We start from the raw sequence: 54,326 nt of genomic DNA on the forward strand, positions 1-54,326 counted from the left end.
GAGCTGGTCGCCCTGCGCACGGACGCGCCCGTCGCGCCCGCGCCGGACCGGGGCCGCCGGGTGTGGCTGCACCACGGCAGTTCGATCAGCCACGGCTCGGACGCCGCGAGCCCCACGGCCATCTGGCCCGCGATCGCAGCGTTGCGCGGCGGTGTGGAGCTGACCAACCTCGGTTTCGGCGGCAGCGCGATGCTCGACCCGTTCACCGCGCGCGCCATGCGGGACACCCCGGCCGACCTGATCAGCGTCAAGACGGGCATCAACATCGTCAACGCGGACGCGATGCGGCTGCGCGCGTTCGGCCCCGCCGTGCACGGCTTCCTCGACACGATCCGCGACGGGCACCCGGACACCCCGCTGCTGCTCGTCTCCCCCGTCCACTGCGCCATCCACGAGGACACACCGGGCCCCACCGCCCCGGACGGCGAAGAGATCGGCAAGGGCCGTCTGACGTTCGCCGCCATGGGCGACCCGGCCGAGACGACCACCGGCAAACTCACCCTCACCGTCATCCGCGAGGAGCTGTCCCGCATCGTCCGGCAGCGCGCCGCCGACGACCCGAACCTCCACTACCTCGACGGCCTCGACCTCTACGGCGCGAAGGACGCCGCCGCCCTCCCCCTGCCCGACCACGTCCACCCGGACGCCGCCACCCACCGCCACATCGGCGACCGCTTCCACGAGCTGGCCTTCACGAAGGGAGGGCCCTTCGCGGAAGCCTCCGCGGAAGCGGAAGAGGGGTGAGCGGTACCCCGCCGCGGCGTGGCTGACCGGCCGGCTGAGGCCGGCCGGTCAGCCCTCGAAGCCCTGGTCCGCCAGGATCTCGGCGATGCGCGCGCGGTGGGCCGACTCCCACGAGTCCAGGGACTCCGCGGACTCCTCGGCCAGCTTGGCCCGGGCCGCGGCCAGTACCTCCTCGCGGCGTGCCCCGGGGACCACCACGACGCCCTCCTCGTCGGCGACGACCGTGTCGCCCGGGTCGACCGTGACCCCGCCGCAGCGCACCCGCTCGTTCAGCGGGCGCGCGGCCGACTTGGTGCCCGGGATGGGGATGACGCCGCGTGCGAACACCGGGAAGCCCATGTCCCGGACCTCGGCGAGGTCGCGGATCACCCCGTCGGCGACGAACGCGGTGATGCCCCTGCGGCGGGCGACGGCGCAGACGTTGCCGCCGGCCAGGGCGTAGTCCAGGTCGCCCGACTCCACGACGACGACCGAGCCGGGACCGGCCCGGTGGATCGCGGCGTGCAGCATCAGGTTGTCGCCGGGAGGGCACCGTACGGTGAAGGCCGCCCCGGCCACCCGGGGCACCGGTCCCCACAACGGCCGGATCCCGATGTCCATGACCTGCTCGCGGCCCAGCAGATCGGCCAGGGTGGTCGTGAGTATGTCCGCGAACGCGTCGATGCCAGCCATGACTTGGACCCTAGCGCCCGACGGGCGACGTTCCCTAGAAGGGCAGGGGCCTCCCCCGTACCACCTCCAGCCGCGACACCGCCCGGGTCAGCACGACGTACAGCCGGTGCAGCCCCCGTTGTTCCGCCTCGGCGATCGCCGCCGGTTCGACGGCCACGACATGGTCGTACTCCAGGCCCTTGACCAGGCTCGCGGGCACCAGGGCGACCCGCGCGCCGAGTTCGTCCGGGCCCGCCGCCTCGATGCCGGCCGCGTCCAGGGCCGCCCGCACCCGGGGGACGTCCCCGTCCGCCGCGACGACCCCGACCGAGCCGTCCTGCCCGAGAGCGTCCCGTACGGCCGCGACGACCGCCCGGGGCACGCCGTCCGTGGTGGTCTCCCGCATCCGCAACTCCCCGTCCCGGCGCAGCGAACGGGCCGCCGGCACGTCCACGTCGAGGCGCGCCAGCAGCCGGTTGGCGAGCCCGACGACGGCCTGCGGCACCCGGAACCCGGTGGTCAGGGCGACCACGGTCGCGTCCGGTTTCCCCAGGTGCGCGAGGACCGTACGCCACGACCGGGCCGCCCACGGCGTCGTCCCCTGCGCCAGATCCCCCAGCACCGTCAGCGAACCGAAGCGGGCCCGGCGGGCGATGGCCCGGCACTCCATCGGGGAAAGATCCTGCGCCTCGTCGACGACGACGTGCCCGTACCCCTCCGGATGCCCGATCAGCCCGGCCACCTCGTCGAGCAGCACCAGGTCGGCGGCCGACCAGCGCGCCGACTTCCACGACCGGGGCGGCCGCTCCCACCGCAGCGCCCGCCGCTCACCGGCGTCGAGCAGCCCCTCGGCGGCCGCCGCCAGCGCCCCCTCGTCGGCGAGGAGTTCGGCCACGACCTCCTCGGGCCGCACCCGCGGCCACACGGTGTCGACGTACGCCGACACCGGCCGCGCCCGCTCGACCCGCCGCATCCAGGCGTTCGGGGGCGGCCCGGCCCGCCGCTCGGCCTGTTCGCGAAGACACCGCACGATCCGCGCCCGCACCCGCTCCCGCCCGACCTCGTAGGGCGGTTCCTCCTCCCGCACCTCGGCCACGATCCGCGCGAGCTCCCCGGCCTGCACCCGCCACCGGTAGGCCCCGTCCGGCAGGGTGATCCCCGCGCCGCTCCCCTCGGCGCGCACCCTCGCGTACAGCGCCCGCCGCAGCACCGCGGCCATCCGGGCGTCGTGCTTCACGACGGCGGCCGGCTCGTCGTCGACGCCCCGGACCGGGCAGCGCGCGATCTCCTCCCCCAGGGTCGACTGCCGCACCCCGGTCTCGCCGAGGGCGGGGAGCACCGCGGCGATGTACGACAGGAACGTGCGGTTGGGCCCGAGGATCAGCAGACCGCCGCGCCGGATGCGCTGCGGGTACGTGTAGAGCAGATACGCGGCCCGGTGCAGCCCGACGGCGGTCTTGCCGGTGCCGGGCGCGCCCTGCACGCACACCGAGGCCGCCGGTTCCCCCCGTACGAGGTCGTCCTGCTCGGGCTGGATGGTGGCGGCGATGTCCCGCATGGGCCCGAACCGGGGCCGCTCGATCTCCCGGGCGACGATCTCGCTGTCGTGGGGCTCCCCCTGCTCCAGGTGCTCGTCCTCCAGGCCGGTGAGGTCCCCGGAGTCGCCCCGGCTGCCGGGCGCCCATCCGAACCGGCGCCGTACGGTGACGCCCTGCGGGTCCCGGGCCGAGGCCTGGTAGAAGGCGCGCGAGACGGGTGCGCGCCAGTCGACGACGAGGGGCGGTTCGGCCGGGTGCTCGGAGATGCGCAGCCGCCCGATGTGCAGCTGCCCGTCCCCGCCCTCCAGGGCCCCGAAGAACAGCGGCCCCCCGGGCAGTTCCCGCAGCGCCTTCGCCCGGCTGCGCAGCCGGTACCCGAGGACTTCGGCGTCGGCCCCGGACGCGGACACGTCCTCCCCGGTGACGACCTGTTCACCGGCGCCCTCGACCATCGCGGCGAGGGCGGTCCGGCAGCGCTCGTGGTGGGCGCGTTCCTGGTCGAGGGCGTACTGGAGGGCAGGCTCGGGCGAGGTCATGCCACCGAGCGTACGTGAAAATGTGACTGAGTTAAATAATTTACCGAGTCTCACCCTGGAGGTGCGGCGGCAGTCCGGCCGCGAGCCACCCGAACGCCCGCTCCGCCGCGGCCACCGCGGCCGGCCGCACGTCCGCCACCCGCTCCCCCGCCGCGATCCGCCGCCAGTTCTCCAGCGCGAGGACCCGCAGCACGGCCATGATCTGCCCGGCCGCCAGCCGCGCGTCCAGATCACCCCCGAGCACCTCGGCGAGCGCGGCCTCCGACCGCTCCTGGTGCGTGTGCGCCCGGGCGACCAGCGCGGGCGTCCCGTAGAGCAGGGCGTGAAAGGCGAGCACGTCGGGACGGTCACTCAGCCCGGTCACGGGATCCCCCCGCTCCAGCCCCGCCACGAAATGCCGCCGCAACGCCTCCACGGCCGCCCCCTCGGCCCCCGCCACCACCCGGGCGGCCTCCCCCTCGTGATCGGCGATCCGGTACAGCACCAGATCCTCCTTGGCCGGGAAGTACCGGAACAGCGTCGGCTTCGAGATCTCGGCCGCCGCCGCCACCTCGGCGACGGACACCGCGTCGAACCCCCTCTCCAGGAAGAGCCGCACGGCGATGTCCGACACGGTCTCGTACATCCGCTGTTTCTTGCGCTCACGCAGGCCGGGCTCGCTCATGGGGGGAGCCTACGCAGGGGCGGGTCAGGCCAGGGCGCGGGCGAGATACGGGTTGGCCGTGGAGCGCACCGGAAGGCCGAGCGAGCCCGTGGCGACGGCCAGCGTCACCGCGTAGGAGTCCACCGCCCGCCGGACGTTCGGGGCGTCCAGGCTCGCACCGGTCACGATGCGGTCCAGGTCGACGTAGGCGGACCGCACGATCTCCAGCCAGCGGTACACCCGCCAGTCCTCGCGCCAGTCGCGGGTGTACTCGGCGGGCAGCAGGCGCTCCCAGCGGCGGAACATGCGGTCCCTGATCTCCGGCCGGGTCGGGGTGAGGTGCATGTGCCGTACGAGGTCGTAGAGGGGGTCTCCGACGACGGCCATCTCCCAGTCGATGATGGTCAGCGCCAGACGGTCGTCGCGGCGTACGAGGTTCCAGGGGTTCAGGTCACCGTGCAGGAGCGCGGGCTCCCGGTGGCTCACCTCGTGCCGGGACAGGATCAGCTGCAACCGGTCCGCGTCGGGCAGCCCGAGGTGCCGGGCCAGTTGCTGCGACTCCTTCGGCAGGTCCCGCACCAGAGCGATCAGCTGGTCCCGCAGCCAGCGGTGGAACGCGCCCTCGCCGGCGGTCGGGTCGACCTGCTTGTATCTGACGTGCGTCAGGGCGCACAGCTGGTCCACCAGGCCGTCCGCCTCGTGCGGCAGCAGGCCGTGGACGGGGTGGTGGGGGGGCCGGCCGACGTCCCGCGGCCCGACGTACGTGTGGATGGCGATGGTGTCGCTCTGGTAGGTCTCGCCCAGGGCGAGCACCTTCGGCGCCGCCACCCCGATCGACGACTCCTCGATCGCGCGCAGCACGGCGTGCTCGCTGAGGAAGCCGCGCTCCCGCCGGCACACCTCGGGCAGCTTCCGCCGTACGACCACCGGAGAGCCGAAACCGGGCACCGACACCACGGTGTTCAGGTGCGCGGTGCCCTTGAACACCCTGCCCGCGGGCGCGGCGCCCTCCGCCAGCAGGGCCTCCCGGACCGCGGCGGGCGGGAAGCCGGGGCGCTCCGGCACCCGCCGGTCGGGCCGCCACTCGAACGCCTTCGCGATCCAGGCGCGGCCGGTGATGTCCCCGTTCCTCCGCGACACCAACCACCGGAACAGGGCCCGCCGGATCTCGCCCTCCTTCGGCACACCGACGAGCCGCAGCGGTTCCGCCGCCGCTTCGAGGGCCCGCCGCACCTCGGCCGTCGCCTCGTCCAGGCTCGTCTGCGTGAACGATTCCTCGAGGGACCGGGCGGCCCGCATCACGTCCGGGAAGACGGACTGCGCCCGCTCGAACGCCAGGTAGTGCCGCAGGTCCTTGGCCAGGCCGTTGACCGCGGCCGGGCGGACCTCCTGCATGGCCTCGGCCCAGGAGTCGACCACTTCGGCCCACTGGTGCGCCGGGTACCGCATGCGGACGAGGTGGGTCGCGAGGTCGTGCAGCGGGTCGCCGTAGGTCGCCAGCTCCCAGTCGACGCAGATGAGGGGCGGGTCGCCCGCGTACGACACGATCACGTTGTCCCGGTGCAGATCGGCGTGGAGCAGGCTGTAGGGCCGCCGGGCCATGGCGGGCACCCGCCCCGCCAGCCCGGCGAGCGCGTCCTCGGGGATGCCCAGCGCCGCGAACAGCCCGCCGAACCCGTCCCGGTTGGGCCGTCTGATCTGCTGGTCGGCCAGGTGGACCATGGTCCGCAGGAAGCCCTGGCTGTCCGTGTCGTTGCGGGGCCAGACGGCCGGCAGGGCGGGCAACGCGCCTCTCCGCACCTGGGCCATCTGGGCGAGCAGACCGGCCAGTGCCTTGATGAGCAGGGTGTCTACGGGCTTGCCGTTGCCGCAGACGCTGGAGAGCGGCACACCGTCCACAAAGCTGTGGATCGCGAAATCGTCCCGCTTGACCAGACATTGCGGCGCGTGCGGCAGGACCCCCCGGACGGCGGCGAGGATGTCGGCCTCGTTCTGCCAGGTCCGGATGACCACGGGCAGCACGTCCGGACGCCGGATCCGCACGGTCACGCAGGTGCCGGCCTCACCGCCGACCATCCGGGCCATGCCCTCCGTCAGGGAAAGGACGTAGTTCCGGTTGTGGTGGCCACTGCTCTCCTGCCCCAGCTCGGTGGCGAGTTTCACGAAGGCCCGGTAGGTGGCGTCGTGTGCGGCGCGCTCCCCGAGAAGAGGACGGGGACGAGGAGGTGCGCCCACTGGCCGCTCCGGAAGTACGAGAAGGGGGGACGGTATGGCAAACGGTAGGTTCGCGGCCGACGCCGCGCACGGCAGGATGAGCCATTGCGGGTGATGGCCACCCATCAGCACGAGACTGCGTGAACTCGTTCGATGACGGCCGGTTGGCCTCGTCACATACGAGCCGGGGTGAGCGTGTGACTCAATCCTTGCGCGGTGCCGGAATGCTACACCCGGCCACCAGGCATCTCTCCCCGCCTCCTCAGCACGTTCGCGTCACTCCGGCGGCTCCGACAACAGGCCCCAGACCGAGTCGTACCACGTGCGCATGGTGTCCACGAAGATGCTTCCGGCCGAGTCCGGATCGTCGTCCCGCACGTGGTGCGTCAGCGTGGCGCCGAGGCCCAGGACGTCGAGCGCGCCCACCTGGTCCCCGTCATCGAGGACCAGCGCCCTCTTGACCACGTTGTACAGGCCGTGCAGCACCTCGCCCCCGTTGATCACGTACAGCTTGAAGGTCGGTGTGAGGGGGGCGTGGCGGATCTCCAGCTGCACGGACGGGACCAGGTTCTCCGCCTCCAGGCCCCGCAGCACCTGGTGCAGGGACTCGGTGCTCCGCTGGGTGATGGTGCGGAAGCGGTCCCGCAGCCGCGGGGCGTCCTCCTCGTCCAGAGCCCGGGGATAGGGCAGCTCCAGCGACTCGGAGGGCAGGAGCATGCGCAGGGCGATGCGCTGGGGCGCGATGACGCCGGCGCGGATCCGCTCGGCCTGGAGGCGGATGTGTGCGTCCAGCGACTCGGACGTCAACGTGTAGACGTCCAGGGTGACTTCCGGCTGCTCGAAGGCCTCACTGATGAGGGGGCCCAGGGTCATGGGCCGCCGGGAGCGGGTGGCTCTGGCCGTCCCGGACTGGATGCGCTGGTTCTTGATGACCAGGGCCTTGGCGCCCTGCCGGTTCTCGATCCAGCCCTCGTTTCCGAGCTCCTGGATGACGCGCTGCACGGTGTCCCTGGACACGCCGAACTCCGTGGCGAGCTCACGTTGCGAGGGCAGCGCGACGCCCAGACCGTACGTCCCGTCGGCCATCCTGGTCCGCAGCGCCTCCGCCACGTGCCGGAACGCCTTGCCGTCACCACTCCGCCTGGCAGTCACACGACGTACGTACCGCCGCGGGCCGACAAGCAAACAGGTTCGCCTCAGGCAGGACGGCCTTCAACTTGCCGGTTAGGGGATCAAGTTGACCGGGCATGCCTGATACAAGCAGGCAACCAGGCAAGTAAGCCGGCCGGTTGCCCGGCCCCGAGGCCCCGGCAGAAGGCGGTGTCCGATGATCCAGATGCTCCCGGCGGCCCGCTTACGCGCGCAGCAGCTCCAGGAGCGGCGCCAGGGACGCGAGGACCGTGCCGGCCCCGGCGCTCTGGAGGACCTTGGCCTTGCGTTCGTTACGCGCGTAGCCCAGGAACGGCACCCCCGCGCGGCCCGCCGCCTCGAGGTCGGAGGGTGTGTCGCCGATCATCAGCGCGTCCCCCGGTGCCGCCCCCGTCGCGCTCAACGCCCGGTTCAGACAGTGCGGATCCGGCTTCAGGTGACGCAGCTCCTGGGTCCGCCCGTAGATGTGCGGCGCGAAGCAGTCGACGAGGCCGCGGCTCGCGAGGTACTTGCGGACCACGCGCGGGGAGTTGTTCGTCGTGATCGCCAGTCGGGAGCCCACCGCCGTCCAGGTGCGGATCAGCGCGTCCGCGTACGCGGTCGGCCACGCCGAGGACGCGGCCCGCAGCTCCTCCTGTGTGAGGCGTTCCTCCAGCTCGGCCACGAGGTCGCTGCCGGGGTGCCGGCGGTCCACGGCGCGCAGGACCACGTGCGGGTCGAGGGACTCGCGCTCGGCATCCGTGAGCAGGCCGTGCAGACCGCGGCCCTCCAGCCAGGAGACCAGGTCGCTCGCCACCCGCTCCGCGGAGTGTCCGGCGAACAGGCGGCAGATGGGCCCGTCGAAGTCCCACAGCACGACACGGGCACGTCTGATCAGATTGCGGAGTTGGTTCGGATCGTTCTCGGTCTCGAAGGGCACCGCACCAGTCTGCGTCGCATCAGAAGTCACTAGGAGAGTGTCAGGTCCGTCGTGATGGTTTCCCAGAGGGCGTTGAACCACTTCTGGGATTCCTTCACGAACGCCGCGTCCCGTCGGCCCGCCCGCTTCACGAAGGAGAAGAGGAGCGACTGGGAACCGAGGACGTCGTACATGTCCAGCGTCTGGCTGCCCCACTCCTCAGCGCGCCTGGTCAGCATGTAGTAGCCGATCAGGGCCTCCTCATCGTTGAGGAGGTACAGCTTGACCGGCGGGGTGAAGGGCAGCGCGCGGAACGTGACGTGCACGTCGATGCCGTGCGTGGAGCGCAGCGTGCGCAGGTTGTGCTGGAGGACCTGCCCCTGGGCGTTGCGCATGGCCAGCCAGCGCTGGTGGACCGGGTTGTCGTCGCCGTGGGCCTCGACCGGGACCGGGAAGGCCAGCTCGATGTCCCGGGAGGGGACCAGGATGCGGACGTCGATCGACTCGGGGTGGATACGGCCCTCGTGGATCAGGCGCAGCGGCTCGCCGATGGCGACCATCAGCGTCTCCGCGGTGTGGCAGACGACGTCGACGCAGACGTGCGGCGCCGAGAACGCCTCGGTCAGGCGCGGGGCCAGGCCCACCATGGTCGGCTGGGGTTCACCGCGAACGGGGGCCGGGGCGGCGATCCGCGGCGGGCTGCCCTTGCTGACGTTGGTGAGGAGGCCGTCCTCCGCGAGGACACGCAGGGCCTGGCGGACGGCGCCGCGCTCCACGCCGAACTCTTCCGCGAGTTCGGCCTGGGTGGGCAGGCGGTCCCCCGGCTTGAGCTCACCGGCACGGATGCGTTCCCGCAGGATGTCGGCGATCTCCTGGGGCGAGGACCTTCTGCTGCCATTCACTGCCACGCTCTCCTGGGTCACGACCAGACGTTACAACTCTGATGCATCTGGCGGGAGTTGTTTGAAAGTTGTTTATGACTAGGAGCCAAGTGGGGACAACTTAATCATAGTTGGTTGCCAACTTCCCGAAGTTGGCGGAAGTTTTGCTTCCGGACTTCCGAAGGGGGAACACCGATGCCCGCCCTCGCTCTCCTCTCCGCCGCCTTCGTCGTCGCCTTCGAACAGCTCGTCCAGTGGAAGTACGGTCCGGCCGGCATCGTCGGCCTGATCCTTCTCACCGTAGGCATCAAGGCCAAGAGCCCGGCCGTCAGCTCCGCGGGAGCCGTCGTGCTCGCGCTGCTGATGACGGGGCCCGCCCGATGAGTCACCGCGCCACACCGGAACGACCCGTGGGAGACGTCAGCTCGTGAGCACCAGCTCCGAACTGATCGTCTCCCACAGTGCGTTGAACCACAGGTGCGACTGCTCCACGAACGTCGTGTCGCGCAGCCCGGCGCCCTGATCGAAGGAGAACAGCATGGACTGGGTGCCCTGGGCGTCGTACAGCGCCGGCTGTTCGTGGTCGATCTCGGCCTCCCGGCGCGTCAGCGTGTAGTACGCGAACAGCGCTTCCGTGCCGTTGAGCAGGTACAGCTTCACCGGCGGGGTGAAGGGCAGCGCCCGGAACGTGACGTGGACATCGATGCCGTGCGTGGCGCGCAGGGCCAGCAGGTTGTGCTGGAGGACCTGCCCCTGCGCGTTGCGCATCGCCAGCCAGCGCTCGTGCACCCAGTCGTCGCCGCCCCCCTCGACCGGCACCGGGAAGGCCAGGTCGATGTCCCGGCTCGGCAGCAGCACCCGGACGTCGACCTTGGCCGGTTTCAGCCGGCCGGCGTGCAGCTGCCGCAGCGGCTCACCGATGGCGAGCGTGAGGGAGACGGACGTCAGGCACACGGCGTCGATCTCGACGTGCTCCGCCGCGAACGCCGCCGCAACCCGGGGCGCGAGGCCCACCGTCGTGGGCAGCGGCGGGGCCTCCGGGCCGGTCAGCGCACCGACGGGGCCGGGGGCGACGGTCGCCGGGCTGCCCTTGGACACGTTGGTGAGCAGCCGCTCGGACTGCAGGATGCGCAGCGCCTGCCGCACGGCACCGCGCTCGACACCGAACTCGTGGGCCAGCCGGGCCTGGGTGGGCATGCGCTCACCCGGACGCAGCGCCCCTGTCCTGATCCGGGCGCGCAGCTCGTCGGCCACCTCGTGATGTGTCCTCTGTGGCCGTTGCGACCTCTTCCGCCCATTGGCGGAGTCGTGTTCCGGGTCCACAACTGAACAGTACAACTTCCCGCCATCTTCAGGCAGTTGAGGGAAAGGTGGTTATGAGCCGCTTCCAAGCGGAGATAAGGACAGTGAAGTTGGTCGCCAACTTGGGGAACATGGTCAGACCTTCAAGGGGTTGGCCACCCGCCCTGGGACTCCCTTCCGGAGGGGAGCCGGGAGTCCCGCTCAGCCGGTACCACCGCACGACAACCACAACCGAACAGCCCGCTACGGATGCGGGACCCCGCACGCACACCGGCAGAAGGGAGCGGCTCAGAACATGTCCGGGCACCAAGGCCGCCTGGACGTACGCAGCAGGGCGTCGGCCTTCCGGACGGCGCCCGCTCGTTCTTCGCGCACCCGCCCCAGCGCCGCCAGCCGCACCGCCGACTCGTCCCCGAGCCACAGCGCCGCCAACTCACCCACACCCAGCTCCAGTTCCGCGCTCTCGGTGGTCGGTGTGCAGGACGCCCCGTCGGGCGAGGCCTCCAGCCGGTAGCGCCCGCCGGTCAGCCCGTCCACCCCGGCGACCTCCAGCACCAGCGCCCCCTGCCCCTCGTACGTCCGCGCCTCCAGCGCCCGTACGACGTCCAGGATCCGCACCCACAGCCAGTCGGCGAGCGAGGTGACGCGTGCCGCCCTGGGGTCCGGCAGGAAGTGCGGGAGCAGATCGTCGGGCGCCCGCCGGCCGCTCTTCACCTTCACGACCCAGTCGATGGAGCAGAGGTACTCCCACAGCGCGCGTTCCGCCGCCGGTGTCACGCCGAGCAGCCAGCGCACGGTCGCCGTGTTCAACGGCTGCTTGGCGTCACCCCAGTGGTCGTCCACCTCGTAGGCGGCCATGCCCTCGACCTCGCCGGACGCCGAGCGGTACACGGCGAAGAAGGGCGGCTTCCACGAGGGGTCGAGCAGCAGGGCGCCGGTGTTCGCCTTCCACCAGGTCTCGTCGCGGTCGATGGCGCCGGGCAGGCCGCGGCGCAGCCGCTCGTGCAGCTCGGGGCCGAGCTTGCGGACGTCCTCGCCCTCCACCAGGTCGATCCGCCCGCCGTCCGCCGGGCCCGCCCAGCGGACGTCCAGGCCCGCGCGCGGCACGTCGATCGTCCACTCCGCCGTCCAGGTCGCCGGCCCGAAGCCGTAGCGCCCGTAGATCGGGTACTCGGCGGCGATCAGCGTCGCGACGACGTCCCCGCGGTCCTTCGCCGCCGCCAGGTCCCGCGCCATCATCCGGCTGAGCAGTCCGCGGCGGCGGTGAGTGGCGCTGACGGTGACGCCCGAGATCGCGTCGGCCGGGACGCCCGCCCCGCCCACGGCCGTGAGTTCCTGGCCGAAGGACCGGAAGGTCGCCACACACCTGCCCTGGTCGAAGGCCCCCAGGTAGCGGCCCTCGACGAACTTCGTGCGCCGGCCCTCGATCTCCTCCTCGGTGAGGACGGGCACCCGCAGAAAACCGGTGTTCACCGCACGCAGCCAGTCGGCGAACTCGGATGCGGCGATCGGGCGCACGTCGATGTCGTCGGCGCGGGACACGGGGGTCATGGACTCACGCTAGGCGGAGGGCCGGCCGGTGTCGCGCGAATATCCGACCGCCGGCCCTGCCCCCGCGCCCGCGACGGCTCACACCAGCAGGTCCTCGACCTGCGCCTCCCCCTCGCGGTACCGGCGCGCGATCTCCGCGCCGCACTCGTCGGCCGTGCGCTGCAGCCGCTGGCGGCGCCGGGAGACCTGCTGCTCGTGGCGCTCGAGCCGCCCCATCGCCGTGTTCAGCTCCAGGTCGGTGCGCGCTCCCAGGTCGGACAGCTCGACCTCGGCGAGCACCTCCGCGGCCAGCCGCCGGAACTCCTCGCCCCGCGGGGTGCCCAGGGTCACGTGGCGGGCCGAGGAGCGGTGCCGGGCCGGGGCGTCCCGCAGGATCTCCGCCAGCCGCTCCACCACCGAGGTCCCCTCGGACACGGCCACGGAGGCCACGCCCGCCGGGGTGCGACGGGCCACCTCCGCGCGCAGGATATCGATCCGCCCCTGGAGCAGCCGCCGCAGATAGCTGAGGTCGGCCTCGTCGCGCCGGGCCTCGCGGCGCAGTGTGCGCAGCTCGGGCAGGCTCAGCGCGGGCAGCCCGGGCCCGGAGGCGTCCGAGGGCAGCCGCGGGCTGTCCGTGCGCTGTGCGGGCGGCCGGTGGTACTCCGACGCGCCCCTCCCCGTGTACGTCGACCAGGCAGCCGCCTGCTGCTGCCCGGTGCTTGATGTGCTCATGTGCCTCAACCGTCCCCTCGACCGGTGTGTGCAAGCATCGTGCCACCCCAAGTGCCCGCTCTGGGAACGAGTGCCCCCGATAGACCCCAGATGGGCGGGTAAGCAGCAAAATACGGCCGTGCAGGGGCTGTTGGCGCCCCGCGCAAACCACCCTTTCGGGCCATCCGGCGGCCACCCGCGGCGCGGATGTCACCGCCCTGCATGATGGACGTATGCGAGCAGTGGTGCAGAGGGTGGACGGCGCGAGCGTCGTCGTGGACGGCGAGACCGTGGGGGCGATCGAGGGCGAGGGGCTGTGTGTCCTCGTCGGCGTCACCCACGAGGACACCAAGGAGAAGGCGGCCCAGCTGGCCCGCAAGCTCTGGTCGATCCGCATGCTGCACGACGAGAAGTCGTGCAGCGACATCGACGCCCCGCTCCTGGTGATCAGCCAGTTCACCCTCTACGGCGACGCCCGCAAGGGCCGCCGCCCCACCTGGAACGCAGCCGCCCCCGGCGACGTGGCCGAACCCCTCGTCGACGAGGTCGTCGCCCAGCTGCGCTCCCTGGGCGCGACGGTGGCGACGGGCCGTTTCGGAGCGGCGATGAGGGTATCGCTGACGAACGACGGCCCGTTCACCGTGCAGATCGAAATCTGACCCGAAAGATCTACAAGTCTTACGGCTCGACGACGACTTCCTGGGCCGCGGCGGTGTCCCCGGCCACCAGCGGGGCGTCCACCGCCACGTTCCGCTTCACCAGGGCGAGCGCGACCGGGCCGAGCTCGTGGTGGCGGGCGGACGTCGTGATGAAGCCGACCTTGCGGCCGTCAGGGCTGTCGTCCGCGAGCCGGAGCTCCGTCCCGGCCGCGGGCAGATGGACCTCGCTGCCGTCGAGGTGCAGGAAGACCAGCCGGCGCGGCGGCTTGCCCAGGTTCTGCACCCGGGCGACCGTCTCCTGCCCCCGGTAGCAGCCCTTCTGCAGATGCACCGCCGAGCCGACCCAGCCCAGCTCGTGCGGGATGGTGCGGTGGTCGGTCTCGAAACCGAGCCGGGGCCGGTGCTGCTCCACGCGCAGCGCCTCGTGGGCGAGGATCCCGGCGGGCGGCCCGGCCTGCGCGGCGTACGCCTCCAGGTCGGCGCGCGGCAGGAACAGGTCCCGGCCGTGCGGCGTCTCACGTACGACGACGCCCTCCGGGACCTCGGCGATGGAGCCGGCCGGGAGGTGCACGACCGCGATGTCGGCCGTGCGGTCGGCGACCTCGACCTTGTAGAAGAACTTCATCGACTCCAGGTACGCGATCAGCGCGTCCTGGGTGCCGGGCTCCACATGGGCCCAGACCGTCCCGCCGTCGTCGACGAGGTACAGCGCGTGCTCGATGTGGCCGTTCGCGGAGAGGATCAGCGACTCGGTGGCCTGGCCCGCCGGGAGGTCGCTGACGTGCTGGGTGAGCAGCAGATGCAGCCAGGCGAGCCGGTCCTCACCGGTGACGGTGACGACCCCCCGGTGCGAGAGGTCCACGAATCCGGTGCCGTCGGCCAGGGCACGCTGCTCACGGAACAGATCGCCGTAGTGGGCGGCGACGCCTTCGTCCACGCCCTCGGCGGGGACGGCGCCGGGCAGGGTCAGCAGGGGGCTCTTCATATCCGTAAGCCTACGACTCGGTATGTGAAGCCTTGAGCGTGCAGTCCTCGCACCGGCCGAAGATCGCGAAGTGCTTCATGTCGGTGTCGAAGCCGAACGTCCGCCGCAGCTTGTCGGTGAACTCGGCCGCCACCGACACATCCGCCTCGATGACGTTCTGGCAGTCGCGGCAGACCAGGTGGATGTGGTGATGCCGGTCCGCGAGGTGGTAGGTCGGCGCCCCGTGCCCCAGATGCGCGTGACTGACCAGACCGAGCTCCTCCAGGAGCTCCAGCGTCCGGTACACCGTCGAAATGTTGACCCCCGACGCCGTCTTCCTCACTTCCACGAGGATGTCGTCGGGGGTCGCGTGCTCAAGGGTGTCCACGGCTTCGAGCACGAGTTGCCGCTGCGGGGTCAGCCGGTAGCCGCGCTGCCGCAGATCGCTCTTCCAGTCGGTGCTCACCACACCCAAGAGTCTAGGACTACTTGCATACGACTAGGTGAGGAAGACGTGCCCCTACTTGAAGAAGGCGATGCCGTCGTCCGGCATGTCGTCGGGCAGGGCCTTGGCCCAGCGCTCGACCTCCTCCGGGGTGACGACCTTCTTCAGGTGGGCGGACATGTAGGGGCGCAGCTCGACCTCGGGGGTCTGCTTCTCGCCGACCCACATCAGGTCGCTCTTGACGTAGCCGTACAGCCGCTTGCCGCCGGTGTACGGCTGGGAGGCGGCCGTGCGGGCCACCGCGTCCGTCACCAGGTCGATCTGCGGCTTCTTGTCGGCCAGCTCGCCGTACCAGATCTCGATGACGCCGTCGTCGCGGGTCATCGTCACCTCGACCTTGCGGCCGGCGTCGATCCGCCAGAAGCCGTGCTCGGACTCCAGGGGCCGGACCTTGTTGCCGTCCTTGTCGAGCACCCAGGAATGGGAGTGGTACGCCAGGAAGTCCCGGCCGTCGTGGGTGAAGGTGACCTCCTGCCCGAAGTTGCACTTCTCGGAGCCGGGGAAGTCGTGCACACCGGCTCCCGCCCAGTTGCCCAGGAGGAAGGCGAGCGGGACGAGGTCCTTGTGGAGGTCGGACGGGATCTCGATCATCAGCAGCTTTTCGTCGTGGACGTGCGTCGGGTCTCGGGGGTCAGCGCTGGCCCTGGTACAGCTTCTTCACGGTGAGCCCGGCGAAGGCGAGGACGCCGACGGCGACCAGGACCAGCAGGATTTCGAAGAAGAGTTCCACGGGGTGCTCCTTGAGCGGGGTGCGAATGGGTGCACAGGGCCGGGCCCCAGCTTACGCGGCCGGGGCCCGGGCCTCTGTGTGAGGTGGGACCGGGCCGGAGTCAGCCGAGCAGCTGGCTCTGCAGGGTCACCGTCTGCCGGAAGGGCACGGCCCGCGCACCGCCCTCCCGGGACTGCACGACCAGCGCGAGGGTGTCACCGGCGGCGAGGTAGGCATGGCGGACCTGTTCGCCGCCGTACGGCCTGGCCTCGTCGTAGACCACGCGCTCGACGTCGTCCACCACGGCGTCGTCGGGGAACGTCTTGTCGCTGGCGGACGTCCCGGCGCCACGCAGGGGGAACTTCGGCGCGCTGTACGGGGCGAGGTAGGGCGCGAGCAGCTTGTCGACCACCGCCGCGGTGTCGAACTGGAGCAGGTAGATCCGCGTGCGGGTGCCGTCCGGCATGGTCCAGCCGCGGGCGGTGATGTGCCGCAGACCGTGGTCGGTGAGGTGCTGCCCGAGTTCCTCGCGGTCGTCCTTCGCGGCGTACTCCGCCAGGAAGTCCTCCTCCGCCAGCCAGCCGTCCGCGCCCCGCAGCGCCTTGTCGTCCGTGGCGCCCTCCGGAGCGGGCAGGAGGAGGGCGCGCGGGTCGGCATGGTGCGTGCCGGCCGTGTTCGCCTCGGCGAAGGGGCCCGGGCTGCCGGAGGGCAGCGGCGGCCGGGTGAGCACCGGGTACTCCCAGCGCCCGTCCGGCTCCGTCGCGAGCCCGGGAACGTCGGTCCGCTCCATCCCTGTGATGCCGTACGCCGTGGCCGCGCCGACCGCCGCGCAGACGGCCACGGCGGCGGTCCAGCGCAGGACGGCCCGCAGGACGCGGCGATCCTTGCGCACCGGGTCCGCCGGCGCGTCCGGCAGCACCCCGGGCGCGGCCGGCACGGCTGTCTCCTGCTGCTGCTCGGTCATACCGCCTCCCCCGGCTCGGCGATGCGGTCGAGCTGCTGGCGCAGCAGCATCGCGGCCCCCTTGGTGTCGAGTGGCTGAGCGCCGTCCGCGACGGCGGTGACAAGGACGTTCCCGACGTGGGCGGAGCAGTACATCGTCTCCAGGTCCCCGTCGGCGTCCTTCGGCGGCAGGAAGCAGCGGGCGTTCTTGTGGCCCTTGATCTTCGGGCCGTTGCGGAAGACGTCCAGGGCGTCGAGGACCGCGCTCCGCAAACGCGAGGCGTCCCGCACGGCGGCCCTGTCGTCCATCTGGGCGAGCTCGACGCGCACCGTGAAGGCGTCGTCGGTGTAGGCGCCGGAGATCTTGGTGGTGCTGAGGTAGCTGCGCATGGCGATGCCGGTGATGCGCTGCTGGTCGAACGCCTTCTCCAGCCGCTTGCGCTGGGTGCGCGGCAGGCCGCTCAGGGACTCCTTGCGCAGGGCCGTGGCCTGCTTCCCGCTCAGTGCGGCCTCCGAGCCGTACTCACCGAGGTCCGGGCCGCGCCCCCACCCGTTGGCCCCGTAGGTCCCGTACGGCACGAGCATGCCGGCGAGCCCGGAAGGGGCGGCCTTCTCGTCCGCCCCGGCCGCGGTCCTGCTCTCGGGAAACGTCCAGACGGGTGCGCCCGCCTCCCGGTCGGCACCGTTCACCGCCACGACGGTGTAGCCCGCGCCGCCCACGACCGCGACCGCCAGCAGCACGGACGCGGTGACGGCGGCGACACGACCACGGCGTACGGGCTGTTTCTGCGGCTCGGGAGCGGGCTCCGACACGGCCCCCGGCCCCACCGGCTCCTCCGGCCCCATCTGGTTGTCGCTCACAGCCGCTCCATCTGCCGCTCGGCCAGGTCCATGATCTTCGCCTTGGGAATCGGCTTGGTGTCCGACACCCAGATCTCCACGGCGATGTCGCCGCGCCAGGCGTGGGCCTCGGCGTTGTACACCGGCGCGTAGCCGGGTTCGGCCTCGGGCCGGTGGTGGACGTAGACCCGGCCGTCCCCGGTGCCGGGCACGGCCCAGCTGTCGGTGCGGTCCTCGTCCTCGGCCCAGTACTGGCTGTTGACGGCCCGCTCGGCGGCGCCGAGCACCTCTTCCTGCCGGTACTGCAGCAGGCGGATCTCCACCTGGTACGTGCCGTCGACCCGCCAGCCGGTGACGGCCGCGCGCCGGAACTCGTCGCCGACGAGCTCGCCGAACATCTCGCCGGGCTTCTTGTTGTACGCCGCGTAGCCCGCGAGGTTCAGCCAGCCGTCGTCGCCCATGAGGTACTCGGCGTCCCGCGCCCCGCGCGGCTTCTTCAGCAGCAGCTTCCGCAGGTCCCCGTCGGTCTTCACCCGCCTGTCCCGCGCGGCCGACAGCGGCTCCGGGCCGTCGCCCCCGGCCTGCGCGAGCGACGGCTGTGAGAGCGAGGGCAGCTTCGTGGGCGCGCGGTCCACCTGTACGAGGTAACCGGCACAGGTGCCGGCGACCAGTCCGAGCACGACTGCGGCACCGATCAGCGCGGCCGTACGCCCCCGCCGACGGCGACGCGGCCCGGGCTCGGCCACGGACCCGTCGGCCACTTCTTCGAGTACTTCCAAGACGTCCCCCACAGAACGCGAGGCGCGCATTCCGTATGCGCGCGCACAGGAGACCTTCAGGCGATGCCCGGAGTTGCAGGGGCGTTGATTACGATTCGGCCATGGCGAAGAAGCTCGTGATCAAGGTGACGGCGGGGGCCGATGCCCCCGAGCGCTGCTCGCAGGCGTTCACGGTGGCGGCGGTGGCCGTCGCGAGCGGCGTCGACGTCTCCCTGTGGCTGACCGGCGAGTCCGCCTGGTTCGCCCTCCCCGGCCGCGCCGCCGAGTTCGAGCTCCCGCACGCGGCGCCGCTGCCCGACCTGCTCGAATCGATCCTGACCGCCGGCCGCGTCACCCTGTGCACGCAGTGCGCGGCCCGCCGCGACATCACCGAGCAGGACGTCATCAAGGGCGTCCGCATCGCGGGTGCGCAGGTCTTCGTCCAGGAGGCGATGGCGGAGGAGACGCAGGCGCTCGTCTACTGAGGCGTTTCCGTGGAGTGGGAAGACGCCCCTCACCGGGGTCGCTTCTTGCCGTCCAGCTCGTCCCACCACTCGTCGGACTGGGGATCCCCGGACGGGTCGTCCCACCACCGGTCCTCCGGCCCCCGCCGGTTCGCGACCATCGCGGCGACGGGCGGGATCACCATGGCCACCACGCACATCCCCACGGCCACGGGGATCGACCACAGGCGTACGACACCCCACGCCAGGACGAACAGCGCGATGCAGCCGCCCATCATCGCGAAGTAGGCCCGCCGTCGTCGTGCGTACATAGGTCCAGCGTAGGTCCGGGCAGGCCGAAGGGCCGCACCCCAGGCGTCCAACCCGCGGGGTGCGGCCCTTCGAGGACCGGTCGTCGTCAGACGGCGATCGCGACCTCCGCCAGGCCGCCCTGCTGGGCGACGACCGTGCGGTCGGCGGTGGCGCCGGGCACGAGGGCACGGACGGTCCAGGTGCCCTCGGCCGCGTAGAAGCGGAACTGTCCGGTCGCCGAGGTCGGCACCTCGGCCGTGAACTCGCCGGTCGAGTCCAGCAGACGGACGTAGCCCACCACGGGCTCGCCGTCCTTGGTCACCTGACCCTGGATGGTGGTCTCACCGGGCTTGATCGTCGAGGCGTCGGGGCCGCCGGCCTTCGCACCGCACATGTCGTACTCCTGAAGTCTGGAAAGGTCGGTCGGGGTTGCTTACTTGTTGGCGCCGAGCTCGATCGGCACGCCCACGAGGGAGCCGTACTCGGTCCAGGAGCCGTCGTAGTTCTTGACGTTCTCCACACCGAGGAGCTCGTGCAGCACGAACCAGGTCAGCGCCGAGCGCTCACCGATGCGGCAGTAGGCGATGGTGTCCTTGGCCAGGTCCACGCTCTCCTCGGCGTAGAGCTCCTTGAGCTCCTCGTCCGACTTGAACGTGCCGTCGTCGTTGGCGTTCTTGGACCACGGGATGTTGCGGGCGCTCGGCACGTGGCCGGGGCGCTGCGACTGCTCCTGCGGCAGGTGGGCCGGGGCGAGCAGCTTGCCGGAGAACTCGTCGGGCGAGCGCACGTCGACGAGGTTCTGCGAGCCGATGGCGGCCACGACGTCGTCGCGGAAGGCGCGGATGGAGGTGTCCTGGGCCTTGGCCTTGTAGTCCGTCTTCGGGCGCTCGGGCACCTCGTCGCCGGCGACCAGCTCGCGGGCGTCGAGCTCCCACTTCTTGCGGCCGCCGTCGAGGAGCTTGACGCTCTCGTGGCCGTACAGCTTGAAGTACCAGTAGGCGTACGAGGCGAACCAGTTGTTGTTGCCGCCGTACAGGACCACCGTGTGGTCGTTGCCGATGCCCTTGTCCGACAGGAGCTTCTCGAAGCCCTCCTGGTCGACGAAGTCACGGCGGACCGGGTCCTGCAGGTCCTGGGTCCAGTCGATCCGGATGGCGTTCTTGATGTGGTTCTTCTCGTAGGCGGACGTGTCCTCGTCCACCTCGACGATGGCGATGGTCGGGTCGTCCAGGTGCTCCTGGAGCCAGTCGGCGTCGACCAGGACGTCGTTGCGGCTCATGCTCTTTCTCCTCCGGGGCAGTTACGGCGGGGCGTGCGAGGTCTGCAGGGCGCGCCCATGACGAGGGCGGCGCACGGGTGCCCTTGATGCAGGGCGGCGGGGATGCGCGCGTCGGCGCGACTGCCGACGCGATCGCTCAGAAGGTGCGACAGAGCATGGCGGCGACGCGGCACAGGTCTACTGCCCGCCGCTTCGTGAGGTCCGCCTGTCGCTTCATAGCGTCGATCGTAGGGACGGTCGGGCGGGCATGTCACCGGTGTGTCGCATATTGAGACGAGACAATCCGCCATATGGGATCACTGGGCCGCGAAGGCGCTCGCCGCGGGGCGTCCGGCCGACCGTATCCCCCGTCACATCTGCGCTACGGACATCACCGTCTCGCCCACCGGACAGCGCAGGTCGGATCAGCCGTGCGTCCGCCTACCCGGCCAGCCGGACGCCGGAACCCTTCACGGTGATCTCGACGCCGTTCGGGGCGGCCCGGACCGTGTCCAGCTCGATGCCGCCGGGCAGGCCGTCGATCTTCTGCTGGAAGTCGGTGATCGCCCGGACGCGGCTCTCGGCGATGTCGACACCGCCGAACGTGGGCAGGCCGTCGGCCTGCACGCGGACGGTGCCGTTGTCGACCTTCACCGAGCTGAGCACGGAGACCGGCTCCGGGAGCTTGGTGCCGAGGACCGTGGCCTCGACGGTGACCTTGATCTTGCCGTTGCCGCCGTCGGAGAGGCCGATGACATTGGCGGTGACGCCCGGGGCGACCTGGGTGGGCTCGGACTTCGCCGTCTTCAGCAGCTCGTCGTAGGCGATGGTCGCGGTGCCGGTGGCGCTGGAGGCGGTGGCGGAGCTGTAGTCGCCGGAGAACTCGACGCCCTTCATGTCGGCCTGGAGGTCGTCGATACGGATCGTCCGGTCGCCGTCGCCCGCGGCGGCCTCGTAGTCCTTGATGCCGACCTCGATGTCGTCCAGGGATCCGCCGACGACCTGGGTGAGGAACGGGAAACCCTTGATCGACACGTCGGGGGTCGCCGACAGGTTCTCCGTCGTCCTCAGCCGGTCGGCGGCCTCGTCCTCGGCGAAGTTGACCGCGACGCGGTCGGCGATCACGAAGAGCCCGCCCAGGATCACGACGAAGATCAGCAGTATTCGCAGTGCGCGCATGCGGTGTGTCCCCCACCCAGTCGGTTAGACGGCGGTTCCTGACGACCGGGTGGCCGTCCCTTGCGTGAGAGTAACCCTGCGGGGAAGGGGGGCCGGAGGATTGTTGATCACTTGTGACAGGGCCGGTGCCCGGCGCCCTGGCACCGCCGGACCTACGCCAGCGCCCTGCCCAGGACGTACACCGCCGGGGCCGCCGCGGCCAGCGGCAGGGCCACGCCCGCCGTGAAGTGGACGAAGCGGGACGGGTAGTCGTAGCTCGCGACCCGGTGGCCGATCAGGGCGCAGGCCGCGGCGCCCGCACCGAGGAGCGCACCGGAGGTGCCGAGGCCCGTGACCGATCCGGCCGCGATGCCCGCGCCCGCCGCGGCGAGGAGGGACACCACCACCGAAGCCGGGGTCGGCAGCGGCAGCGCGCGGGCCAGGACGGCCACCGCCACGGCCACCGCGCCCACCGTCACCGCGTCCGCGGCGGCCGCGAGGTACCCGCCTGCCACGATCGCCAGCGCCGAGGCCGCGACCGTCGCCATCAGGCCGTACATCCGCTCGTCGGGGTCGGCGTGCGACCGCAGCTGCAGGACCAGCGCGAGCAGCACCCACACCCCGATCGTGCCGAGGATCGCCGAGGGGGAGCGGCCCGAGGCCAGCAGCGCCGCGTCCGCGGCCAGCGCGCCCGCGAAGCCCAGCGCGATGCCCTGCCGGGCCGGCCACATCCCGTTCAGCCGGAACCAGCCCGCCGCGGTGACGGCCTGGAGGACGACCAGCGGCACGAGCAGCGCGTACGTCCCGACCGCCGCCGCACCGGCCAGCAGCAGGCCCAGCAGCGCCGTCAGCGCGGCCGGCTGCATCCCGGGCTCGATGATCGGGGACCGCCCCTCCGCCCGGGCCCGCTGCGCGTCCGTGACGCGCGTGTTCCCGCCGACGGTGGCCGGACCGTAACCGGACGCGGCGGCGCCGGCGTCAGCCGGAGCCACGTGCCCCTGGGGGGTCTGCGGGGTCTGGGGCGGCAGGTACGCCGTCTCCTCCGCCGCGACCGGCGCGGACACCGGCTGGTGCGTCTGCGTCTCCCAGGTCTGGCCCTGCCACTGCTGCGTGTACTGCTGAGCGGCGTGCGGGTCGTCGTACCCCTGGTACCCCTGCCCGGGCCACGCCTGCGGCGCCTGAGGCTGCTGCTGCTGCGGCTGCTGCCCGTAGGACCGGTACGGGTCGTAGGGGCCGTAGCCGTCGTTCGGCTGGTTGGTCATCGCTCATCCTCCTGCGAACGGCGGGAGCACCTCGACCGTGCCGCCGTCGGCCAGCCGTACCGTCTCGTGTCCGCGGGTGCCCACGGGGTCGCCGTCGACGAGGAACGAGCAGCGCCGCAGGACACGCTCGAGTTCGCCGGGGTGGCGCTCGCGCACCCCGTCGAGCGCCTCGGCGAGCGTGGCCGCCTCGTACGGCTCCTCGGCCACCCCGGCCGCGGCCTTGGCGGCGGCCCAGTAGCGCACCGTGACCTTTGGCATCTGCTTCCTCAATCGCACAGTCGCAGCGGACTCACATCAGACTCACACGGGCTCACCCGGCGGTGAACCCCGTCAGGCTAGCCCGCCCGGCCGGCGACCCACGCCCCGATCCGCTCCAGCAGCTCGTCGCCCGCGGCGTGCTCGGCGTGCCCCATCCCGGACTCCAGCCACAGTTCGCCCTGGTCACCGGCGGCAGCGGCCAGCATCCGCGGGTGGTCGACGGGGAAGTAGCCGTCGGCCTCACCGTGCACGATCAGCAGCGGGGTGGGGGCGATCCTCGGCACCGCCTCCACGGGAGAGAGCGGGACGGGGTTCCAGTCCCGGTGGTGGATGCGGGTACCGAACCCGTACCGGCCGACCATCCGCCCCTCGGGGCGCGTCACCAGCCAGTGCAGCCGCCGCATGGGGGCGGTTCCCCGGTAGTACCAGCGGGCCGGGGCGCTGACCGACACCACCGCGTCGGTCTCACGGGGGTGCAGCGCCGCGTGCCGCAGCACCACCGAGCCGCCCATCGAGAACCCGACCGTCCCGACGCGCGCGTGCCCCAGCTCCCGCGCCCACCGCACGGCCGCCGCCAGGTCGAGCACCTCCCGGTCCCCGACCGTGGACCGCCCGCCGGACGCCCCGTGTCCCCGGAAGGAGAACGTGACGACCGCCCCGTGACGGGCGAAGGCCTGCGCCACCCGTCGTACGTGCGGCCGGTCGACGGCCCCGGTGAAGCCGTGGGCGACGACGAAGACGGGGTGACCGGAAGGCGTCCCGGAGGCGTCGTATACGGCAGTGCCCGGGTCGTATACGGCGTCGATCGTCACACCGTCGGAGGTGCGCAGAAACGTCCTCGACGGCTGCCGAACAGGCGTTCCCACAGCCGTCTCGGAGTGTGGACGATCGGTGGAACGCGCCACATGACCTGCCGAACCAGAGCTCATGTGGGCTATTCTGCTGGGCAGAGGACTCGGGCAGCGTAGCCCCCGGGTCCTTTTGTGCTTTCGGAAGCGTTGTATACGAAGCGGGAAACCGCAGGTGTACGGGGCCTTCGGGATCGCAGAGCGGTGCTGTGCCAACAAACGTCCTCGCAGGGACCGAGGAGGAACCAGACGTATGAGTTCTCTGCTGCTCCTGACCAACGCCCTCCAGCCGTCGACGGAGGTGCTTCCCGCCCTCGGCCTGCTCCTGCACAACGTGCGTGTGGCCCCCGCCGAGGGCCCGGCCCTCGTCGACACCCCCGGCGCCGACGTCATCCTCGTCGACGGCCGACGCGATCTGCCGCAGGTCCGCAGCCTGTGTCAGCTGCTGCGCTCCACCGGGCCGGGCTGCCCGCTCGTCCTCGTCGTCACCGAGGGCGGCCTCGCCGCCGTCACCGCGGACTGGGGCATCGACGACGTCCTGCTCGACACCGCCGGCCCCGCGGAGGTCGAGGCGCGGCTGCGGCTGGCCATGGGCCGGCAGCAGATCGTCAGCGACGACTCCCCCATGGAGATCCGCAACGGCGACCTGTCGGTCGACGAGGCGACGTACTCCGCCAAGCTCAAGGGCCGCGTCCTGGACCTGACCTTCAAGGAGTTCGAGCTCCTGAAGTACCTCGCGCAGCACCCCGGCCGCGTCTTCACCCGCGCCCAGCTGCTCCAGGAGGTCTGGGGCTACGACTACTTCGGCGGTACGCGCACGGTCGACGTGCACGTACGGCGGCTGCGCGCCAAGCTCGGCCCCGAGCACGAGTCGCTGATCGGCACCGTCCGGAACGTCGGTTATCGATTCGTTACGCCGGAGAAGGTGGAGCGCGCCGCCGAGGAGGCGAAGGCCAAGGCAGCCAAGGCAAAGCCGGACACTGCGGACAAGTCGCCCGCCCTGGATGCGGCCGAGGCCCGCGCGAAGGCGTAAAGAGGCTTATCGCGGCGCCGACCTGGGCATCGCTCCCGCACAGGGTGCCCCGGACGGCGGTCGGGATATCGTACGGAACCTCCTTTTACGCCCTGCCCGGAGCGGGTATATCCGCGTAGACTCCGCGCGTGGCCAAGGTGACTCGGGATGATGTGGCGCGGCTGGCAGGGACTTCCACTGCCGTGGTCAGCTATGTCATCAACAACGGACCCCGGCCGGTCGCCCCGGCCACGCGCGAGCGTGTCCTCGCCGCGATCAAGGAACTGGGGTACCGGCCCGACCGGGTCGCTCAGGCGATGGCGTCCCGGCGCACCGACCTCATAGGCCTGATCATCCCGGACGCCCGCCAGCCCTTCTTCGGGGAGATGGCGCACGCGGTCGAGCAGGCCGCCTCCGAGCGCGGGAAGATGGTCCTCGTCGGCAACACCGACTACGTGGGCGAACGCGAGGTCCACTACCTGCGCGCCTTCCTGGGCATGCGGGTCTCAGGGCTGATCCTCGTCAGCCACGCGCTCAACGACCTGGCCGCCGCCGAGATCGAGGCCTGGGACGCCCGCGTCGTGCTGCTGCACGAACGCCCCGAGGCCATCGACGACGTCGCCGTGGTGACCGACGACCTGGGCGGCGCCGAGCTCGCCGTACGGCACCTGCTGGAGCACGGCTACGAGTACGTCGCCTGTATGGGCGGCATAGCCGAGACGCCGGCGGTCGGCGACCCGGTCTCCGACCACGTCGAGGGCTGGCGCCGCGCGATGGACGAGGCCGGGATCTCCACGGAGGGCCGCCTCTTCGAGGCCCTCTACAACCGCTACGACGCCTACCAGGCCGCCCTGAAGATCCTCTCCGGGCCCGACCGCCCACCGGCGATCTTCTGCTCGACCGACGACCAGGCGATCGGCCTGCTGCGCGCGGCGCGCGAGCTGCGGATCGACGTCCCCGGCGAGCTTGCGGTGGCCGGCTTCGACGACATCAAGGAGGCGGCGCTCGCGGACCCGCCCCTGACGACGGTCGCCTCCGACCGTCCGGCGATGGCCCGGGCAGCCGTCGACCTCGTCCTCGACGACGGGCTGCGGGTCGCGGGGGCCCGGCGGGAGCGGCTGAAGGTGTTCCCGTCGCGGCTGGTGGCCCGGCAGTCCTGCGGCTGCGCGTAGGGCCTGGACGCGCCTTTATATCGGGCATACGAGGTTCTGCCGGGCTTCTCAGGGAGCACTCAGGAAGCTCTCATGGTCGGGCGACAAGCTCGGTTCCATGACCGAGAGCTTCCACCGCAGTGGCGAGTACCAGAACCCCTACGAGGGTCAGCAGGCCCCGGTGAACCCCGAGTGGCCGCCCCCGCCGGCGCACGCCCCGGCGCACGCCCCGCATCCGAAGAAGCGCCGCCGTGGCCCCGTCGCCCTGCTCGCCGCCGTGGCGATCGTCGCGGCGGCGATAGGCGGCGGCACCGCCTACGGCATCCAGGAACTGACCGGCAACGACACCGTCGCCTCCAGCTCCACCAGCACCAACGTGGTCCCCTCCAGCCAGAAGGGCACGGTGTCCGGGGTCGCGAAGGCGGTGAGCCCGAGCATCGTCGAGATCAGCGCCGACTCCAACGCCGGGTCCTCCACCGGCTCCGGCGTGATCATCACGAGCGACGGCGAGATCGTCACCAACAACCACGTCGTCTCCGGCGCCTCGCAGATCAAGGTGACGACCAGCGACGGCACGTCCTACTCCGCGAAGGTCGTCGGCACCGACAGCAAGAAGGACCTCGCGCTGATCAAGCTGGAGAACGCCTCCGGCCTGAAGGCGGCCACGCTCGGCGACTCGGCGGGGCTCCAGGTCGGCGACCAGGTCGTGGCGATCGGCTCCCCCGAGGGGCTGTCCGGCACCGTCACCAGCGGCATCATCTCTGCCCTCGACCGTGACGTCACCGTCCCGACCCAGGAGGACCAGGGCCAGGGCCGGCAGTGGGGGCAGGGCCAGGGGCAGGGCGACCAGTGGCCGTTCGAGTTCGGCGGACGAGAGTTCAACGGCGACACCGGGTCCGACACGACGACGTACAAGGCGCTCCAGACCGACGCGTCCCTCAACCCGGGCAACTCCGGCGGCGCGCTGATCGACATGAACGGCAACATCATCGGGATCAACTCCGCGATGTACTCGCCGACCAGCCAGGCCTCCTCGTCCTCCGACGCGGGCAGTGTCGGCCTGGGCTTCGCCATCCCCATCAACACCGTCAAGGCCGACCTCGCGAAGCTGCGGGCGGGATCGACCGACTGAGTCCGAGCACCTGACAGCAAGGAGTACCGCGATGATCAAGCAGGTTGTGCACACGGAGCCGGGTGGGGACCCGTCGGCGGTCGGGCTGGCCCTGACGGTGGCGTCCGCCCTGCACACACCGACGGGCCGGGCGGCGGAGGTGGCACCGGCGGCGGCCACGGCGAGCCGTCGGGCGCACCGGACCGCCACGGCCCGGCGCCGGGCGGCGCGGCGCTGACGCACCTCCTCCCCCCGCACGCCACCGGGCTGACGCTCCTCCCGTCACCGCCCCCCGACGTGCGACGCTGAGACCGTCCGAGCAGCACCCCCGTCCCCCTTCACCCCGAGGACCCCCGACCCATGAGCCCCGCAGACGGCGACCGTGACCCCCAGCGCATCCTGATCGTCGACGACGAGCCGGCCGTGCGCGAAGCACTCCAGCGCAGCCTCGCGTTCGAGGGCTACGGCACCGAGGTCGCGGTCGACGGCACGGACGCCCTGGAGAAGGCTGCGGCCTACCGCCCCGACCTGGTCGTCCTCGACATCCAGATGCCGCGCATGGACGGTCTGACGGCGGCGCGCCGCATCCGCGCCACCGGCGACACCACGCCGATCCTGATGCTCACGGCCCGCGACACCGTCGGCGACCGCGTCACGGGCCTCGACGCGGGCGCCGACGACTACCTGGTCAAGCCCTTCGAACTCGACGAACTCTTCGCCCGCATCCGCGCGTTGCTGCGCCGCAGTTCCTACGCGGCGGCCGTGGGCGCGGCCGACCCGGCCGACGATGACGCGCTCACCTTCGCCGACCTGCGCATGGACCTGTCCACGCGCGAGGTCGCACGGGGTGGGCGCCAGGTGGAGCTGACCCGTACGGAGTTCACGCTCCTGGAGATGTTCATGGCACACCCGCGCCAGGTCCTCACGCGGGAGCAGATCCTCAAGGCCGTGTGGGGCTTCGACTTCGAGCCGTCGTCGAACTCCCTCGACGTGTACGTGATGTACCTGCGGCGCAAGACCGAGGCGGGCGGGGAGCCGCGGCTGGTGCACACGGTCCGGGGTGTCGGTTACGTGCTGCGGCAGGGCGGCGCGGAGTGACGTCCCGCACGCACCGGGCCGTACGGCGGTTCCGCTCCCTGCCGATCCGCTCGCGCCTGGCGCTGCTGGTGGCGGCGGCGGTGGCGTTCGCGGTGGCGGCGGTGTCCGTCACCTGCTGGTTCATCGTCCAGGGGAAGTTGTACACCGAGATCGACAACAACCTGAAGTCGTCGGTCGCGCCGCTGCGTTCGGACGAGTTCCAGGCGCTCACCGACGATTGCCGTCAGACGCCTTCCGACTCGCTGGGCATGGGGTCACGGCCCAAGACCTACGGGCAGCTGGTCCACGTCGACGGCAAGCCGTGTCTCTTCCCGACCTCCACGACCCAGGTGCACGTCACCGGCGACGACAAGGCCGTGGCCAGAGACCCCGACCCGAACCAGGGCCGCATCCGCGACGGCACGGACGACCAGGGCAACAAGCTGCGTGTCCTGACGACGGCGGTCGTCATCAAGGACGGACGCCTGCCCCTGGGCGTCGCCGCCGACTACTCCCTCGTCATCGCCCTGCCGCTCAAGGGAACGCAGTCCACGCTCAACGAACTGGCACTGATCCTCCTCCTGGTCTCCGGCGTGGGAGTGCTCGGCGCCGGAGCCGCCGGCCTGGCGGTCGCCCGGGCCGGGCTGCGCCCCGTCGACAAGCTGACGGGCGCCGTCGAGCACGTGGCCCGCACGGAGGACTTGAACATCCGCATCCCCGTGGAGGACGACAGCGAGGACGAGATCGCCCGCCTGTCCCGTTCCTTCAACGCCATGACCTCGGCCCTGGCCAGCTCCAGGGACCTGCAACAGCAACTGATCGCGGACGCCGGGCACGAACTCCGCACCCCGCTCACCTCCCTCCGCACCAACATCGAGCTCCTCACCCGCAGTGAGGAGACGGGCCGCCCCATCCCCGAGGCCGACCGCAAGGCACTCCTCGCCTCGGTGAAGGCGCAGATGACGGAGTTGGCCGCCCTCATCGGCGACCTCCAGGAACTCTCCCGCCCCGACACCGGCCAGCACTCGGGCCGGACCCAGATCGTCGCCTGGCACGACACGGTCGAGTCGGCGCTGCGGCGGGCCCGGCTGCGGGGCCCGGAGCTCACGATCACGGCGGACGTGCAGCCCTGGTTCGTCCGAGCGGAACCCTCCGCCCTGGAACGGGCGGTGGTCAACATCCTGGACAACGCGGTGAAGTTCAGCCCGGAGGGCGGCACGATCGAGGTCCGCCTGAACGAGGGCGTCCTCACAGTCCGCGACCACGGCCCGGGCCTCCCCGCCGACGAACTCCCCCACGTCTTCGACCGCTTCTGGCGCTCCCCGAGCGCACGGGCCCTACCGGGCTCGGGCCTGGGCCTGTCGATCGTGGCGCGCACGGTTCAGCAGGCGGGCGGCGTGGTGTCCCTGGCCCGGGCGGAAGGCGGCGGCACGGTGGCGACGGTACGCCTGCCGGGGGCGGCTGTGCCTCCGCCGGAGGATCTGCCCCCGGCCTGATGGAGAGGGCGGCCCCGAGCGGGCTCAGTGGAAGCCGAGCATGCCTGGTGAGTCGATGTCGACAGTGACCGCGCCGGGTGGGTACTGCCGTTCGCGGTCCGTGAGCAGAATCGACATCCCTGTGAATTCAGCGCGCGGCAGTGCGCAGTACAGAGCGTGACAGTTGTCCGGGCCGCCGTAGCCGTCCCGGATCATGGTGCCGACCGCGACGGAGGCGGCCGTGTTGAGGCTGTCGACCACGACCGACGAGAAGTCGAGTACGCGCTGTGCAGCTCCGTCGTCCTGCGACTCCGCCTGCATGAGGCACAGGGCGGGGATCCGAAGGAGGTCGCCGGGGGTGCGTGCCATGTTCCCGGCGAGGAGGTTCAGCGTCTTGTGCCCCTGCGCGAGAGCCAGGGTGGCGCCGGTGTCCAGAATGATCACGCGGCGGCACCCCGTGCCGCACGGACCTTCTCCGCGGCGATGCGGTAGATGTTGCCGAGGATGTCAGGCGCCTCGTCGAACTCGACATCGCTGATGTCCACGCCGATCGTCTCCCGCACGACGCGGCGATCCGCGGCGACCCGCTCGGCGACCTGCTCGGCTGTGGGCTGTTCCAGGGCGAGCTGCTCGACGAGCTGGCCCAGGGTTACCCCACGTTCTTTGGCGACCTGAGCGAGATGGTCGCGTGCCTGCCGGGACACCTGGATCGTCGTATTCTCTGCCATAGTGCCACCATAGTCGCACCACAACCCCTCCGGGTCGGCTTACTCCGGTTTTCACCCGTGGGTGCAGGCCGACCCCTCAGTCCTGACGCCGGCCAGGAACGATGTCCAGGAGCTCGCGCCGAACACGAGTATCGGACCGTCGGGCCGCTTGCTGTCGCGGACCGGGACTGCGTCGGGGTGGTTGTCGGCGACTTCGAGGCAGTTGGAGGCGCCCCCGTCGCTGTAGGAGGACTTGCGCCACGCCGCGGTGGTGAGGTCAGGGGTTCTGTTCATGGTCTGCACTCCTCCAGAAGGCGCTTGATGAACGCCGTCGACTCCGCCGGGCTCAGTGCCGCATCCCTGACGAGATCGCAGGACAAGCGGTAGGACAGGACCCTGTCCGGATCGTCGATCAACTGACCGATCCCGTTGCCCTCCACGTAGGCGACAGGATCCCCGACGCGCTGCCGCAACAGGATGAGGTCGCTGTTCATAAGGTCGTGCACACCGGCCGTGTAAGGCAGCACCTGAATTGCGACATTCGGCCGCTCCGCAGCGTCCACCAGGTGTGACAACTGGTCGGCCCAGACCTTCGGGTCGGGAACCGGCCGTCGTACCGCACCCTCGTCCAGAATCACCCGCACGCTCGGCGCAGGCTGGCGATGGAGCAACTCCTGCCGCCCCATACGCGCAACCACCTGTTCCTCGACCTCCTCACCGTTGCCTGCCGTTGTCTGCGCGCCGGACAACCCTGACAACACCGCTCGGGCGTAGTCCTCGGTCTGCAGGAGACCTGGCACGCGCAGCTGGAACATCCACATGATCTGCGCCGTCGCCTCAAGGCCCATGAAGGCCTTGTACTTGTCCTTGATGACCTCCCCGCGCGCGTCCCGCCACTCACGAACCAGCAGGTCACCGCACCCGTAATAGCTGTCCAGGTCCTCCATGACCGCCAGCTTGGACAGCCGCTCGCCGGACTCCAGGCGGCTCAAGTAGCTCTTGTCGTACCCGGTGTCCTCGGCCAACTGCCCGAGCGACTTGCCCGCCTGCTCTCGCAGAAACCTCAGCGTCCGACCCAGGACCGCCCGGCCCCCGTCAACCATTTCCCCCACGTCACCCCTCCCTGTTGCCTGAGCGTCCAGGCAACACCTGGCCTCTTCCGCAGAGTACGACCAGACAGTGACGACGGGGGCACGAACGGTGATCACCGCTCGTCACCCCCTACCTCCCCCCTGCCCTGAGAAGGGAGACTTCCGTGCGCCTGCGTATCGCCGAACTCTGCGAGTCCCTCCTGCTCGCCCTCGTACGGCTCCTGCTGCCCGCCCGGGGCCGACATCGGGCCACCGCGCCTCCCCCGCCGCGGCCGCTGCCCCCGCCCGCGCGACTCCCCCGCCCTCGCCCCACAGAGCCCCTCGCCATGGACACCCCCTCGTCCGGCCGTACCTGCACGCCCTGGAGGTCTACGCATGAGGCTGCTCCCCTGGGCCGGCACCGACGGCAAGCCCTGCTACCTCAGCACCGACAACCCCGACAGCCCGCTCTCGCGGCTCGCCGACGACGTCGAGGCCGCTCAACTCGCCTCCGCCGAGCAGGTGCTCGCGGGAGCCCGAGCCGTACTCGGGGACTCCAAGGCCGGTGAACGCGCCACGCGCTTCGCGCTGACAAGGGCCGTGGAGTCCCTGGGCGACGTGCTGCGGGTCGCGGTCAGCCGTAGGGATGGGGACGCCGGACAAAGCAGGACTTGACCCGCCACCAGCTGTCGATGTCCTGTCATACCCATCAGTAGCGCAAACCCCTGTCCCCCGCTCTGGCATCTTCACTGCCGTCACAGAACCGCTAGCAGGAGTGAGCCAACCCCCATGCGTCTCATTCGCAAGTCAACTCTCAGAAAAACAGGCATAGTTGCCGCTTCCGCCGCGCTCGCCGTGACCGGTCTGCTGACCGGCGCGGGGACCGCTGCCGCCGGGCCCGCCGGGGCGACCAACATCCGGGGTGTGGATCCCGGGGACACCGACCGGATGATCGAACGGCTCTGCAGTCAGGAGACGAGCCTGACGGGTGTGTACGGCGCCCTGAACGTCGACACCGGCGAGTTCAAGACCCAGGACGAGTACCTGCGGGACGTCTTCGGGCTGTGGAAGCCCGCCGGGCCGTGGGAGCTGTTCCGCGGCTGGTGCGGGTACGCCGAGGCCTCGACCTGGTCCATCAAGGGTGACACCGTCCGCACGTCACGCTGGATCGGCAACAAGGGCTCCGCCGCCGACAAGGAGACCTTCGTCAGCAGCTACAGCACCAAGACGTTCGCGAAGAAGAGCGTCGGCGGCACCATCAGCCTCTCCCTCGCCAAGAGCATCTTCAGCGGCACCGTGGGCGGCAGCGCCGGGTACGAGTGGGGCTGGGAGAAGGAGTCCCGGTTCGAGACCCGCAGCGAGAAGACCATCCCGCCCTGCCGCCAGGTCGCCGTGACCTGGACGCCGTATCAGCGTGTCGTGCGCGTCAACCCCGTCTTCCACGTCGAGGACTACCAGTGGAACAAGGGCGACGGGGACCGGACCGTGCACAGCTGGCGTGGCCGGGGCTATCAGACCATCTACTCCTACGGGTATTACATCGACGGCATCTCCGACAAGCTCCTGCCCAGCGGCCGGCCCGACGGCCGTGAGGACAAGATCGAGGAGAAACTCGACCCCAAGTCCTGCATCAAGTAAGGCGGATATCCCGGCAACCTTTCCGTGTGGGGCGGCGACTGATCGGCGGTCATTCCCCCACACGGAACGGATCGCCGTATGAGTGAGCCGCGCAGCACGTCCCGTCCCCGGCACCGCAGAAGCCGCACCGCCCTGGCGTTGGGCGTCCCCCTGGCCCTGACCGCCGCCGGCACCCTCGCCTACGGCACCGATCTCGGAGTCCTGGGCTCCACCGCCCAGGAGGCCTCCGCCGCCATCCCCGCCTGGGCCTCCGCCACCGCCGACGGGTTCGCCTCCGTCAACTCGCTCGGACAGAACGGAACGTACGGCGGCCGGGACGGCAAGACCGTCACGGTGAAGACACAGGCCGAGCTGGAGAAGTACGCCACCGCCGCCGAGCCGTACGTCATCGTCGTCGCCGGGGCCATCACCATGAACCCGGTCGGCAAGGAGATCAAGGTCCGGTCCGACAAGACCATCGTGGGTCAGGGGACCTCCGGGCACATCGTCGGCGGCGGGTTCTTCCTCGGCCAGGGCGTGCACAACGTGATCATCCGGAACCTGACCATCCGGGACGCGTACCAGGGCATCTGGAACGACAAGGACCACGACTTCGACGCGATCCAGATGGACGGCGCCCATCACGTGTGGATCGACCACAACGACCTGCGCCACATGGCCGACGGGCTCATCGACGTCCGCAAGGACAGCACGAACGTCACCGTCTCGTGGAACAAGCTGAGCGACAACAACAAGACCTTCGGCATCGGCTGGACCGAGAACGTCAAGACCGACATCACGATCCACCACAACTGGATCCGCGAGACCGAGCAGCGCAACCCGTCCACCGACAACGCCGCCCACGCGCACCTCTACAACAACTTCCTGGAGGACGCCCCGGGCACGGACATCAAGTCCTCGTACGGGAACTACTCACGCGGCAGGACGAAGATGGTCCTGGAGAACTCCCTCTTCAAGGGCATCAGGAACCCGGTCATCAAGGACAGCGGCGCCGCCGTCGTCCAGCGCGGGAACTCCTTCTCCGGCACCAGCGGACGCAACGAGAGCGGCGGGACCGCCTTCGACCCGAAGGCCTACTACCCGTACACCCTCGACAAGGCCGCCGACCTCCCGTCGGTCCTCAAGGCCGGTGCCGGGCCCCGCGCCTCCATCGGGACGACCGCCTCCGCCAAGAGCACGACGGCCTCCATCAAGGCCGCGGCCGCCACCACCCTCACCGTCGCCCAGGACGGCAGCGGCCAGTACCGCACCGTGCAGGCCGCCGTGGACGCCGTACCGGCGAACAACCCCTCGCGGGTCGTGATCGCGGTCAAGCCGGGCACGTACCGGGAGCTGGTGAAGGTGCCGTCCAACAAGCCGCACGTCACCATCGAGGGCACCGGCGGCAGCCGCAAGGACACGACGATCGTCTACAACAACGCCTCCGGTACGCCGAAGCCCGGCGGCGGCACGTACGGCACCTCCGGCAGCGCCACCGTCGCCGTCCAGGCCGACGACTTCCAGGCCCGGAACCTGACCATCTCCAACGACTTCAACGAGGCGAGGAACCAGAGCCTGAACGGCCACCAGGCCGTCGCCCTGCGGACCGCCGCCGACAGGGTGTTCCTGGACGGGGTCATCGTCAGTGGCGACCAGGACACGCTGCTGCTCGACACCGCGTCGAAGGACCGGCTGGGCCGGGTCTACGTCCGCAACTCCTACGTCATCGGCAACGTCGACTTCATCTTCGGCCGGGCCACGGCCGTCGTCGACAGGTCCGTCATCACGCTGAAGAAGCGCTGGAACGGAACATCGGCCGGCTACATCACCGCCCCCAGCACCGCCGCGAACCGCAAGGGCATCCTGATCGCCAACTCCACGGTGAACGGCGATGTCTCGAACGGCAGTTTCTACCTCGGCCGGCCCTGGCACGCGGGCGGTGACGCCTCGCTCGACCCGCAGACCACGGTCCGCAACACCAACCTCAGCGCCGCGATCAAGTCCACACCGTGGACCGACATGAGCGGCTTCTCGTGGAAGGACGACCGGTTCGCCGAGTACGGCAACTACGGCGCCGGTGCGGGCCCGGCGAGCAGCAACCGGCCCCACCTGAGCGACGCGCAGGCCGCGAACCAGGAGGTCGCGGACTGGCTCGCGGGCTGGACGCCTTCGGCGTCCTGAACGACTCCCTTCCGGGTCCGGCTGACGAGCGGCGCCGGACCCGGAAGGGCCACCACGGCGATCCCCGGGGCGCTGCTACCAGGCCCGGCCCGGGCCCGGGCCCTCAGGAGGACTTCTCCCCGTCCGAGGACGACGACGACATGTCCTCCAGGTTCTTGCGGGCCTTGTCCGAGAGCTGCTTCTTCCCTGCCAGCACCTCCCGGTAGTACTGCGCGCCCTTCTCCTTGGCCATCGGGAAGTCCTCGTCGAACTCCTCCGCCTCGTGGTAGGCGTCGCCCTGCTTCGTCAGGGCACCGCGCATGGCCTTGCCGGCTCCGGGGAACCTGCGCTCCTCGGACTCCTTCATGATCCCGTAGAGCATGGCGGCGGCCCGCTTCTGCGTGACGCTCATCCCGGCGAGGAGTTCCTCGTCCAGCGCTTCACCGCGCGCGGCGGCCGCGACCATGGGCTCGTGCTCGGCGTCCAGCGCCTGGACCAGCTCCTGGTACGTGGTCCCGAGGTTCTCGCTCCCCGGGTACTGGTCCTTCTTGTTCGACGTGATGTACGGGCCGGCCCCTCGGCCCTTGTTCACCGTGTACGGGCCGAAGGGGCTCTGGCCGGGTCCGTAGGTGACCGCTGCCTGACCGCGCTTCTCCGCCCGGGCGTGGGCCCGCCGCAACCGGCTCAGCCCGTCCATGGGCTTCTCCTCGGCCGGACCCTCGCCGTTGTCGCCCTGGGGCATGCGCTGCACGGCCACGAAGGCGGCGTTTCCGGCGGTGCCCTGGAGGGACAGGGCCGCGTCCGGTGTCATCCGCCCCGCGGCTGCGAGCCGGGCCGCCTGCGGGTCGGCCTCGTGCGGCCGGAGCGGGGGCCGGTGGGCGTGTCCGTCCCGCGCGTCCGTCTCGGCTTCGTGGGACCGGCCGTGCCTACGCATCCGCATCATCCTCATCTCGGTCCGGTACGCCGCCATTGTCCGGGCGCCCCCGGGTCCGGACACCGGCCGCGGGGACAGACTTTCGGGCACGGCCGGCTGCTCGAAGGGCCAGGACCGGGCCGGACGGGCGGGCGGGCGGGCGGGCCGCGGACGCTGTTGGCGAATGCCGCGCGGCGGAAGCCAAGTGTCCGTTCCGTCTCAGCGACACGCCGCGTGCACGGCGTGTCGCTGAGACTCTCGCACCACTTGTCGAGCGTCAGCCGAATTCGCCGACGGCATCGGTCGCGCGAACGGCCTTCGCGCGCTCGGCCGCCCGGGTGCCGTCAGCCGCCGACCGAGAGCCCCGATCCCGACACCCGCACCCGGATGCCGTCCTCCTCCACCCGTACGTCCCGCAGCCGCACGTCCCCCTGCTCCGGCTCGGGCAGTTCGAACGCCAGTGACAGCCGGCCGGCCAGCACCGGGCGGGTCAGGCCCGACAGGGAGTCGAGCAGCTTGGGGTCGAGACCCAGACGGCGCATGACGTCGGGGTTCTCCAGGGCCAGGTCGATGAGGTTGAGGCGGGCGGCCTGGCGGGCGAAGCGCGGGGAGCCGGTCAGCTCGGTGAGCTTGCCGTCGTCGGCCAGGGCCTCGCGCACGGTCGGCTCGGGCACGCCCATCCGCCGCACGACGGCCGGGACCGACAGCAGCGCCTTGGCCTTGCGGGTCTCCCGGGCGAGGTCGGCGGTGCCCTTGGGCGTCAGGTGCAGGCCCTCCGAGGCGCGGGTGCCGGGGCGGTAGGTGGCCAGGTCGCCGATGTCCAGGCGCATGCGGCCGATCTCGGTGGCGATGCCCCGCTCGCCCTGCCGCTGGATCCGGGCCTCGGCGCGCAGCCGCAGGTTGTGCCCGGCGACCGGCAGGGTGCCGTCGGCCCGGACCCGGTCGCGGCCCTCGCCGGTGAACGTCACCTGGGATGCGCCGAGTTCGCGGTTGAGGTCGGCGAAGGTGAGCTGGACGTCCCCGTCGAAGCGGGGGACGTGGGCCCCGCGCACGGAGGTGAGGCCTTCGGCGTCCAGTCGTACGTCGTGGGCGGTGGCCGACACCTTCGCCAGGGAGACCCGGTCGGCGGCGACGTCCGGGACGGTCACCTTCACCGAGTCCAGGTGCTTGTCGGCGAGTTGGGTGAGGAAGGGGAAGCCGCCGATCTCCACCTCCGGCGCCGCGGCCAGGTCGAGGCGGCTCTTGAGGGTGTCCGCGGCCCGGTGCTCGGCGTAGAGCACGGCCCAGCGGTCGCCGAGGGCGGCGAACGAGGCGAGGACGGCCAGGCCGACGACCGCCTTCACCGCGAGCGGCAAGCCAGCGAAACGATTCTTCCTACGCCGCCTGCCGCCGCGGCGATGGTCCGGCGGGGCCCAGGCGTCCTCGGCGCCCGCGTCGTGTTCCTCCGCGAGGAACTCCTTCAGAGGGGTCTCCTCCAGAGGTCCGTCATCGAGGTCGGCGAGCTCCTCGTACGGGTTCGGACGGGGATGCGCATCTAGGTGGTGGGGGGTACGCATCGAGCCATCCGACCATGCGTACCTCCCCCACCCGCAACCTGAACCCCAGGTATGCGATCTACTTCACGATCGTGATGCGGTCCGCCTTCGGCGGGGCGATCGGGTCGGCGGCCGAGGAGTTGGCCGTCAGGTACTGCTCCAGCGCCGTCAGGTCGTCGGCACCGACGACGTCGTTCGCGCCCTGGCCGAGGGTCGGGAAGCCGTCGCCGCCGCCCGCGAGGAAGCTGTTCGTCGCGACGCGGTAGGTGGCCGCCGGGTCGATGGCCGCGCCGTTCAGCTTGATCGAGTCCGTGACCACACGGTCGGCTCCGGACTGGGTGAGGTCCAGCGTGTAGGTGAGGCCGGACGACACCTGGAGGACCTTGGGCGACGCGGCGTTCGAGCCGGTCACCTGCTCCTTGAGCACCTGGATGAGCTGGGCACCCGTGAAGTCCTGCAGGTTCACGGTGTTCGCGAACGGCTGGACCGTGAAGCCCTCGGCATAGGTGACGACACCGTCGCCCTCACCGGCCTTGGCCGCGTAGGTCAGCGGTGCGCGGATACCGCCCGGGTTCATCAGCGCCAGGTCGGTCTCCGGGTCGATCTGCTTGCCGTGGGCGAGCTGGGCGTCGGCGATGAGGTCGCCGAGCGGGGACTCGGTGCCGGTGTTGCCGATGTCGCCGGCGATGTGGCCGATGGCGCGGTTGCCGATGGGCGCGGCCAGCGTGTTCCACTTGCTGATCAGCTCGGTCATGTCGGGCGCCTTGGGGACGTCCCGGGTGACCACGCGGTTCGCCGACTTCACCGCCGTGCGGGCGATGTCGCCGGTCCTGCGGTCGTACGTCAGCGTGGTGTCCGTGTAGAGACGGCCGAAGGACGCGGCCGAGGTGACCATGCGGGGCTTGCCGGCCGGGTCGGCGATGCTGCACACGTACGCGCTGTGGGTGTGGCCGGTGACCAGCGCGTCCACCTGCGGTGTGACGTTCTTGGCGATGTCGACGATCGGGCCGGAGACGCCGTCGCCCGCGCCCGGGGAGTCGCAGTCGTAGTTGTACGACGTCGACGCCGGGAAGCCGCCCTCGTGGATGAGCGCGACGATCGACTTCACGCCCTGCCTCTGGAGCACCCTGGCGTACTTGTTGATCGTCTCGACCTCGTCCTTGAAGGAGAGGCCCTTGACGCCCTCGGCGGAGACGATGTCCGGAGTGCCCTCCAGGGTCACGCCGATGAAGCCGACCTTGACGCCGTTCTTCTTCCACACCCAGTAGGGCTTGAGGATCGGCTTCTTCGTCTTCTCGTCGAGGACGTTGGCCGCCAGGTAGGGGAAGTCGGCGCCCTTGAACTTCTTGTCCGTGTAGCAGCCGTCCTTCGGGTGGCAGCCGCCGTTCTGGAGCCGTCCCAGCTCCTTGGCGCCCTCGTCGAACTCGTGGTTGCCGACCGAGGTGACGTCGAGGTCGAGCTTGTTCAGCGCCTCGATGGTCGGCTCGTCGTGGAACAGCCCGGAGATCAGCGGGGAGGCGCCGACCATGTCGCCGCCGGCGGCGGTGATGGAGTACTTCTCGCCCTTGCGGGCCTGCCTCAGGTGCGTGGCGAGGTACTCGACGCCACCGGCGTCGATGGTCTTCGTGGTGCCGTCGTGCTGGTGCTCGGTGACCCGGCCGGACGAGCCCGTCGGCGGCTCGAGGTTACCGTGCAGGTCGTTGAAGGACAGCAGCTGCACGTCCTGGTAGCGGCCGGGCCAGTGCCCGCCCTTGCGGTGCTTCTCCCCGGCGGTCGCCGAGCCCGGCAACGCCGCGGCGGCCAGCGCGCCGACGGTGACGACACCGGCGGCGAGAGCGGCGAAACGGTTCGTACGACGTCTGCGGCGCTCGGGATGCGCCGGTGAAGTGGCTGGCATACGCCCCCCTGTTGGGTCTGCTGGGACAGTGATGTCGTCCGGCGCAGCCTAGAGTCAACGCGCGTAGCGCGACAGGTGTTTCATGGTTACATCCTGGTTGCTTCTTTGCCGCTGATTTGCCGGTGGCGCCCCGTACCCTCGTACGCATGACCAGCGACGACACCGTACGGCCCGGCCGCCCCCGCTCGATCGAGACCCTTGCCGCGCTCTCCGCGGAGCAGACCGAGGCCGTGCTCGGGCTGCTCGACGAGGCGGCCCGGACCGACGGGCAGCAGGCGGTGTCCGAACAGGGCCGGTTGCAGTTGCGCGGCGGGGAGCGGGAGGGCGTGTCCCATCTGCTGCTCACCACCGGCGGGGAACTTGTCGGTTATGCCCAGTTGGAGGACACGGACGACGTGGAGCCGCCGGCCGCCGAGCTGGTCGTGCACCCCGGGCACCGGGGGCACGGGCACGGACGGGCGCTCGGGTCCGCGCTGCTGGCCGCGTCGGGAAAGCGGCTGCGGGTGTGGGCGCACGGCGGGCACGCCGCCGCCCGGCACCTCGCGCAGGTCCTGGGTCTGACGCTGTTCCGTGAACTGCGTCAGATGCGGCGGCCGTTGACCGGCTTCGACGCGCCCGAGCCGGCGCTCCCCGACGGCGTCACGGTCCGCCCCTTCGTCCCCGGCAAGGACGACGCGGCCTGGCTCGCGGTGAACGCCGCCGCCTTCGCCCACCACCCCGAGCAGGGCTCCCTCACCCAGCGCGACCTCGACGACCGCAAGGCCGAGCCCTGGTTCGACCCCGAGGGGTTCTTCCTCGCCTTCCGCGGCGACGAACTCGTGGGCTTCCACTGGACCAAGGTGCACGCCGAGGAGGGCCTGGGCGAGGTGTACGTCCTCGGGGTCGGGCCCGGTGCGCAGGGCGGCGGCCTCGGCAGGTCCCTGACCACGATCGGGCTGCGGCACCTTGCGGGGCAGGGGCTGCCGACGGCGATGCTGTACGTCGACGCCGACAACAAGGCGGCGGTGTCGGTGTACGAGCGGCTGGGGTTCGTCACGCACGAGGTGGACCTCATGTACCGGACGGAGACCTGAGCCTTGACGTCGGGGTACGTGCACCGGCTGATGGTGGACCGGACCACCGCCCCGCCGGGGTCGGGGCGGGCGCCGCTGACGGCCGGAACACCGCGTGGCCGAGGCGGGGCGGACCTCCGTGCGCCTGGACTGCCTGGCCACGAACACCCAGCTCAACGCCTACTGCCAGGAAGCCGGTTACCGGGTCGTGGGTCGCGAGGAGGGCAAGCCGCAGCCGGGCGGGCCGCCCAAGTCCTTCACGCTGACGCAGAAGCGGCTCGGGTAGGCGAGGGGGCCGCGGTGGCCGCCCATGACGGCCGCCAGGTATCTCCCCGGGGCGGTCGCGGCCGGGTGGCCATCAGGTAGTCGCGCAGGGCGGCCAGGCCGGGGTGCGGGTTGTCCGTACGCCAGAGCAGCGAGTGCGGGTAGACCGGGACCGGGTCCACGAGCGGGACGAGCCGCAGGTCGTGGGCGACCGGCCAGACGTGCGGGGTGCGTTCGCTGAGGAAGGTCGCCACGGTGGGTGAGCCGGCGATCGTGTCGAGGAGCGCCTCGAGGCCGAAGTTGGGCCCGATGGTGTCGATGGCCGGCCCGAAGGCCGCGGCGAGTTCCTCGTAGTAGGCGTGCCACTCGGTCCCGGGCACGTTGCCCGGCATCCAGATCCGGTGCCCGGCGAGCTGCGCGGTCGCCACCGTCTCGGCCCGGGCGAAGGGGTGACCGGGGCCGACGCACAGCTGCAGCGGCTCGTCGAGGACCGGGGTCGCGGTGATGCCGTCGGGGAGCCGCTGCCCGGGCATGGTGACGGCTCGGAAGGTGGCGTCGACGGCCCCCTCCCGCAGGGCCGTCACGGCCGTCTCCACGTCGAACAGGGTGACGACGTCCAACGCGATCTCCGGGTGCGCCCGGTGGAAGTGCTGCACCAGCCCACCGGGGGCGGCCCGGCGTCCCACGACGTCCACCCGCAGCGCCCGGTCCCCGGGCCGCACGGCGGCCGTCGCCCGCTCCTCGGCCTGGAGCAGGACCCGGGCGTGCGGCAGCAGGGCCTGCCCGTCGATGGTGAGCTCCGCCCCGCGCGGCGTACGGACCAGCAGCCGCACCCCGAGGTCCTTCTCCAGCGCGGCGATCCGCTTGGACACGGCCTGCTGGGTGAGGGCCAGGTCCACGGCGGCCTTCTGGAACTGCCCGGAGTCGGCGATCGCGACGAAGGCACGTACGGCTTTGAGGTCCACGGGAGGGCAGCCTAGCCGCACAACACCTGGTTGTCGGACGGCCCGACAGTGCCGGATCCCAAGGCCGGACGCTCCGGCCGGCACAACTACTCGATGTACCCGGCGCCCGCTAGAGCCGGATCCGCCGCCGCACCGGCTCCACCGCGCTCACCACTCCCAGGATCACGGCCCCGGCCAGCACCACGGCCCACCGGTCGTGCGCCGCCGCCCACCGCTCGTCCTGCACCGGCACGAACAGGGCCCAGCGGCCGGGCCAGAACAGCATGGCCAGGACGGCCGTGGTCACCAGTCCGCCCGCCACCGGCAGTCCGGGCCGGGCGGCCTCGCTGCAGCGCACCGCGGCCGCCGCGCCGGTCACCGCCAGGGCGAAGGCGGCCCCGGCCTCCAGCGTGATGTCGCCGGCCGGTGGCCGCACGCCCGGCGGCACGAGCAGCAGGGCCACCGTCCACCAGGCCGCCGCGGCCGGGGCGGCCAGGGCGACGCGCAGGGCGGTACGGACCGGGCGCGGAGTCGGCACGGCGGCCGTGGTGTGCCGGGCCGGGTCGTCCAGGAGAAAGGCCAGGCCGACCGCGAAGGCGAGGATCGCGGCCCGCAGCAGGTACAGGGAGAGCCGTTCCGCCGTCTCACCGGTCCGGGTCAGCGCGGCGAGCAGCAGCCCCGCCGCCCCGGCCGCGCCGACCACGCCCCACGGCACCGTCCGGTGGACGGGGAGCACCAGCTGCCGGGTCAGTCGCACTTGTCCTCCCCCTCGGGAGCGGGCAGGTCCAGCAGCTCGGCGGCCCGGGCCGCCGTGACCTTCGGCGCGGTCAGTTCGGCCCACCGGTCCTTGACCCGGGCGCCGGCCTCACCACGGGGCAGGTCGAGCAGCGCGCGCAGCACCTCGGTCTGGGCCTCGGTCATGGACAGCCCGGACGTGGGCTGGAGCACCATGGCGGAGCCGGTGATGCTGTCGTCGAGCCGGACGCGGCGCAGCGCGTCGAGAGGGTCGGACTCCCAGCCCACGGCCAGCCACATGAGGGGGACGATGCGGCCGTCACAGATCGAGGTCGCGGCCTTCTCGTCGCCCGCGATCAGCACACCGGCCACGGCGGCCGAGAACTCGGGGACGCGGTTGCCGCCCCACCGGGTGCCCACCGTCACCTCGTGCGGACGCTCCAGCGGCATCAGCGCACCGTCGCCGGAGAGACCGTAGCGCGCCTCGACCCGCTGCCGTACGACGACGTCCTGCTCGTGGGCGCCGCCCCCGGCCAGCGACCGGACCCGGTCCACCACCCCGGCCCAGTCCGCGACCCGCGGCCCCCACCCGGGGAACGCGCAGTACGTCGACCCGTCCCGCCGGACGCAGGCCTGCACCTGTTCGGGGTGCACCGTGGCGCGTTCGCGCGCCTTGACCAACTCGGGGGAGTCGCCCGCCGACTGGGCCACCCCGCCCACCAGCGTCATGGCCAGCGCCCCGGCGGCACCGGCGAGGACGGCCGGCCTGCGGCCACCGGCCACGAGCACAGCAAGCAGTCCGAGGGTCAGTCCCAGCCCGGCCAGGTACAGGGCGTGCCAGGCGGCGGGCCGGCCCATCAGGTCGGAGGGCAGCGTGTTGCTGCTCGCCTCGCCGACGGCAGGCATGAGCCACCGCTCCCAGCCGTCCCCCGTTCCCACACCGGAGAGGAACATGAACAGGAACAGGCAGAACACGATCATCAGCGGGGCGGCGAGAGCCGACCTCACCAGAGCGGCCGCCAGCAGCCCGAGCAGCCCGCACAACAGCACCGTCAGGGGACCCACGAGCAGTTCGCCCACCGAGCCGTGCCCGATCGCCCCGGGCCGCAGCGCCTCCCGGCCGAACTGCCCGGCCACGCACACGGCGGTGAGCAGGGCCGCGGCCACGACCGACAGGGCGTGGGCGACCGTACGGCACCACTGCGGGAGCACCAGCACCGCGAAGTGCCGCTCCGTGCCGTGCCGTCGGGAGCGCAGCGCGGCGTGGTTGACGGACAGCAGGACCGCGAGGCCGACCAGCATCGGGGCGCTCTGGGTGGCGCGGTCGACGTCCTGGAGGGCCGGGTAGCCGTCCCCGTCCCTGCCGGCGCGCCACACTGTCCAGCCGAGGTACACGGCGAAGGCGAGGAGCACCGGGATCCGGGTCAGCAGCCGGCGTGACTCGAACAGGGCCAGGGCGAACACGGCCCTGAAGGACCCGCCGGGCTCGTCCCGCGTCCGGGACACGGCGGGCTTCTCCACCACCGCGGTCATGCGGCCACCTCCGCTCCGGTGCCGTCGAGGGTGAGCAGGTAGCCGTCCTCCAGGGTGGGTTCGAGCGGCTCGGCGCCGGGCGGCGGGTCCCCCACGTTCCGGAAGGTCCCGGTCCCGGTGCGCCACCCCGCCTTGGCGCCCGGGTCCCGCTCGGTGCTGCTCCACACGTGCCCCGCGGCCCGCGCGGTCAGCTCGGCCGGGGTGCCCTCGAACCGCACCCGGCCACCGGCCATGACCACCACGCGGTGGCAGAGCATCGCCACGTCCTCCGTCTGATGGGTGGACAGCAGCACCGTGCGGCCCTCCCCGGCTCCGGCGATCAACTCGCGGAACCGCATGCGCTGTTCGGGGTCCAGCCCCACGGTCGGCTCGTCGAGGACCAGGAACCCGGGGTCCCCGACCAGGGCGGCCCCGAGGGCGACCCGCTGGCGCATCCCCCCGGACAGCTTGCGGATCCGCTTGCCCCGCACGTCCGCCAGGCCGACCTCGTCGAGCACCCGCCGTACCTCCCGGTGCCGGGCGCCCCGGTCGGTCATCTCCTTCAGGATCGCCACGTAGTCGACGAACTCGAAGGCGGTGAAGTCCGGGTGGAAGCCCGGCGTCTGCGGCAGATAGCCCAGCCGGCGCCGCACCTCCTGCCGGCCGCGGGCGGTGCCCGGATCGTGCCCGAGCACGGTGAAGGCCCCGCGGTCGGCGGGCAGGGCCGTGGCGAGCACCCGCAGCAGCGTGGTCTTGCCGGCGCCGTTGGGGCCGAGCAGCCCGGTGACGCCGGCGGTCAGCCGCAGCGACACGTCGTCGAGGGCCCGGGTGCCGCCGTAGCGGAGGCTCAGCCCTGAGGCGGACACGGTCGGGGTCATACGGCACGTCCCTGGAAGAGGTCGAATCGGTCACGAAGCAGGAAGAGCAGCCCGGCGGCGAGCGCGGCGACCACCGCCGCGACGCCCTGCCCGGCGGCGGTGAACGGCGCGAGCGGCACATCCGCCCCCGCCCGCAGCGCGTCGGCCGTCAGCAGCAGCCCGGCCCATGCCCCGCCCACCAGGGACGGCGCGAGCACCGGCCCCAGCCGGGGCATCAGCGCGAGCCCGGTCGCCGTCAGCGCCAGCCCGGGCAGCAGCCAGGCCAGCGCCCGCAGCCCGTAGGCGGGCAGGGCGAGGGTCGCCAGCCCGTTCAGCCCGAGCACGACGGCCAGCACGGCCACCGTCCGGATCATCAGCAGCCGGAACCCGTGCATCGGCGCGACGACGGCCATCTCGTACGTCGGATCCAGCGCGGGCCCGTACGACAACGCCACCCCCGCCAGCGGCAGCAGCGGCGCGAGGGCCAGGAACAGCGTGGGGAACTCCCCGCCGCGCACGAAGTGCCCGGCCCCCACGCTCAGAAGCAGCACGACGACGACGGCCCCCAGCCAGGACCGCCGCAGCACCGGCGTCGCCGCCAGCAGCCGCGCGGTGTGCCCGGCCACCCCGATCCGCACGAGCAGCTTCTCCAGCAGCCCCGTCCGGGGCGCGTCCAGTTCGGCGTCGAGCCGGTCCCACCCGGCGTCGAGAGCGACCGGGTCGCTGACGTCGGCCAGCGCCCCGCGGCACCGGGCGCAGGAGGTCAGATGCGCGTCGGCGGACCAGAGCAGGGGAGCTTCCAACTCCCCTCGCGCGTAGGCGCGCAGATCCTCTTCGGACACGTGCCAGCTCATGTCAACGCCTCCCGCAACTGCTTCCGGGCCCGCATCGCCCGTGTCTTGACCGTCCCGGGCGGTATCCCGAGCAGCACGGCCGCCTCACGGGTGGTCAGCCCGTCGATGACGGTCGCCTGCAGCACCGCCCGCAGCTCCGGCGACAGCCGGACCAGGGCCCCGGCGAGGTCCCCGTGTTCCACCCCCGCGAGCACGCGTTCCTCCGCCGACGCCTCGTCCCGGTGCCGCAACCGTGCCAGGGCCTGCCGCAGCCGCCCCCGCGCCCCGTCGCCCCGCAGCGCGTCCACCAGCCGCCGCGACCCGATGCGCCACAGCCATCCGGCCGCGTCCGCGGAGTGGCCCTCCCGGTAGCGGGCCGTGCCCCGCCACACCGCCAGGAACGTCTCCTGCACGACGTCGTCGACGACCCCGAGGTCGGCGCACCGCCCCCGCAGCCGGGCCCGGAGCCATGGCGCGTAGCGCCGGTACAGCTCCTCGAAGGCGCGCCGGTCGGCGTCCGCGGCGATGGACCGCAGCAACTCCCCGTCGCTTCTCGTATCGCTCACGTCTCCTCATCGGACGGCCCGGCCCGAACGGTTCATCTGATCGCTCAGGAGGGTGCCCCGGTTTTCCTGCCGGCAGGACGAGCGGGCGGGGGCGACGGCGTGCCGTGGGTGAAGGAAGCCGGGGAGGGTGGTGCCCGCACGCAGCCGACCCTCACGGAGAGTGATTTCGGTATCACGGCCGTCACGGGCGCCGGCGGGCTCGTTTCCATGCCGGCACCGCGCGCGGGTGCCCTTCCACCGGGGAGATGGACGCGCGGCCCGCCCTTTGGGGACACTCCGGAGGCGCCCGGCGTCACCGGGGACCGTCCACAGCCTGTGGGCAGCCGCCCGCCCCCGCACCCCGGCCCTGTGGACGCCCGCGAGCCGCCCCCCGCTATCCCGCACGTCATGTCTCCGTAACCAGTGATTCAGACGAGCTTGCGAAGCTCGGCCAATGAATCCCGCTGTGCCAGAGCCTTCCCCGCCCCGCGAGGGTCCCGAGGGAAACGGGAGCACTCATGTGACACCCCCGCTCCCGCTCGCGCTGTCCGACGCGCCCGTGATGCTCGCGGCGCGGAAGAATGGGTCCATGAGCCAGCCGAACACCCAGGCACAGGTCCAGCACGCGCAGCCCTCCGTGGGCTCCATCGCGGCCCACCGCCCGCACACGGTCGCGGCCGTCGTCTCCGATCTGGAACCCGACATCGACGCCGACCTCGACGCGTACGAGGAGTCGCCGTACGACGGGCCCCAGCTGCCACAGGGGCGTTTCCTCGACCGGGAGCGCAGCTGGCTCGCCTTCAACGAGCGCGTGCTCGAACTCGCCGAGGACCCCGAGACGCCCCTGCTGGAGCGGGCCAACTTCCTCGCGATCTTCGCCAGCAACCTGGACGAGTTCTTCATGGTCCGGGTGGCCGGTCTGAAGCGCCGTATCGCCACCGGCGTGGCCACCCGCTCCGCCTCCGGCCTCCAGCCGCGCGAGGTGCTGGAGATGATCTGGGCCCGCTCCCGCGAGCTCATGGCCCGGCACGCCGCCTGCTACCACGAGGACGTCGCCCCCGCACTCGCGGAGGAGGGCATCCACCTGGTCCGCTGGAACGAGCTGCAGGAGAAGGAGCAGGCCCGCCTGTTCACCCTGTTCCGGCACCAGATCTTCCCCGTCCTGACCCCGCTGGCGGTCGACCCCGCACACCCCTTCCCGTACATCTCCGGCCTGTCCCTGAACCTGGCCGTCGTCGTACGGAACCCCGTCACGGGCCACAAGCACTTCGCCCGCGTGAAGGTGCCGCCGCTGCTGTCCCGGTTCCTGGAGAGCTCCCCGGGCCGCTACGTCCCCATCGAGGACGTCATCGCCGCCCACCTCGAGGAGCTGTTCCCGGGCATGGAGGTCCTGGAGCACCACGCCTTCCGCCTCACCCGCAACGAGGACCTGGAGGTCGAGGAGGACGACGCCGAGAACCTGCTCCAGGCCCTGGAGAAGGAGCTCATGCGGCGCCGCTTCGGCCCGCCGGTGCGCCTGGAGGTCGAGGAGTCCATCGACCGCGAGGTCCTGGACCTGCTGGTGCGCGAGCTGAAGATCAGCGAGGCCGAGGTCTACCCGCTGCCGGGCCCGCTGGACCTCACGGGCCTGTTCCGGATCGCCTCCCTGGACCGGCCCGAGCTGAAGTACCGCAAGTTCGTCGCCGGCACCCACCGCGACCTCGCCGAGGTCGAGTCGGCGTCCGCGCCGGACATCTTCGCCGCCCTGCGCGAGCGGGACGTGCTGCTGCACCACCCGTACGACTCGTTCTCCACCTCCGTCCAGGCCTTCCTGGAGCAGGCGGCCGGCGACCCGGACGTCCTCGCGATCAAGCAGACCCTGTACCGGACCTCAGGCGACTCCCCGATAGTCGACGCGCTCATCGAGGCCGCCGAGTCCGGCAAGCAGGTCCTGGTCCTGGTCGAGATCAAGGCCCGTTTCGACGAGCACGCCAACATCAAGTGGGCGCGCAAGCTGGAGGAGGCCGGCTGCCACGTGGTCTACGGCCTGGTCGGGCTGAAGACCCACTGCAAGCTGTCCCTGGTGGTCCGCCAGGAGGGCGAGACGCTCCGCCGCTACAGCCACGTCGGCACCGGCAACTACCATCCGAAGACGGCCCGCCTCTACGAGGACCTCGGCCTGCTCACGGCCGACCCGCAGGTCGGCGCCGACCTCTCGGACCTCTTCAACCGCCTCTCCGGCTACTCCCGCCGGGAGACCTACCGCCGCCTCCTCGTGGCCCCCAAGTCGCTGCGCGACGGCCTGGTCTCCCGGATCACCAAGGAAGTCCAGCACCACCGTGCGGGGCGCCCCGCGTACGTCCGCATCAAGGTCAACTCGATGGTCGACGAGGCCGTCATCGACGCCTGCTACCGCGCGGCCCAGGCGGGCGTGCCGGTGGACATCTGGGTGCGGGGCATCTGCGCGGTGCGCCCGGGCGTGACGGGCCTGTCGGAGAACATCCGGGTCCGCTCGATCCTCGGCCGGTTCCTGGAGCACTCCCGGGTGTTCGCCTTCGGCAACGGCGGCGAGCCCGAGGTGTGGATCGGCAGCGCCGACATGATGCACCGCAACCTCGACCGCCGGATAGAGGCCCTGGTCCGGGTCACCGACCCGGCCCACCGGGCAGCCCTGAACCGGCTGCTGGAGACCGGCATGTCCGACTCCACCGCCTCCTGGCACCTCGGCCCGGACGGCGACTGGACCCGGCATGCGACCGACGCGGACGGACAGCCCCTGCGCAACGTCCAGGAGATGCTCATAGACGCCCGGAGGCGCCGGCGTGGCACAGCAACACCTTGACCCGGCGGATCCCCGGTCCAGGCAGGTCGGGCCCGCCCCCACGGGTGACGCCCTCGCGGGCTACCTGCGGGCCCAGGCCACGGAGTTCCTCCGAGCGCTGCGCCTGCACCGGGAGACGGGGTCGGGGGCGAACGGCTCCGAAGGATCCGCCGAGGCGGCCCGCGCCCTGCGCCGCTCGGCCCGCCGCGTCAGCGCCAGCCTGCACACGTTCCAGTCCCTCCTCGACACGGACTGGTGCGAGGCTATGCGCCCCGAACTGGCCTGGGTGTCGGGGACGCTGGCGATGGAGCACGCGTACACGGCCCGCCTGGAGCGCCTGCTGACGGCCCTGCACCGGTTGTCGGGCTCGACGGCGTTCCCGGTCCAGACGAGCGCACCGGTGGGCGCGGCGGCACCGCCCGCGAAGGCCGGCGCCCCCGCCCAGGAACGCGGCAACCTGACCGTGGGAGCGGCGAAGGCAGGCGCCCTGCTCGACCGCCGGCTGACCCTCGCCCGCACCCGAGCCCACTCCACCGCCCTGCAGGCCCTGGGCAGCAGCCGCTTCCACGCCGTCGCGGACAAGGTCGCCGTCCTGGCCAGCGAGGTCCCCCTCACCAAGACCGCCGGCACCACCGACCTGCGCCCCCTCGCCACGTCGGCCGAGGGCCGCCTCTCGGACGCCGTCGCCGCCCTCCCCCTCGTCACCGCCGGGCACCCGTACAACGCCGCGGCCCTCGTCCACGGCCTGTCCCCGGACACGGTCCCGCACCCGCAGGACGCCCCGTGGCACCAGGTCCGCCTGCTGCTGCGCCTGCACCGCTACGCCCGCGAGGCCGTCAGCGGGCCCAAAGGCAACGCCGTCGTCGATCTGCGCCTGCTCTCCGCGGGCCAGGCCCTGAACCGCCACCGCGACGCCTCGGAGGCGGCGGCAGCGGCGGCCCAGGCGGCCCGCACCCCCCGCATCGCCCCGGCCACGGCGTACGTCCTCGGCGTGCTCCACGCCGACCAGCGGCACGAGGTGGAGGCGGCGCGTTTCGCGTTCCAGCAGGCCTGGCAGAAGGAGACCGTCGGCGCGTCATGACCGGACCCGGCACCAGGAGGCGGTGAGACCGGTGAGCACTCCCAAGGACACCACCGTTCAGGCGGCGGGCTGCGTCCTGTGGCGCCGCTCCTCCGTCACCGGCGCGCCGGAGCTCTGCCTCGTTCACCGGCCGAAATACGACGACTGGTCGTGGCCGAAGGGGAAACTGAAGCGCGGCGAAGAGGCGCTGGCGGGCGCACTGCGCGAGGTGGCGGAGGAGACGGGCTGCCGGGCCGTGCCGGGCCCCGAGCTGTCCACCCAGCGCTACCGGGCGAACGGCCGCCCCAAGCAGGTCCGCTACTGGGCCGCCGAGGCCGTGTCCTGCGCGTTCTCCCCGACGGACGAGGTGGACCGGGTCCTGTGGCTGGCGCCCGCGGCCGCCCGCACCCGGCTCACACAGCCCCACGACCGGCCCCTGGTCGACGAGCTGCTCGTGGTGCTGCACCTGCCCCGGACGGCGGGCTGACCGGACGGTCCCGCTTCGTCCGCGAAAGCGGAATGCCGGCGTGCTCTCCCCGTGAGCATTCCGTTACCTCACCAGGCCTTAGGCAGGGGTTCACCCCTCGTTCATTTGCGGCCATTGGCGCCTTCACCTGATCTGCCTAATTTCGGCCTTACCGACGCGAGCCGCGCCCGCTGGGTGCGACCGCGTCAGCGTCACTCAGACTTCGCACGCCGCCGATTCAGGACGGCGGCTCTTGGAAGGAACTCAAGTGAAGCTTCAGCGCATGAACCGGCGGGCCCTCGCTCTCGGTGCTCTCGCCGTCTCCGGCGCCCTGGCCCTCACGGCGTGCGGCTCCGACGAGACCGGCGGAGCCGCGGGCGGAGACTCCTCCAACGCCGCCGCGCCGAGCAACGTCAAGTGCGACGACGCCAAGGGCCAGCTGCAGGCGTCGGGCTCCTCCGCGCAGAAGAACGCGATCGACGCGTGGGTCAAGCAGTACACCGCGGCCTGCAAGAACGTGCAGGTCAACTACAACCCGACCGGCTCGGGCGCGGGTATCACCGCGTTCCTGCAGGGCCAGACCGCGTTCGCCGGCTCGGACTCCGCGCTGAAGCCCGAAGAGGTCGAGCAGTCCAAGAAGGTCTGCACCGGCGGCCAGGCCATCGACATCCCGATGGTCGGCGGCCCGGTCGCCATCGGTTACAACGTGGAGGGCGTCGACAACCTCGTCCTGGACGCGCCCACCCTCGCCAAGATCTTCGACAGCAAGATCACCAAGTGGAACGACCCGGCGATCACGAAGCTCAACCCCGACGCCACGCTGCCGGACCTCAAGATCCAGGCCTTCCACCGCTCGGACGAGTCCGGTACGACGGACAACTTCACCAAGTACCTGAAGGCCGCCGCGCCGAAGGACTGGACGTACGAGCCGGGCAAGGCCTGGGAGGCCAAGGGCGGCCAGTCCGCGCAGGGCTCCTCCGGCCTGGCGCAGCAGGTGAAGCAGACCCCGGGCGCGATCTCGTACTTCGAGCTCTCCTACGCCAAGGACGGCATGAAGACGGTCAGCATCGACACGGGCGCCCCCAAGCCGGTCGAGGCCACTCTGGACAACGCCACCCGGGCCATCGCCGCGGCCAAGCAGGTCGGCACCGGCAAGGACCTCTCCCTTGAGCTCGACTACGCGACCAAGGCCGAGGGCGCCTACCCGATCACGCTGGTGACCTACGAGATCGTCTGCGACAAGGGCAACAAGGCCGACACGCTGCCCGCGGTCAAGTCCTTCCTCGGCTACATGGCATCCGAGGACGGACAGGGCGTGCTGGAGGACGCCGCCTACGCCCCGATGCCCGAAGAGGTCATCACCAAGGTCCGCGAGACCATCAACGGCCTGAGCTGACCTGAGTGTGCGGCCCGGTCCCGAACGGGGTCGGGCCGCACCGTCCGGTGCACCGCCGCCAGGAGCCTTTCGCACACGGGAGACGGCTCCGCAGACCGGAGAACCTGATGGACATAACGACACAGAATCCCAGCGCACCCCCCAAGCCGTCCGAGGCCGGGCAGAAGCGCGCCGCGCGCGGCGCCACCCGTCCCGGAGACCGGATCTTCCTCGGCCTCTCCCGCGGGTCCGGCATCCTCGTGCTGGTGATCATGGCCGCCATCGCGGCCTTCCTGACCTATCGCGCCGCCCTCGCGATCAGCAAGGACGAGGGCAACTTCTTCACCACCTTCGAGTGGAGCCCCAGCGGCACGCCGCCGGTCTTCGGCATCGCGGTCCTGGCCTTCGGCACCATCGTCTCGTCGATCATCGCCATGGTCATCGCCGTGCCGATCGCGGTCGGCATCGCCCTGTTCATCACGCACTACGCCCCGCGCAAGCTCGGCGGCCCCATCGCGTACGTGGTCGACCTGCTCGCCGCGGTGCCGTCCATCGTCTACGGCCTGTGGGGCGCCCTCGTGCTCGTGCCGCACCTGAACGGGCTCTACGGCTGGCTGGACGACTACCTCGGCTGGACCGGCCTCTTCCAGTGGAACGGCGGCGCCGCCCGCTCGCTGTTCACCGTCGGCATCGTGCTCGCGATCATGATCCTCCCGATCATCACCAACGTGAGCCGCGAGGTCTTCCGCCAGGCCCCGCAGATGATCGAAGAGGCGGCCCTCGCCCTCGGCGCCACGCGCTGGGAGGTCATCCGCATGTCCGTCCTGCCCTTCGGCCGCTCCGGCGTCATCTCCGCCTCGATGCTCGGCCTCGGCCGCGCGCTCGGCGAGACCATGGCCGTCGCCATGGTGCTCTCGCCGACCTTCGACATCACCACCAGCCTGCTCAACCCGGGCGGTGGCACCTTCGCCCAGAACATCGCCAGCAAGTTCAACGAGGCCACCGAGCTGGGCCGGGACGCGCTGATCGCGTCCGGCCTCGTGCTCTTCGTCATCACCCTGCTGGTCAACGGCGCGGCCCGCCTGATCATCGCCCGCCGCAAGGAGTACTCGGGGGCCAACGCATGAGCAACGCAACCCTCTCCGGCAAGCGCCCGAGCGCCCTGCGCGGTGCGACCCTGCCCAAGTGGTTCGCCTGGGCGGTCGCCGCCGGCTCGATCGCCCTCGGCCTCGGCATCAGCACCGCGGCCGGACTGCACAGCGACATCCAGTGGGCCCTGATCGCCGCGGTCCTCTTCGTCCTCGGGTCGTACGCCATCTCCGCGCGCGTCGAGGGCAAGCGGCAGGCCAAGGACCGGACGGCGACCAGCTTGGTGTGGGTCGCGTTCCTCCTCGCCGTCATCCCGCTGATCTCCCTGATCTGGGAGACCGTGAAGCGCGGTGTCAAGGTCCTCGACATGTACTTCCTCACCCACTCGATGGGTGTGGTCGCCGACAGCGAGCCCGGCGGCGGTATCTACCACGCCATCCTCGGCACGCTGGAGCAGGTGGGCATCGCCACCCTGATCTCCGTGCCGGTGGGTGTGCTGACCGCGGTCTACCTCGTCGAGTACGGGCGCGGCAGGCTCGCCCAGGCCGTCACCTTCTTCGTCGACGTCATGACGGGCATCCCGTCGATCGTCGCGGGTCTGTTCATCCTCAGCATCGTCCTGATGTTCGACCTGGGTCCCACCGGCTTCGCCGGCTCGCTGGCCCTGTGCATCCTGATGATCCCGGTGGTCGTCCGCTCCACGGAGGAAATGCTCAAGCTCGTCCCGAACGAGCTGCGCGAGGCGTCGCTGGCGCTGGGCGTGCCGAAGTGGCGCACCATCCTGAAGGTCGTCATTCCGACGTCCCTGGGCGGCATCACCACCGGCGTGATGCTCGCGATCGCGCGCATCACCGGGGAGACCGCTCCCGTGCTGCTGCTGGTCTGGGGTACGAACTTCATCAACGCCAACCCCTTCAAGGACCCGCAGGCCTCGCTGCCGATGTACATCTACCTGCAGTACGCCAACAGCGGTGGCTCCGGCGCGGCCTACGACCGTGCCTGGGCGGCGGCACTGACGCTCATCGCGTTCATCATGGTCCTGAACCTGGCGGCCCGCGGCATCGCCCGCTGGAAGGCCCCGAAGACCGGTCGCTGAAGCGGCCATACAGCGACTGACTGAGTCTGGAAGTGAAGTAGTCATGGCCAAGCGAATCGACGTCAGCGGACTGACCGCCTACTACGGCTCCCACAAGGCGATCGAGGACATCTCGATGACCGTCGAGCCGCGCTCGGTGACGGCCTTCATCGGCCCGTCCGGCTGCGGCAAGTCGACGTTCCTGCGCACGCTGAACCGGATGCACGAGGTCACCTCGGGCGGCCGGGTCGAGGGCAAGGTGCTCCTCGACGACGAGGACC

Annotated in this window: 58 protein-coding genes and 1 pseudogene (2 of these 59 cut by a window edge); 22 read left to right on the forward strand and 37 right to left on the reverse strand. The window is 71.5% G+C overall.

Going from position 1 to position 54,326, the window contains the following annotated elements:
* Nucleotides 1-744, forward strand: the 3' portion of a protein-coding gene (locus ACFU3E_RS01710; protein ID WP_384150381.1) for a GDSL-type esterase/lipase family protein. It extends 456 nt beyond the left edge of the window; only the last 744 of its 1,200 coding nucleotides appear in the window; the start codon falls outside the window, past its left edge; the stop codon is at nt 742-744.
* Nucleotides 745-792: 48 nt separating this feature from the next.
* Here the strand turns inward: ACFU3E_RS01710 and ACFU3E_RS01715 are convergent, their stop codons facing one another.
* The 7 genes from ACFU3E_RS01715 to ACFU3E_RS01745 form a co-directional block, all read right to left on the reverse strand.
* Nucleotides 793-1,416 (reverse strand): RraA family protein, encoded by a 624-nt coding sequence (locus ACFU3E_RS01715; protein ID WP_384150384.1) that lies wholly within the window; start codon nt 1,414-1,416, stop codon nt 793-795.
* 34 nt (nt 1,417-1,450) lie between these two features.
* Entirely contained in the window at nt 1,451-3,469 is a 2,019-nt protein-coding gene (locus ACFU3E_RS01720) for a HelD family protein (RefSeq protein WP_384150387.1), read from the reverse strand.
* Between the two features lie 40 nt (nt 3,470-3,509).
* Nucleotides 3,510-4,133: a TetR family transcriptional regulator gene (locus ACFU3E_RS01725; protein WP_384150390.1), complete on the reverse strand. Its 624-nt coding sequence runs from the start codon at nt 4,131-4,133 to the stop codon at nt 3,510-3,512.
* 24 nt (nt 4,134-4,157) lie between these two features.
* Nucleotides 4,158-6,347 carry a phosphotransferase gene (locus ACFU3E_RS01730; RefSeq protein WP_384150393.1) on the reverse strand — a complete coding sequence of 730 codons (2,190 nt, stop codon included), beginning with the start codon at nt 6,345-6,347 and terminating at the stop codon, nt 4,158-4,160.
* Nucleotides 6,348-6,602: 255 nt separating this feature from the next.
* Nucleotides 6,603-7,478 (reverse strand): GntR family transcriptional regulator, encoded by an 876-nt coding sequence (locus tag ACFU3E_RS01735; protein WP_384150396.1) that lies wholly within the window; start codon nt 7,476-7,478, stop codon nt 6,603-6,605.
* 202 nt (nt 7,479-7,680) lie between these two features.
* Nucleotides 7,681-8,394, reverse strand: a complete 714-nt coding sequence (locus ACFU3E_RS01740; RefSeq protein WP_384150399.1) for an HAD family hydrolase — start codon at nt 8,392-8,394, stop codon at nt 7,681-7,683.
* A gap of 29 nt (nt 8,395-8,423) precedes the next feature.
* Nucleotides 8,424-9,302, reverse strand: a complete 879-nt coding sequence (locus tag ACFU3E_RS01745; protein ID WP_384150616.1) for a winged helix-turn-helix domain-containing protein — start codon at nt 9,300-9,302, stop codon at nt 8,424-8,426.
* 147 nt (nt 9,303-9,449) lie between these two features.
* Between ACFU3E_RS01745 and ACFU3E_RS01750 the strand changes: the two genes are divergently transcribed.
* Nucleotides 9,450-9,638, forward strand: coding sequence for a hypothetical protein (locus ACFU3E_RS01750; RefSeq protein WP_010036177.1), 189 nt, complete (start codon nt 9,450-9,452; stop codon nt 9,636-9,638).
* 36 nt (nt 9,639-9,674) lie between these two features.
* Here the strand turns inward: ACFU3E_RS01750 and ACFU3E_RS01755 are convergent, their stop codons facing one another.
* From ACFU3E_RS01755 to ACFU3E_RS01765, 3 genes are all read right to left on the reverse strand, one after another.
* Nucleotides 9,675-10,592: a FadR/GntR family transcriptional regulator gene (locus ACFU3E_RS01755; protein ID WP_384150402.1), complete on the reverse strand. Its 918-nt coding sequence runs from the start codon at nt 10,590-10,592 to the stop codon at nt 9,675-9,677.
* A gap of 252 nt (nt 10,593-10,844) precedes the next feature.
* Nucleotides 10,845-12,107 carry a GNAT family N-acetyltransferase gene (locus ACFU3E_RS01760; protein ID WP_384150405.1) on the reverse strand — a complete coding sequence of 421 codons (1,263 nt, stop codon included), beginning with the start codon at nt 12,105-12,107 and terminating at the stop codon, nt 10,845-10,847.
* Between the two features lie 78 nt (nt 12,108-12,185).
* Nucleotides 12,186-12,818, reverse strand: coding sequence for an aerial mycelium formation protein (locus tag ACFU3E_RS01765; RefSeq protein WP_384150408.1), 633 nt, complete (start codon nt 12,816-12,818; stop codon nt 12,186-12,188).
* 212 nt (nt 12,819-13,030) lie between these two features.
* On the opposite strand from ACFU3E_RS01765, the gene dtd reads away from it, so the two are divergent.
* The gene (dtd, locus tag ACFU3E_RS01770) at nt 13,031-13,456 is read left to right on the forward strand and encodes a D-aminoacyl-tRNA deacylase (protein WP_030242984.1); all 426 of its coding nucleotides are present in this window, start codon (nt 13,031-13,033) and stop codon (nt 13,454-13,456) included.
* Between the two features lie 19 nt (nt 13,457-13,475).
* Here dtd and ACFU3E_RS01775 read toward each other — a convergent pair whose 3' ends face one another.
* From ACFU3E_RS01775 to ACFU3E_RS01800, 6 genes are all read right to left on the reverse strand, one after another.
* Nucleotides 13,476-14,441, reverse strand: a complete 966-nt coding sequence (locus ACFU3E_RS01775) for a YgfZ/GcvT domain-containing protein (RefSeq protein ID WP_384150411.1) — start codon at nt 14,439-14,441, stop codon at nt 13,476-13,478.
* Nucleotides 14,442-14,451: 10 nt separating this feature from the next.
* Nucleotides 14,452-14,889 (reverse strand): Fur family transcriptional regulator, encoded by a 438-nt coding sequence (locus ACFU3E_RS01780; RefSeq protein ID WP_384150414.1) that lies wholly within the window; start codon nt 14,887-14,889, stop codon nt 14,452-14,454.
* A gap of 51 nt (nt 14,890-14,940) precedes the next feature.
* The gene (locus tag ACFU3E_RS01785; RefSeq protein WP_384150417.1) at nt 14,941-15,516 is read right to left on the reverse strand and encodes an FABP family protein; all 576 of its coding nucleotides are present in this window, start codon (nt 15,514-15,516) and stop codon (nt 14,941-14,943) included.
* Nucleotides 15,517-15,755: 239 nt separating this feature from the next.
* The gene (locus ACFU3E_RS01790; protein ID WP_384150420.1) at nt 15,756-16,598 is read right to left on the reverse strand and encodes a hypothetical protein; all 843 of its coding nucleotides are present in this window, start codon (nt 16,596-16,598) and stop codon (nt 15,756-15,758) included.
* Entirely contained in the window at nt 16,595-17,437 is an 843-nt protein-coding gene (locus tag ACFU3E_RS01795) for a hypothetical protein (protein ID WP_384150423.1), read from the reverse strand. The genes ACFU3E_RS01790 and ACFU3E_RS01795 overlap by 4 nt, the downstream gene beginning before the upstream one ends.
* On the reverse strand, nt 17,434-18,195 hold the full coding sequence (locus ACFU3E_RS01800; RefSeq protein ID WP_384150426.1) for a hypothetical protein: 762 nt from the start codon (nt 18,193-18,195) through the stop codon (nt 17,434-17,436). The genes ACFU3E_RS01795 and ACFU3E_RS01800 overlap by 4 nt, the downstream gene beginning before the upstream one ends.
* Nucleotides 18,196-18,296: 101 nt before the next feature.
* Here ACFU3E_RS01800 and ACFU3E_RS01805 point away from each other — a divergent pair, with 101 nt between their 5' ends.
* Nucleotides 18,297-18,659 (forward strand): DsrE family protein, encoded by a 363-nt coding sequence (locus ACFU3E_RS01805; RefSeq protein ID WP_384150429.1) that lies wholly within the window; start codon nt 18,297-18,299, stop codon nt 18,657-18,659.
* A 29-nt stretch (nt 18,660-18,688) separates the two neighbouring features.
* On the opposite strand, the gene ACFU3E_RS01810 is transcribed toward ACFU3E_RS01805, so the two are convergent.
* From ACFU3E_RS01810 to ACFU3E_RS01845, 8 genes are all read right to left on the reverse strand, one after another.
* Nucleotides 18,689-18,949 (reverse strand): DUF3099 domain-containing protein, encoded by a 261-nt coding sequence (locus ACFU3E_RS01810; RefSeq protein WP_384150432.1) that lies wholly within the window; start codon nt 18,947-18,949, stop codon nt 18,689-18,691.
* A gap of 86 nt (nt 18,950-19,035) precedes the next feature.
* Nucleotides 19,036-19,323 carry a DUF1416 domain-containing protein gene (locus ACFU3E_RS01815; protein WP_003991226.1) on the reverse strand — a complete coding sequence of 96 codons (288 nt, stop codon included), beginning with the start codon at nt 19,321-19,323 and terminating at the stop codon, nt 19,036-19,038.
* 39 nt (nt 19,324-19,362) lie between these two features.
* The gene (locus ACFU3E_RS01820) at nt 19,363-20,208 is read right to left on the reverse strand and encodes a sulfurtransferase (protein ID WP_384150435.1); all 846 of its coding nucleotides are present in this window, start codon (nt 20,206-20,208) and stop codon (nt 19,363-19,365) included.
* A gap of 136 nt (nt 20,209-20,344) precedes the next feature.
* A complete protein-coding gene (locus ACFU3E_RS01825; RefSeq protein WP_350310325.1) occupies nt 20,345-20,425 on the reverse strand; it encodes a putative leader peptide in 81 nt (26 codons plus the stop codon).
* Nucleotides 20,426-20,628: 203 nt separating this feature from the next.
* Nucleotides 20,629-21,366, reverse strand: coding sequence for a DUF2993 domain-containing protein (locus tag ACFU3E_RS01830; RefSeq protein WP_384150438.1), 738 nt, complete (start codon nt 21,364-21,366; stop codon nt 20,629-20,631).
* A gap of 152 nt (nt 21,367-21,518) precedes the next feature.
* Complete coding sequence (locus tag ACFU3E_RS01835) at nt 21,519-22,607, reverse strand: hypothetical protein (protein ID WP_384150441.1); 1,089 nt, start codon at nt 22,605-22,607, stop codon at nt 21,519-21,521.
* A gap of 3 nt (nt 22,608-22,610) precedes the next feature.
* Nucleotides 22,611-22,865 carry a MoaD/ThiS family protein gene (locus ACFU3E_RS01840; protein WP_010036212.1) on the reverse strand — a complete coding sequence of 85 codons (255 nt, stop codon included), beginning with the start codon at nt 22,863-22,865 and terminating at the stop codon, nt 22,611-22,613.
* Nucleotides 22,866-22,942: 77 nt separating this feature from the next.
* Complete coding sequence (locus ACFU3E_RS01845; RefSeq protein ID WP_384150445.1) at nt 22,943-23,794, reverse strand: alpha/beta hydrolase; 852 nt, start codon at nt 23,792-23,794, stop codon at nt 22,943-22,945.
* Nucleotides 23,795-23,966: 172 nt separating this feature from the next.
* Here ACFU3E_RS01845 and ACFU3E_RS01850 point away from each other — a divergent pair, with 172 nt between their 5' ends.
* From ACFU3E_RS01850 to ACFU3E_RS01875, 6 genes are all read left to right on the forward strand, one after another.
* Entirely contained in the window at nt 23,967-24,746 is a 780-nt protein-coding gene (locus tag ACFU3E_RS01850; protein ID WP_384150448.1) for a winged-helix domain-containing protein, read from the forward strand.
* A 128-nt stretch (nt 24,747-24,874) separates the two neighbouring features.
* Nucleotides 24,875-25,897 (forward strand): LacI family DNA-binding transcriptional regulator, encoded by a 1,023-nt coding sequence (locus ACFU3E_RS01855; RefSeq protein ID WP_384150451.1) that lies wholly within the window; start codon nt 24,875-24,877, stop codon nt 25,895-25,897.
* Nucleotides 25,898-25,994: 97 nt separating this feature from the next.
* Nucleotides 25,995-27,008 carry a S1C family serine protease gene (locus ACFU3E_RS01860; protein ID WP_384150454.1) on the forward strand — a complete coding sequence of 338 codons (1,014 nt, stop codon included), beginning with the start codon at nt 25,995-25,997 and terminating at the stop codon, nt 27,006-27,008.
* Nucleotides 27,009-27,039: 31 nt separating this feature from the next.
* A complete protein-coding gene (locus ACFU3E_RS01865) occupies nt 27,040-27,225 on the forward strand; it encodes a hypothetical protein (protein ID WP_384150457.1) in 186 nt (61 codons plus the stop codon).
* 122 nt (nt 27,226-27,347) lie between these two features.
* Complete coding sequence (locus ACFU3E_RS01870) at nt 27,348-28,085, forward strand: response regulator transcription factor (RefSeq protein WP_384150460.1); 738 nt, start codon at nt 27,348-27,350, stop codon at nt 28,083-28,085.
* Nucleotides 28,082-29,560: a sensor histidine kinase gene (locus ACFU3E_RS01875; RefSeq protein WP_384150463.1), complete on the forward strand. Its 1,479-nt coding sequence runs from the start codon at nt 28,082-28,084 to the stop codon at nt 29,558-29,560. The genes ACFU3E_RS01870 and ACFU3E_RS01875 overlap by 4 nt, the downstream gene beginning before the upstream one ends.
* A gap of 24 nt (nt 29,561-29,584) precedes the next feature.
* Here ACFU3E_RS01875 and ACFU3E_RS01880 read toward each other — a convergent pair whose 3' ends face one another.
* From ACFU3E_RS01880 to ACFU3E_RS01895, 4 genes are read right to left on the reverse strand one after another with little or no spacing between them, the layout of a single operon-like run.
* Nucleotides 29,585-29,983, reverse strand: a complete 399-nt coding sequence (locus ACFU3E_RS01880) for a hypothetical protein (protein WP_384150466.1) — start codon at nt 29,981-29,983, stop codon at nt 29,585-29,587.
* Nucleotides 29,980-30,267 carry a hypothetical protein gene (locus tag ACFU3E_RS01885; protein WP_104787647.1) on the reverse strand — a complete coding sequence of 96 codons (288 nt, stop codon included), beginning with the start codon at nt 30,265-30,267 and terminating at the stop codon, nt 29,980-29,982. Before ACFU3E_RS01885 ends, ACFU3E_RS01880 begins: the two co-directional genes overlap by 4 nt.
* Before the next feature lie 51 nt (nt 30,268-30,318).
* Entirely contained in the window at nt 30,319-30,540 is a 222-nt protein-coding gene (locus tag ACFU3E_RS01890; protein ID WP_384150469.1) for a DUF397 domain-containing protein, read from the reverse strand.
* Nucleotides 30,537-31,349, reverse strand: a complete 813-nt coding sequence (locus tag ACFU3E_RS01895; protein WP_384150619.1) for a helix-turn-helix domain-containing protein — start codon at nt 31,347-31,349, stop codon at nt 30,537-30,539. Before ACFU3E_RS01895 ends, ACFU3E_RS01890 begins: the two co-directional genes overlap by 4 nt.
* A gap of 363 nt (nt 31,350-31,712) precedes the next feature.
* Between ACFU3E_RS01895 and ACFU3E_RS01900 the strand changes: the two genes are divergently transcribed.
* From ACFU3E_RS01900 to ACFU3E_RS01910, 3 genes are all read left to right on the forward strand, one after another.
* Nucleotides 31,713-31,991, forward strand: a complete 279-nt coding sequence (locus ACFU3E_RS01900) for a hypothetical protein (RefSeq protein WP_384150472.1) — start codon at nt 31,713-31,715, stop codon at nt 31,989-31,991.
* Between the two features lie 180 nt (nt 31,992-32,171).
* Entirely contained in the window at nt 32,172-32,954 is a 783-nt protein-coding gene (locus ACFU3E_RS01905) for a hypothetical protein (protein ID WP_384150475.1), read from the forward strand.
* Nucleotides 32,955-33,032: 78 nt separating this feature from the next.
* Nucleotides 33,033-35,114 carry a pectinesterase family protein gene (locus ACFU3E_RS01910; protein ID WP_384150477.1) on the forward strand — a complete coding sequence of 694 codons (2,082 nt, stop codon included), beginning with the start codon at nt 33,033-33,035 and terminating at the stop codon, nt 35,112-35,114.
* 103 nt (nt 35,115-35,217) lie between these two features.
* On the opposite strand, the gene ACFU3E_RS01915 is transcribed toward ACFU3E_RS01910, so the two are convergent.
* From ACFU3E_RS01915 to ACFU3E_RS01925, 3 genes are all read right to left on the reverse strand, one after another.
* Nucleotides 35,218-36,027, reverse strand: coding sequence for a hypothetical protein (locus ACFU3E_RS01915; RefSeq protein WP_384150480.1), 810 nt, complete (start codon nt 36,025-36,027; stop codon nt 35,218-35,220).
* Between the two features lie 323 nt (nt 36,028-36,350).
* Entirely contained in the window at nt 36,351-37,562 is a 1,212-nt protein-coding gene (locus ACFU3E_RS01920; RefSeq protein WP_384150483.1) for a DUF2993 domain-containing protein, read from the reverse strand.
* A 58-nt stretch (nt 37,563-37,620) separates the two neighbouring features.
* The gene (locus ACFU3E_RS01925; protein ID WP_384150485.1) at nt 37,621-39,438 is read right to left on the reverse strand and encodes a bifunctional metallophosphatase/5'-nucleotidase; all 1,818 of its coding nucleotides are present in this window, start codon (nt 39,436-39,438) and stop codon (nt 37,621-37,623) included.
* 146 nt (nt 39,439-39,584) lie between these two features.
* Between ACFU3E_RS01925 and mshD the strand changes: the two genes are divergently transcribed.
* Both mshD and ACFU3E_RS01935 read left to right on the forward strand, forming a co-directional pair.
* Nucleotides 39,585-40,511 carry a mycothiol synthase gene (gene mshD, locus ACFU3E_RS01930; RefSeq protein WP_384150487.1) on the forward strand — a complete coding sequence of 309 codons (927 nt, stop codon included), beginning with the start codon at nt 39,585-39,587 and terminating at the stop codon, nt 40,509-40,511.
* Nucleotides 40,512-40,520: 9 nt separating this feature from the next.
* Nucleotides 40,521-40,776, forward strand: a pseudogene (locus ACFU3E_RS01935) (N-acetyltransferase); the annotation flags it as partial.
* On the opposite strand, the gene ACFU3E_RS01940 reads toward ACFU3E_RS01935, so the two are convergent.
* From ACFU3E_RS01940 to ACFU3E_RS01965, 6 genes are all read right to left on the reverse strand, one after another.
* Nucleotides 40,748-41,719 (reverse strand): LysR family transcriptional regulator, encoded by a 972-nt coding sequence (locus ACFU3E_RS01940; RefSeq protein WP_384150490.1) that lies wholly within the window; start codon nt 41,717-41,719, stop codon nt 40,748-40,750. The pseudogene ACFU3E_RS01935 and the gene ACFU3E_RS01940 sit on opposite strands and share 29 nt — an antisense overlap.
* Before the next feature lie 109 nt (nt 41,720-41,828).
* Nucleotides 41,829-42,455 carry an ABC transporter gene (locus tag ACFU3E_RS01945; RefSeq protein WP_384150493.1) on the reverse strand — a complete coding sequence of 209 codons (627 nt, stop codon included), beginning with the start codon at nt 42,453-42,455 and terminating at the stop codon, nt 41,829-41,831.
* Nucleotides 42,446-43,966, reverse strand: coding sequence for an ABC transporter permease (locus ACFU3E_RS01950; protein WP_384150496.1), 1,521 nt, complete (start codon nt 43,964-43,966; stop codon nt 42,446-42,448). Before ACFU3E_RS01950 ends, ACFU3E_RS01945 begins: the two co-directional genes overlap by 10 nt.
* Nucleotides 43,963-44,823 carry an ABC transporter ATP-binding protein gene (locus ACFU3E_RS01955; RefSeq protein ID WP_384150499.1) on the reverse strand — a complete coding sequence of 287 codons (861 nt, stop codon included), beginning with the start codon at nt 44,821-44,823 and terminating at the stop codon, nt 43,963-43,965. Before ACFU3E_RS01955 ends, ACFU3E_RS01950 begins: the two co-directional genes overlap by 4 nt.
* A complete protein-coding gene (locus ACFU3E_RS01960) occupies nt 44,820-45,656 on the reverse strand; it encodes a zf-HC2 domain-containing protein (protein WP_384150502.1) in 837 nt (278 codons plus the stop codon). The genes ACFU3E_RS01955 and ACFU3E_RS01960 overlap by 4 nt, the downstream gene beginning before the upstream one ends.
* Nucleotides 45,653-46,201 carry an RNA polymerase sigma factor gene (locus tag ACFU3E_RS01965; RefSeq protein WP_384150505.1) on the reverse strand — a complete coding sequence of 183 codons (549 nt, stop codon included), beginning with the start codon at nt 46,199-46,201 and terminating at the stop codon, nt 45,653-45,655. The genes ACFU3E_RS01960 and ACFU3E_RS01965 overlap by 4 nt, the downstream gene beginning before the upstream one ends.
* A 568-nt stretch (nt 46,202-46,769) precedes the next feature.
* Here ACFU3E_RS01965 and ACFU3E_RS01970 point away from each other — a divergent pair.
* From ACFU3E_RS01970 to pstB, 7 genes are all read left to right on the forward strand, one after another.
* Nucleotides 46,770-49,001: an RNA degradosome polyphosphate kinase gene (locus ACFU3E_RS01970; protein ID WP_384150508.1), complete on the forward strand. Its 2,232-nt coding sequence runs from the start codon at nt 46,770-46,772 to the stop codon at nt 48,999-49,001.
* Entirely contained in the window at nt 48,982-50,061 is a 1,080-nt protein-coding gene (locus ACFU3E_RS01975) for a CHAD domain-containing protein (RefSeq protein WP_384150511.1), read from the forward strand. Before ACFU3E_RS01970 ends, ACFU3E_RS01975 begins: the two co-directional genes overlap by 20 nt.
* Before the next feature lie 31 nt (nt 50,062-50,092).
* Nucleotides 50,093-50,527, forward strand: a complete 435-nt coding sequence (locus ACFU3E_RS01980) for an NUDIX hydrolase (protein WP_384150515.1) — start codon at nt 50,093-50,095, stop codon at nt 50,525-50,527.
* 247 nt (nt 50,528-50,774) lie between these two features.
* Complete coding sequence (gene pstS / locus ACFU3E_RS01985) at nt 50,775-51,902, forward strand: phosphate ABC transporter substrate-binding protein PstS (RefSeq protein WP_384150518.1); 1,128 nt, start codon at nt 50,775-50,777, stop codon at nt 51,900-51,902.
* A 107-nt stretch (nt 51,903-52,009) separates the two neighbouring features.
* Entirely contained in the window at nt 52,010-53,008 is a 999-nt protein-coding gene (pstC, locus tag ACFU3E_RS01990; protein WP_384150521.1) for a phosphate ABC transporter permease subunit PstC, read from the forward strand.
* Nucleotides 53,005-54,066, forward strand: a complete 1,062-nt coding sequence (gene pstA, locus ACFU3E_RS01995; protein WP_384150524.1) for a phosphate ABC transporter permease PstA — start codon at nt 53,005-53,007, stop codon at nt 54,064-54,066. Before pstC ends, pstA begins: the two co-directional genes overlap by 4 nt.
* 43 nt (nt 54,067-54,109) lie before the next feature.
* Nucleotides 54,110-54,326, forward strand: the start of a protein-coding gene (gene pstB, locus ACFU3E_RS02000) for a phosphate ABC transporter ATP-binding protein PstB (RefSeq protein ID WP_384150527.1). The gene runs 560 nt beyond the window's last position; only the first 217 of its 777 coding nucleotides appear in the window; its start codon is at nt 54,110-54,112; its stop codon lies beyond the right edge, outside the window.

Source organism: Streptomyces sp. NPDC057424 (assembly GCF_042803315.1).
Classification (GTDB): domain Bacteria; phylum Actinomycetota; class Actinomycetes; order Streptomycetales; family Streptomycetaceae; genus Streptomyces.

What these genes read in the sequence shown, in the direction of transcription:
- ACFU3E_RS01715 (WP_384150384.1), bottom strand. Translation starts at nt 1,416, where the DNA reads ATGGCTGGCATCGACGCGTTCGCGGACATACTCACGACCACCCTGGCC.
- ACFU3E_RS01720 (WP_384150387.1), bottom strand. Translation starts at nt 3,469, where the DNA reads ATGACCTCGCCCGAGCCTGCCCTCCAGTACGCCCTCGACCAGGAACGC.
- ACFU3E_RS01725 (WP_384150390.1), bottom strand. Translation starts at nt 4,133, where the DNA reads ATGAGCGAGCCCGGCCTGCGTGAGCGCAAGAAACAGCGGATGTACGAG.
- ACFU3E_RS01750 (WP_010036177.1), top strand. Translation starts at nt 9,450, where the DNA reads ATGCCCGCCCTCGCTCTCCTCTCCGCCGCCTTCGTCGTCGCCTTCGAA.
- ACFU3E_RS01760 (WP_384150405.1), bottom strand. Translation starts at nt 12,107, where the DNA reads ATGACCCCCGTGTCCCGCGCCGACGACATCGACGTGCGCCCGATCGCC.
- ACFU3E_RS01765 (WP_384150408.1), bottom strand. Translation starts at nt 12,818, where the DNA reads ATGAGCACATCAAGCACCGGGCAGCAGCAGGCGGCTGCCTGGTCGACG.
- dtd (WP_030242984.1), top strand. Translation starts at nt 13,031, where the DNA reads ATGCGAGCAGTGGTGCAGAGGGTGGACGGCGCGAGCGTCGTCGTGGAC.
- ACFU3E_RS01775 (WP_384150411.1), bottom strand. Translation starts at nt 14,441, where the DNA reads ATGAAGAGCCCCCTGCTGACCCTGCCCGGCGCCGTCCCCGCCGAGGGC.
- ACFU3E_RS01785 (WP_384150417.1), bottom strand. Translation starts at nt 15,516, where the DNA reads ATGATCGAGATCCCGTCCGACCTCCACAAGGACCTCGTCCCGCTCGCC.
- ACFU3E_RS01790 (WP_384150420.1), bottom strand. Translation starts at nt 16,598, where the DNA reads ATGACCGAGCAGCAGCAGGAGACAGCCGTGCCGGCCGCGCCCGGGGTG.
- ACFU3E_RS01805 (WP_384150429.1), top strand. Translation starts at nt 18,297, where the DNA reads ATGGCGAAGAAGCTCGTGATCAAGGTGACGGCGGGGGCCGATGCCCCC.
- ACFU3E_RS01810 (WP_384150432.1), bottom strand. Translation starts at nt 18,949, where the DNA reads ATGTACGCACGACGACGGCGGGCCTACTTCGCGATGATGGGCGGCTGC.
- ACFU3E_RS01815 (WP_003991226.1), bottom strand. Translation starts at nt 19,323, where the DNA reads ATGTGCGGTGCGAAGGCCGGCGGCCCCGACGCCTCGACGATCAAGCCC.
- ACFU3E_RS01820 (WP_384150435.1), bottom strand. Translation starts at nt 20,208, where the DNA reads ATGAGCCGCAACGACGTCCTGGTCGACGCCGACTGGCTCCAGGAGCAC.
- ACFU3E_RS01825 (WP_350310325.1), bottom strand. Translation starts at nt 20,425, where the DNA reads ATGAAGCGACAGGCGGACCTCACGAAGCGGCGGGCAGTAGACCTGTGC.
- ACFU3E_RS01830 (WP_384150438.1), bottom strand. Translation starts at nt 21,366, where the DNA reads ATGCGCGCACTGCGAATACTGCTGATCTTCGTCGTGATCCTGGGCGGG.
- ACFU3E_RS01835 (WP_384150441.1), bottom strand. Translation starts at nt 22,607, where the DNA reads ATGACCAACCAGCCGAACGACGGCTACGGCCCCTACGACCCGTACCGG.
- ACFU3E_RS01840 (WP_010036212.1), bottom strand. Translation starts at nt 22,865, where the DNA reads ATGCCAAAGGTCACGGTGCGCTACTGGGCCGCCGCCAAGGCCGCGGCC.
- ACFU3E_RS01845 (WP_384150445.1), bottom strand. Translation starts at nt 23,794, where the DNA reads ATGAGCTCTGGTTCGGCAGGTCATGTGGCGCGTTCCACCGATCGTCCA.
- ACFU3E_RS01850 (WP_384150448.1), top strand. Translation starts at nt 23,967, where the DNA reads ATGAGTTCTCTGCTGCTCCTGACCAACGCCCTCCAGCCGTCGACGGAG.
- ACFU3E_RS01860 (WP_384150454.1), top strand. Translation starts at nt 25,995, where the DNA reads ATGACCGAGAGCTTCCACCGCAGTGGCGAGTACCAGAACCCCTACGAG.
- ACFU3E_RS01865 (WP_384150457.1), top strand. Translation starts at nt 27,040, where the DNA reads ATGATCAAGCAGGTTGTGCACACGGAGCCGGGTGGGGACCCGTCGGCG.
- ACFU3E_RS01870 (WP_384150460.1), top strand. Translation starts at nt 27,348, where the DNA reads ATGAGCCCCGCAGACGGCGACCGTGACCCCCAGCGCATCCTGATCGTC.
- ACFU3E_RS01885 (WP_104787647.1), bottom strand. Translation starts at nt 30,267, where the DNA reads ATGGCAGAGAATACGACGATCCAGGTGTCCCGGCAGGCACGCGACCAT.
- ACFU3E_RS01890 (WP_384150469.1), bottom strand. Translation starts at nt 30,540, where the DNA reads ATGAACAGAACCCCTGACCTCACCACCGCGGCGTGGCGCAAGTCCTCC.
- ACFU3E_RS01895 (WP_384150619.1), bottom strand. Translation starts at nt 31,349, where the DNA reads ATGGTTGACGGGGGCCGGGCGGTCCTGGGTCGGACGCTGAGGTTTCTG.
- ACFU3E_RS01900 (WP_384150472.1), top strand. Translation starts at nt 31,713, where the DNA reads ATGAGGCTGCTCCCCTGGGCCGGCACCGACGGCAAGCCCTGCTACCTC.
- ACFU3E_RS01910 (WP_384150477.1), top strand. Translation starts at nt 33,033, where the DNA reads ATGAGTGAGCCGCGCAGCACGTCCCGTCCCCGGCACCGCAGAAGCCGC.
- ACFU3E_RS01915 (WP_384150480.1), bottom strand. Translation starts at nt 36,027, where the DNA reads ATGCGTAGGCACGGCCGGTCCCACGAAGCCGAGACGGACGCGCGGGAC.
- ACFU3E_RS01920 (WP_384150483.1), bottom strand. Translation starts at nt 37,562, where the DNA reads ATGCGTACCCCCCACCACCTAGATGCGCATCCCCGTCCGAACCCGTAC.
- ACFU3E_RS01925 (WP_384150485.1), bottom strand. Translation starts at nt 39,438, where the DNA reads ATGCCAGCCACTTCACCGGCGCATCCCGAGCGCCGCAGACGTCGTACG.
- mshD (WP_384150487.1), top strand. Translation starts at nt 39,585, where the DNA reads ATGACCAGCGACGACACCGTACGGCCCGGCCGCCCCCGCTCGATCGAG.
- ACFU3E_RS01950 (WP_384150496.1), bottom strand. Translation starts at nt 43,966, where the DNA reads ATGACCGCGGTGGTGGAGAAGCCCGCCGTGTCCCGGACGCGGGACGAG.
- ACFU3E_RS01955 (WP_384150499.1), bottom strand. Translation starts at nt 44,823, where the DNA reads ATGACCCCGACCGTGTCCGCCTCAGGGCTGAGCCTCCGCTACGGCGGC.
- ACFU3E_RS01960 (WP_384150502.1), bottom strand. Translation starts at nt 45,656, where the DNA reads ATGAGCTGGCACGTGTCCGAAGAGGATCTGCGCGCCTACGCGCGAGGG.
- ACFU3E_RS01970 (WP_384150508.1), top strand. Translation starts at nt 46,770, where the DNA reads ATGAGCCAGCCGAACACCCAGGCACAGGTCCAGCACGCGCAGCCCTCC.
- pstC (WP_384150521.1), top strand. Translation starts at nt 52,010, where the DNA reads ATGGACATAACGACACAGAATCCCAGCGCACCCCCCAAGCCGTCCGAG.
- pstA (WP_384150524.1), top strand. Translation starts at nt 53,005, where the DNA reads ATGAGCAACGCAACCCTCTCCGGCAAGCGCCCGAGCGCCCTGCGCGGT.